The sequence below is a fragment of the Photobacterium sp. DA100 genome, assembly GCF_029223585.1.
Taxonomy (GTDB): Bacteria; Pseudomonadota; Gammaproteobacteria; order Enterobacterales; family Vibrionaceae; genus Photobacterium.
Map to the genome: position 1 here is coordinate 519,042 of NZ_CP119424.1, position 57,671 is coordinate 576,712.

The following is a 57,671-nucleotide window of genomic DNA, read 5'->3' on the forward strand; positions in this document are numbered from 1 at the left end:
TCGCACCTCTATCAGGTAAATTTACTGGTAGTGTTCACTTTATTGGTATGGGTTACACATTCTAAGAACAAGGCTTGTTAGAGTTGAATGTAAATTAACGATTATTGTCTGGTGGTTATAATAAAAATACCTTGTCGGCTCAGCTATCTGTAATGAGCGTCAAAACAATGGATATTGACAACTCATCTTAAGCATTAGTACATGTTCTTCGCAGACATTTATATAATTGTCTGTTTCATATGGACTTAATTGATTGGCTGTCTTTAAACTAACGGCCATAAGGAGATGATATACTTTTATGTGGTCGTGTAGCTGGTATGGATTTATGAAAACAGTTGAGCAAGAATTGTCGAGGGTTGACCTGAACCTACTGGTATCTCTTAGCGTGCTACTCAAGGAGCGAAATGTAACACGGGCCGCAGAAGTACTTTATCTCTCACAACCCGCAATGAGCCGAACACTACGCAGGTTGCGTGATTTATTTGGTGACCCGCTTTTTTTACGTGAATCGAATGGTTTGCAACCGACGGAGAAAGCGTTACAGCTCCAAGAACAAATAGATCAAATTTTGTTTTCAACCAGCAAGCTGATAACTAACTTCGATTTTGAACCCCAGGATTGTGAGCATACTTTTAAAATCTCTACGCCGCCGTTATTGAGCCGTATTTTCACGGCTCCAATAATCAGGGAGTTATCAAGACTGGCACCGAACTGTGGGGTTATTGAATATCCGCCAACCCTTAATCCTAAAACGCAGCTGAAAGATGGTTTGGTTGATTTTTCAATTCATATCGATCAATTCTGTGAAAGTAAAGATTATGAGTCGACTCTACTTACTACTACTTATCCGGTAATTTATGGTCATAGATTACATCCTTTAGTAAAATCAAATAATGTCACATTAGAACAGTGTATGATGTACCAGTTTGTTGATCTTAACTTAGACGTTAACTCAATTTCCCAACATCATATTTTGATTGACGAGTATTTGAAATATTCAGGTCATAAAAGAAATATAACATTCAAAAGCAATCAACTAAGCACTCTGATCGATGCGATGAATGGTACAAATAAACTACTTATAGCATCGCATATCTTAGCAATCTCAAGGCATAGGTCTAAGGAACTTGTACCTTTATTTAAAATAGATAGTGTTGAATCGCTTAAAATTAACTTTTATTTGAACGAGCATCGTAGAACCAAAACAAGCAATGCGCATAAGTGGTTCAAAGATATAGTCATAAGAACTATAAAATCAGCTGTCTCGGATAATGCCAAATGAAAGCGATAAATCTGTAGATAGTTGTTATAAATATAAAAACATCAGCATTAGACTGATTCATTATAAATTTCCACTAACATCAAGAGGGTTGTATGAAAAAGAACTTTGATTTGAATCTGTATAGATTTCTCGTCGTTTTATATGAAAAGCGGACACAAGCTAAGGTCACTTTTTATTTATCAATAAGTAGAGCTACATTTCAGCGTTATCTGGCCGAGTGTCGGGAAATATTCGGTAATGAACTGTTTATTGCCAATAACAAAGTATATGAACCTACACTATTGGCATCACAGATTGTCAGTAGAGTCAAAGATTCCCTTGAGCAGCTTGAAGATTCTGAATTTTTAGTTCAATCATTCGGCCTAAATAATAAAAGTTTGAATTTTGAATTTCATATGCCATCCATGCTAAGTGAAATATTTGCAATTCCAATCATTCAAGGCCTTAAATCAATTAATGATAATGTGAAAATTACATTCTTGGACTGGTCGCAAGATGCGATTGAGTACCCCAAAAAAGAGCGGATCGTAATCGGCGTTACGAGCTATCCTAGTGAAGTTAGCGAGCGAGTGATTGAGCGCCGTCTAGGTGAGTTGCCTCTTAATGTATGTTTATCTGAAAGACATCGATGTGCCTCTATGGAACAGGTTTCTTTAAGTGATTTAAATAATGATCCTAGTGTTAGGGTTACGATGGGGGAACTAGATAATAGTGAGCACTACCAAACGTTGAAACGACGGACTGGGATTCAGCTAAAGCAAAATCTTACCGTTGCCACGGTATCGACAGCTTTTCAGTGCGTCAAGATGAATAACAATGTATTCGTAACACTTGGTATTAAAGAAGATGCTGTTCCTGATGGTGTGGTTATGAGACCACTGATATTAGATGGTCAACCTATGTTGTTTGATCTTGGTATTCAGTTTCACCGAATATGGTATCAGCATCCTGTAATTTCACAGGTAGAAGGCATACTAGTTAAAGCATTTTCTGACATATATAAGTAGCGAGTAACCATGAGTTAATAAGTATTAATCTCATTTGCTTTCATGTTAGTGACTGGCTTTTAATACGTTTATTTGTGATATTTTCTTGTTGTGATTATCAAAGATGATTTTGTCGGTTGTTAAAGCTGATGTCATTTTTATCGTATATTGGGGTTGGGTGGTTACTTAGAGATATAACATAAATTAATAACGAGTGCATATAACCATTATTGGTAAATTACTTTTGTGTAATTTTTATGTTCAATTATATGAGCTGTGGCTTTATCTTTAATCCAAACATGTCAATTTATTACCATCGTATTGCAGTTCTTGTTTTGATTTATGCGGAATTATAATCGAGTAATTAGAATTATAAATAAATGGAGTGTTAACAAATGTCGTTAGTATCAATGCCTTTTGTTGAAAGTACCGCTGATACCGTCCTACATGTTGTTGCTGGCGTAGTGTTATTTGGGTCAATTGCTGCAATAGCATATGGTTTTTGGAAAGTTCATGAAATCCCTGTTCATGAAGCTCACCGAAAAAAACACCAACAATTAGGTTTGATATCGGCTTTGACTTGGGTGGGATTTATATGGCACTGGGTCTGGGTTCTGGCATTAATTGTTGCCTTTACAGACATTGAGTTAGGCATTCGACGATTACGTGAAATCTGGAAAGATGAACCCCAGATTGTAGAGGAACAGCAAGATGCTTGAAGGATTGGCGGTATGGGCGTTATTTATTTATATTCTTCGCCTTGTGGGTATGCCATGGAATAAGGGAACGAAGCTCTTTGCGTACATTGGCGGTACCAGTTGGCTTATCTTTGTTTGGATAGGGCTTATTACCTATACGCCGATGGATATGTCAGGTGGTTCTGTCGTGCAATCGCCACATATTCAATTGAGGCCAGCCTCAAGTGAAGTGAAGGGGGTGGTAACTGCTATTCATATAGAGCCCAATCAGAAAATTAAAAAAGGTCAACTGATCTATGAAATCGATGATGAGCCTTATCTAATTGCTGTAGAAAACGCAAAAGCTGAATTGGCCGGCGCGGAAATGAGTTTGAGGGGGCAGCTTAAGCTAATTGAACTCTCGCGTAATCAGCAGGATGCGGCTGAGGAGGATCTCGAGCTAAAGGTCAATACGCTAGCGCGTTATAAGCTTCAGGAAATCAAGGTGGCGGACACAGTTTCAAAACAACAGCTCGAGCGGCGAATGAGCGACGTAGAAATGGCTAAAATTAAGCTCAGCCAAGCAAAGTTAAAAACCGAGCAGGTCATGGTCAATGTTTTCAATGCTGAAACAGTTGTTGCTCAGAAACAAACGGCTGTAGATAAAGCACAATGGAATCTAGCCAATACCAAGATATACGCCCCGGTTGATGGCTTTGTGACTAATTTCATTATGCGTGAAGGGCAGTATGTAGGGGCAGCTCCTCGTCTTGCTATGTATACCAATGAAAAGTATGTCTTAACAAGAGTCAATCATCAGGCCCTACGTAATGTAAAAAAAGGGCAGTTGGCTGAATTCGGTACGGCAATATACCCTGGTAAGGTCTTTACTGCATCGGTTGATAGTATTATCGAAGCGACGGGGGAATCGCAAGGTAGCCTATTGGCCGTCGATGATAATGTTCGCCGGACTACTGGCTTGAATGTGCTTAACAAACACCACTTTGTACGTTTGAAAATTCATGAGCCGGAGGGCTTTGATATTCCTGTAGGTGCTGTTGGTTTAGCATGGATATCTGGTGAAAAGCCAACCCCATTATTAAGTTTCTTGGACGCGATCCGCGGTATTGTTATTCGCGTTAAAACCCAGATTTACTACTTATACTCACTATAGGGTTATTCACTTCATGCAGGTAATAGGTAAAAATTAAGACCTATTACCTGCATTCAAATTTCCATCAATACCTTCCTATTATTTACAGCTTTTCTTAATATCACGCCTTTACTTTGCAAGCTTATGTTGATGGCTTTCATTTCCTAAACTGTTATTGAATATTTTCAATGCATTGCGATTTAGTAACACCCATAAATAATAAAAAGAAACATGTGGTTTTATTTTGAGTTGCCTGATGCTCAACAATAATTATTCATAAGGTAAATAATATAAGAAAAGATGAAACCTGGCATGCGTTATCAATAAGCTACTCATTAAATATTACAGGAACGACCATGAATAAGCGTTTGTTATTAATTTTGCTACTCAGTAGTATTCAACCTAAGGTCTTTGCAGAGCAAGAGGTCGAAAATCAGGACAAGGTTAATATGGCTGATCCAACGGCGGTTTACTCTTCAGTTGGGATGGGGATAGCGGCTAATGGGGATGTTGATGCTAGTTTTGGTTTGGCTTTCGGCAAGCATGGAATGAGCCTTGAGTCTAAAAAAGGCTTCGATGAACTAAAGGCTCGATATTATTGGATGAATCAAGGGCAAGGTTTTTATACTGAAGGCTATTTTGGTGGTGATGTGGAGTCGCTAACAGGGGGTTATGTCGCTACGTGGAAAGCAATGGAAAAAGTCACCTTTTATCCAGTATTAACCATTGGGGTAAATAAGAATCAAGTGACCGACGACTCTATTGCTATCGGTATGGCTGGCTTCTACTCTCGAATTAACCACAACGCGTGGCATATTGGTTTCGACAACTTTTATTCATTTGGTGAAGATGATTATGATCTCTATACCTATGATGCTTTCGTCGGCTACCAAATTAAAAACCATCGGATTAGGGCTGGCTATGACTCAAATGAAGAGGCATACCTCAAATGGCAGATGGCGTTTTAGCCATCAATGCTGTCGATAAGGGCAAACAGTTAACAGAAAAGCCTCCGGCAAAACTGGAGGCTTTTTGTTGTTTGCGCTCTTTGAATCACCCTATTCGTTTACTCGAACAGTACTAGTTTCCGAGAATAACGATTTCCTCCAGCTCTAAGCCAGGTTTGACGAAATTAATATCCAGGTAGTAGAAGCCCGGCTGTAGCTTTACCTTGAGCCCTTCAACAGTTACGGATTTTCCATCCGTCCCATGCAGAGGCAAGGTCATGCTGAACTCGTCATTAAGGAGCAGGCTGCACGATGACTGTGCCAGCGCATCTCGCTCATAGTTCATGACTCCGTTGAATTGGTAAATGCCGGCTTCGCTCACTTCAATCACCACGGATGTGTTGAGCTTAGTACCTAGCTTAATACTTTCCTCTATGGGATGCGTCTCTCCCCCTGGTGCTTGCGGCAGTGCCGCGAAGGCTTTGATTGGCTCGTAGGCGGTTAGCGGGCGTTCCATCACCGGTGCTGCCATGATAAAGCGGCAGATATTTATTGCGCTTCGCTGCAGTTCGCCCAAGGTTAGTGTGCCTTTTTCGAGCGCTTCTAGGGTGTCATCGCCCATAGCATTGCTTTCGGCACCGTCATTGTCGACCACCATGTAGAGATCGTTTTGCGCCCGGAGCATGAACGAGGTAAAGGTTTTGCTTTCTTCACCGGCTGCGATTGGGTCGTTCATTTTCGCCCACCAGTCTGTCATCACAATACCTTGAAAGCCCCATTCGCCACGCAGAATCGTCGTGTTGAGATCATAGTTGGATGCCGCCCAGTGCCCGTTGACCGGGTTGTAAGAGGTCATAATGGTCGAGGCATTGCCTTGTTTCACCGCCATTTCAAAGGGCTTGATGTGTACTTCGCGCAGAGCTCGCTCGGACATGATGCTGTCGACATCGACCCGCGCGGTTTCCTGATCGTTAGCCGCGAAGTGCTTGATCGTACCGGAGACACCCGCGTTGCTCAGGCCTCGGGTCTGTGCCGCCGCCATCACGCCAGTCATAAACGGATCTTCAGAGAAGTATTCGAAGTTGCGGCCGTTTAATGGATGGCGATGGATATTGATACCCGGGCCAAGCAAGGTGTCGATATGATTGGCCCGTAGCTCTTGGCCGATCAGGTAAAATAGCTCCTCGTTGAGTGCTGCGTTCCAGGTGCAGCCAAGCAGGGTTCCAATTGGTACCTGTGTCGCTTTGTGGCCACTGTCCATGCGAATGCCTGACGGCCCGTCTGCAGCCGCTGCCACGGGGATGCCTAGCTCGAACAAGCTGTCACTGACCCCGCCAAATGCCGCAGCTGTGCCCGGTGTGACTTTTGGGCTGCACATGCCTTCACCGCGTACGATGGTTGCCAATTGCTCGGGTGTCATTTGGGCAACAAACGCCTCAAGGCTGGCTTTACCTTGTTTCACGTCCAATAAGCTGATGTCTTGGTTGCCTGTCACTTCGAATGACGGCGGCATGTTAGCCTGAATGCGCTCAGCCAAGCATGCTGTGCGCAAAGGCACCGCTTCATGGCAGACTAGGTAAATGCCCCGGTCATTTTTTTGCGCTGGCTTGATACGCTCGAAGGCGTGGGTTGGCGCACATGCTTCAGTTAGCGTTTCTACAACCAGCAAAGCATCGAGTTGTAAGGTCGCGGCAATGGACTCGGCCTGGCGAACACTGGCACCCAAGTAAAACTGGTATGATCCGGGCTCGAGTACGTAGCAATTGCGGTGATCTGTTGCACCACTGTCGTCATAGCTGGCCAATGATGCCACTGGCACTGAAATTCGAACCAGCTCACTAGCCCCTGGCTGGATGGTCGGCGTTTTGGTAAAGCCCGCAAGTACTCGGGCGGGTTTACCCAGCTCGCCTTGTGGTGCTTCGACGTAAAGCTGGGCCACTTCCTTGCTGGCGAAGTGATTGCCTACGTTTGTCACTCGGATATCAAAATGAAGAACGGCGTCAGGTCCATTTCCTTGGGTAGAAAAGTCGACCAACTGGCGTTCGAATTGGGTGTAGGACAACCCGGCACCGAATTCAAACTGTACCGCTTCCGGGTTGAAGGTTTCGAAGTAGCGGTAGCCGACATAGATGTCTTCAACATAGAGGTTTCGGTCTTTACGTCCGAAGTGGGCTGATGATGGGTAATCAGCCAAGTGGTAGGCGATGGAGTCGGTTAGTCGGCCGCTGGGTGACTGCTTGCCAGATACGACATCGGCAAGGCCGTGGCCGCCTTCCATGCCAGCCGCCCAGCTATACAGCACGCCCTTGATGGACTGGTGATGTTCCACCGTATTCAGCCATGCCATGTCCATGATGTTGGTCACGTTCATCACTACAATGACATCGGTGAAATGGCGGTTCACCTTGGCGATCATGTCGAGCTCTTGCTCGGTTAAACGATAGCTGCCCGGCTCATCGGCGTTATCTTGATCCTCACCTGCGGTACGGCCAATAAATACCATTGCCTTGCTGGATTGTGCAGCGGCTTTTGCTACCAACTCGTCAGTCAGTGGCATCTCTTGTTGGAACCAGGGCTCTGCAGCCCAGCCGCCGCCACCGTCATCGAAGGGGTGCTGGGCAATCCAGTCTTGATAAATCGCCGCCAAGTTTTCATTCAGGCGAATGTTGCTATTGGCACGCAGGCCTTCCAATGCATTGACCGCGTAAGGAACATTGACGGCTCCGCCAGAGCCGGTACCGCTGCGGTATGTGTCGATCTGGCAGCGCCCGAACAGAGACACAATATCGTGGGTCTTCAATGGCAGTACTGCATCTTCATTTTTCAATAATACGATGCCTTCCGCGGCGGCTTGGCGGCTAACTGGGACGAGCTTTTTCTGCGCTTGGCTAATTTGTTCTTGGTTCATACACAATCACACAACTGTTTGTTTCGTAGTAGAGGCCAAATGTGGCTTGTAATGTCGCCGGTACTGCAAAACAGCAAAAATACATGGATAGATATTCGTTTTGCCACCGAGAAATAGTATGCTGGCCTGGTGCGCCATTCTACCAAAATGGCGACAGTGAAAAGGAATATCGCGACATGAGCATTACCTATCAGCTCAAATCACATCAGAAGCACGGACACCTTAAATTTGCCTATGTAGATGGCCATCATCACTGTGACTTTGCCGTCCACAAACATGACTTCTCCGAGTTGTTTCTGGTGGTGAGTGGCAGCGGCAAGCACACGGTCGCTCAGCACGAATATCCGCTCAACAAAGGGGATGTGTTTGTGATCAATGGTGACATCGAACATGGATTCAGAGATGTGGACAAGCTGAAGATCATAAACTTGATGTTTGATCCTCAAACGCCGTTCTTCGAGAGCCCATCAATGCGCCAATTGTCCGGCTACCAGGCGATGTTCAAAGTCGAGCCAATCGCTCGGCAAACCACGGAATACCAGGCGAAGCTTACCCTCGACAGACAGCAGTTGCCTGAAATAGAGCGCTTACTTGCCGCACTGAAAAATGAGTACCATGCTGCTTTGCCAGGCTTTGAAGTCATGCTGACCAGTTTGATGCAGCAACTGGTGATTGCGCTTGCTCGGATGTACCAAGATCAAAGCCAAGAACTACCGCAGACCACTTTGGCATTAAGTCGGGCTTTGGTGTTTATCGAGCAACATTTTAATGACGCAGAGGTGAGTAGTGATCTGATTGCCAAAGCGGCCTTCATTAGTAAGCGGCAATTGGAGCGCTTGTTCCGGCAGTTTCTTGATACTTCACCGAATCACTATCTCAGGGAGGTCCAGCTTCATTACGCGACAAAACTACTGTGCGATGAGCGTAACAGCTCCATCCAGGGAGTTGCAGAGCAGTGCGGCTTTGCTGATAGCAACTACTTTTCGAAGTGCTTTAAACAGAAGTTCAATCAGAGCCCAAGAGCGTACCGAAAGAGTCATCTTTTTCTGGAGGAAAACTAACTCTTGCATAGGTTTTGCTGAGAGTTATAAGTTATTCGATAAAAATTAATCGAGAATAATGACAGTAAAAGAATATCTATAACAGAAAGAAAATGTGGTTTTTCTTTGGCTTCTAAATTAAGTCGTATTTGAATCGGCAAGCTTTTGCCAAAGGCAGCCGTTTTTCTTAAAAATGAGAAAGTTGTTTCGAAAATGGTTGGCTAATCTTTTGAAATAATTGCCTACTTTTGACGGCATAGTTGAAGCGTTATTTGAAAGCTTCCCGGCGTATCTTGTCAATGTGTCGCAGCATAACAATACACTCAATAACTCCTTAAGACCTTAATAGAAGTAAAGTCAGTTACACCTGAATTTATTGTTGGTTAGGTGAAGGTAAAGACAATGTCCAATCTTAAAAGTGCCAAGCTACTGAAGTTAAAGGTATTCATGCCGTATCTCAGTATCATTACGATTTCTCTTATGGTTTTTTATTCATCCCAGTCAAGAGCGGATACGGATTATTTTGTCGGCGGTGGCGTTGGCTACCAAGATGACAAACTAGATGGAGGAAGGGCAACTAATGGCGAAGATGCAGTCGTTCAACTGAATGCGGGGTTGACCATAAACTCTGAGCATAGAGTAACGGCAACCTACAGTTACAAGGATAAGTTCAAACAAAGCCTGTTTTTTGCATCATATGATTATCTCTATGATTTAAGTAATAAGGTCTCTTTGAATGGCGGTTTTTTATTAGGTGTCGGATATAACGATATTGCTAGTGAGACATCCGTTGACTTTATAAGGGGGCTGCAGGTCGGAACAACTTACCATATCAATAAAGACTGGAGTACAGATCTTACTTATCGATATATACACCAAGACTTTGATGAAGAGGGTGTCGATATAGATAATAGTCAGCAGATTGTAATTATTGCCAATTATCATTTTTAGCCATGTGCTGGTTTTGGGCCATGCCATTGAGTGAGTGCGGTGGCATGGTCATACTGAATATGTTGGGATTGACAGGGTAGACGCTGAAACCAACCGATTGTTTATCTGTCAGATTGATTCAGTTAGTATTGGTGGTGTTACCTAAATATAGCGCATACTAACTGTGGGAAAGGATATGGCCATCAATCACAATGTCATTCACGACAAGGAAAACCAAACCTATTTTGTTGATCTGGTCGATGGCTACCAAGCCAAAGTCAGTTACCAGATCTCGGGTAATGTCCTCACTGTCGATCACTCATCGGTGCCTGAAGCCCTAAGAGGGCAAGGCTATGCCGGTACCATGCTGGAAGCGGTGCTGGAGACTATTGCACAAGAAGGTTATAAAATTATCCCGCAATGTAGCTATGTTGTTCATTACATGAACAAGCATGATGAATGGCAGCATTTGTTGGCAGAGGTAGAATCCTAGCTAGTCCATAAGATATTGAGGCCGATATGACAAAGCCCTGCTCTTAGAGCAGGGCTTTATTGTCTTGGATCGTTCGATGGTTGGATTACCGTGTTTGATATTCAGGGTAGTCAAGCAACCCTTTTTCCGCACCACCGAATAGCGTTTCCGGATCGTGCGGAGCAAGCGGGTAGTCATTCATGATACGGCTTGGTAGATCAGGGTTGGCAATAAATGGACGGCCAAAGCCAATCATGTCGGCAATACCTTCAGCGATCGCCTTGGCCCCATTTTCTGCATTGTAACGTCCGGCATAGATGATCGTTCCCTTGTATGCCTCGCGGATCGCTTGCTTAAATGCTGGTGGTGTTTCCGGTGCGTCATCCCAGTCAACTTCTGCAATGTGAAGGTATACCACATTCAGTTTGTTCAAAAGGGCAGCAGCTGCGGTATAAGTTTCCACCGGGCTCTTATCAACAGTACCGTTGAGTGAGGTAAAGGGTGCAAGGCGAACACCAACACGCTCTGCACCGATGGCATTGGTCATGGCCTCCACAACTTCAGCGAGAAAGCGCAAGCGGTTTTCGATAGAGCCACCGTATTCATCTGTGCGGTTGTTCGCCTCAGAGTCGATAAATTGGTTTACCAGGTAACCGTTGGCTGCGTGCAGCTCAATTCCGTCAAAACCCGCCTCAATGGCATTGAGCGCAGCTTGGCGGTACTCACCGATAACATGCCTGATATCGTCTTTGGTCATCTCGCGTGGTTCTACCACGTCGACAAAACCAGGGGCATTGTTTCCGTCGTCGATAAATACTTTCACATTCTCAGCTTTTAGCGCTGAAGATGAAATTGGCTGCTGGCCGCCAATATTGGCAGGGTGGGTAACACGGCCAACATGCCAAAGTTGGGCATAGATAACACCGCCTTTAGCGTGAACCGCATCGGTCACTTTTTTCCAGCCAGCTATCTGTTCTTGGGTATAGATACCCGGTGTCCACGCATAGCCTTGGCCCATTTCGGATATTTGGGTACCTTCGGCGACAATCAGGCCGGCATCGGCACGCTGGGCGTAGTAAGTCGCCATCATGTCGTTCGCAATGTTACCCGGTTGGGTGGCCCTTGAGCGGGTCATTGGTGGCATGACGATACGGTTTTTTAGTGATGCTTTGCCAAGGCGCATTGGCTGAAATAGTGCGTCTTTCATCGGTTATACTCCAACCTGTACTTATTTGCTTGTCTGGATGAGTTCGATAGCGTAGCCATCGGGATCTTTAACAAAGGCAATGTGCGTTGTGCCACCAAGCATCGGCCCGGGCTCACGGGTCACGTTACCGCCAGCGGCTTTGATCTGATCGCAAGTTTGGTAAATGTCATCAACCCCTAAAGCGAGATGTCCAAAGCCGGTGCCGAGCTCGTAAGAGTCGGTGTCCCAGTTATAGGTCAGCTCGATAGTTGGGCCATTTTTGTCATAGCCAACGAACACAAGCGAGTAGCGATATTCTGTGTTTTCGAAACGGTCGAGAACCTGCATGCCCAACACCTTGGTGTAAAACGCGATGGACGTTTCGAGATCGGAAACACGGATCATGGTATGGAGGAATTTCATATCGCACCCTTCTGTAGTGACGCTGAACAAATCAGTCAAGGAAGTTTGGTTTATAACTTTTTTGAGTGGGAGTACTATATCGAGAAGAATTGCGGATAATAAATTATCATTAATTATTGTTTTGATAATTTTAAATTATATTAGTCATGTTTATGCTGACAGACGACAGCGATGGCAACAGCCACGATGACGAGCAAAAGAAGGAGCAAGTTGATGATGAGAGCCATGGCGATATTCCAGACAGTGTGAACCCTGTTCTTTGAATATAGTATCCCCTAGTGATCTAACATCACCAACTGCCAGTTCTGCAACCTACTTTAGAGTTGATCTACGATGTATTGGAAGATACTCCGTAGTTGCTCGAGTGGTATAGCAAGCAAGTTATCTCCGATGTACCATTCAATCACCGATTGGGCCGGGTGCTGGGCGATTTGTGGGCTGCCCAGCCAGATCCCTTGATGCTCGGCTAAATCTTGGCATAGTTTCACCGTGCTCTCGTAGCTCAGGGGAAGGATCAAGTGCAGCATATTGGCCTGTGGCTGGGTTGGGTTGACTCCGAGCTGGGGAAACTCCGACAGCAGCGAGTAGATGTCCTTAGTCTTCTCGAATAAGGCGGGCATCATACCGATACGCTCATCAAACTGCATGGCGGCAGAGACAACATAGGGTGTGCGGTGATAAACATTCCCACCTTGTCTTTTCATCCACATATCGGCCAGCTCAATAAACGCTTTATCGCCCAGCAGCATGGAGCCGCCAAGCCCATTGATGCCTTTGTAGAGAGAGACATAGGCACTGTTAAATCCATGGGCAATTTCTTGGTAAGACTTTTGATAATAAGCCGCTGTTTCCCACAGTCTGGCGCCATCCATATGTAAGTGGATATTATGGAGTTGGCAGTGTTGCTTGATGGCTTTCAATTCATCCCAGGCTGGTAATTGTCCCCCCAGCTCCCGCATCGGTAATTCATATAGGGCTGCAGATATTTCGTCGGGCCATTTTTGTAAATCATCCAAGGTCCATGGTTTGAACATGTTGCCGACTGGCAGAATGTTAAAGCGGTTTTGTAGCTGGTAACCCTGCCTTTCGAAGCGTGTGATATGGCTGGACTCGTGCATGGCAACAATGGGGTTGCGTTTTTGCCGGCACACCAACTCAAGGGCTGTCACCTGAGCCATGGTACCGCTGATCACAAATAGTCCGGCCTCGAACCCCAGCAGGTCGGCAATTTTTTGTTCAAATGACTGGATGAGCGCACCATCCCCATAGGTATCGTGTTTGATGTCGTGTTGTTCACACCATTGGGCCATTTTCTTAAAATGATTAGCGGGGGATTCATCACGGTTACCGGGTAATACGGTGTGGCATTGGTTGCGCAATTCCTTGTTCATTGAACGTTCCTTTATGGTGCAATTTAGCTCCAACTTATAGTGGGGCAGGCTATAAGTCAAAGCGCTTTGGAATCAGGTCTAAGCGTTGAATAAGCAGGTATCAATGCCGCCTGAGTTGAGTCTTGGCCGGGTAGTGAGTATTGAGAGCGGAAAAGTAAAGCCAGCACGAATGCTGGCTAGTTTGTTTATCGTTATTGTTATTTGTTGAGCAATGTATTGAAGGCTAACAAATTAGAAACGGAAAACGACACGGATGACTTGTGTCCAGCCCCATAGGCTAAAGCCGATTACTGTGGATAAGAACAATGCAGGAAAAATCATATCAATCATAGTTGTATAACCTAGCTAATTGGTGTTTTTGTGGTTTTATTGTCTAATTTTGCTGGCGATAATCAAAGCAAAACTCTGACTTGTTTTTTGTTTTTGTGATATGCAACTGAGTTTGATGTTTTTATAAGCATTGATGACTATTAGGTCCTGTTTTGATTCAGGTTTTAAGGTAAGCATCAAGTAGGGTTGGGTATGGTTTTGTATGTGTCGGTTCAGACGAACTAGTGATAGTTAAAGCCGTTAAGCGTTCATCCGAACATGCTTAACGGCGAAGTGAAGATAAGTCCGTATACAAAGAGAATGATGAATGGCTTCATCAGATTTTCCCCAAAGCGCTACGGAGATACAGACCGTGGAGGGGCTAGGGATCTTTCAAACGATAATTGGCTTATGTCGTGCCGTCAGCAGTTTATTCCGAGTTGGCAAAGAAGCGCTGGCGGTATTGTTCGGGAGTACATTGAGCATGGCGCTTGAACAGGGTAATAAATGGCGATGCTTGATGGTAGCCCAAGGTTAATGCCACCTCTTTTACCGAAGAACCTTTGCGCAGCAAATGCAATGAATAGAGGAACTTGCGTCGTTGCCGCCACTCGGTAAAGCTCATTCCGAGCTTATCCTGGCAGTGCCGGGCTAGCGTTCTTTCTGTGGTGTGGAGTATCTGTGCCCAGTCCTTTAATGTTTTTTCCGACATAGGATTGCGCTCAAGTTCATTGAGGATAGGTTTGAGCAGCTTATCGTTGCTGGTTGGTAAAAACTGCTCGTGCTCTTTGGCTTGGTAAACCTGATCAAGTAAAACAGCGATCAGTCTTTTGTCTTGCTCCGATTCTGCCACGGTCAACCGTCGGGCCTTCAAGTCGTTGATAATAGCTTCCATGATTGGGCTGACTTCAAGTAGGCATGGGTAGTCGGGAAGTGGTGACGCTAACGGATGAGTAATGTTCATCGAACAATAATTCAGGCTACGACGCATGAAGCTTTCGTGTTCTATCCCAGCGGGTACCCAAACAGCATACTGAGAAGGTGACAGGAAGCGTTTGTCTTCCGCTTTCAGCTCCAAAATCCCACCGTTGATGATCTGTAGCTGTCCCCATGGGTGGCTGTGGCTTGGCGTTGTCGTGTTGGGTAAGAACACCTCGTGACCGAAAAAAACGTCAGCGGGCGGGTTATTGTTATCAAAAAGCGGCTGGTAGATTTTATTCATCGGGTTTTGGGAACCTGGGAGCAGGCAGTTGGTATCTATTGGTTACTACAGTAATCATCCTACCTATAGAAGGCAATCATTACATGGTTGGTATTACGTATGAACCCGCCTGTGCCAAAACCTAGCTAAAATAGACAATATAGTGACTAGGTATACAGACATGCTTTTCATGTGTTAGGTAGGTTGGGAGGTAGGCAATGACAGCTTCCATAGAGGCTTTTTTTCATAGTCCGACATCAACACTGAGTTACGTGGTTTACGATATGGCAGGCGGCCACTGCGCAGTGATTGATAGCGCGTTAGACTTCGATTTATCTTCTGGTGTTGTGAGTACAGAGTTCGCCGACGAAATCATTGCCTATATCAGGCGCAACCAACTCAGCCTTGATTGGGTGTTGGAAACCCACGCTCATGCCGATCATTTAACCGCTGCCAGCTATATCAAATCAAAATTGGGTGGAAAAATCGGGGTTGGCTGCCATATCGAAGACGTAAAAGCGGTTTTTGATCCTGTCTTTGCGATGGGGAGTAACAATCAGGCAGGTGCGGTCAGTGATCAGTATTTTGATCACTATTTTAAGGATAAAGAAGAGTTTTCCATCGGTATGCTAACGGTGACTGTTGTTGAAACACCGGGTCATACCAGTGACAGTGTCACCTATCTGGTTAACCAAAATGCGTTTATTGGCGACACCTTATTCATGCCTGATTTTGGCTCAGCGCGTTGTGATTTCCCCGGCGGCGATGCGAAACAGCTGTTTGGCAGTATTCAACGTCTCTATACACTGCCGGATTCGACCCGGCTGTGGGTGTGTCACGATTACCAGCCGGGGGGACGGGAGCTGGAATATCAAACTACTGTTGGAGAGAGTAAATTAAACAATATTCATATAACTGGCGAGACATCAGAAAATGAATTCGTCCAGTTTCGTTCTGAGCGCGATAAACAATTGAATGTACCTAAGTTATTATACCCAGCCATACAAGTTAATATTCGTGCAGGTGTGTTACCTGAAGCCTTTATTAAGATACCAATATCGAAAACATTTTAGCTCATACCCCCTCGAAGTGTATACATTATCAAACTAATATGTATGTTAGGTTGGATGTTCTATAATGATTTTTTAATTCATACCATTAAAAAATTTATTATATCTATGTGATATGCTAACAAAACTTTGTCAGTAAATTGTCAATTAAGTTTCTGGTTATTGAGTCGCTGGATAAGTAAGAGATAAAATTGCGACCAGAAATGGAGAGTATTATGACAATTTATAAAACCTTACCCGTACTAGCCGTGGCAACGTTGCTTTCAGCTTGCGGAAGCGACAGCAGTGGCGATTCTACCCAGTATGCCAAAGTTTCTTTCAGCGTGTCTGATGCGCCGGTTGATTCGATGTCTGAAGTCGTGGTGGCTTTTGATAAACTTGAGCTTAAGCACGAGAATGGCAACTCTTACATCATTGACGTTGATCACGACGATGAAGGTAATGACTACCAGCAACTTGACTTGCTTGATTACCAAGGTACAGATGCGGCACTGATTATCACAGAGCACACGCTTCCTGCCGGTGTGTATAAGGAAATGATTGTCCATACCAAGCCTGGTGATATGAACTGGGTGAAAGATGATGACACATCGGGTGAGTATGATCTAAAAATCCCGAGCAATAAACTGAGACTGGGTGGCTTTGAAGTCACTCCGGAAGACGACAATACCGTCCAGGGCTTTACCATTGAGTTTGACCTGCGCCAGTCGCTGGTTGAGCGAGGTAATGCCGGTAAAAATGGTTACAATCTAAAACCTCATGGGGTGAAGATTGTCGACAATCGCCAGGCGGCATCGCTGTGGGGCAAGGTAGACTTTGCTCTATTTGATGCGGGCGAAGGCTGTGCTTATGACACCGGTAACTTTGTTTATTTATATCCTGAACATTCGTTAGATGACTATCAATTAGCGGACAATTTTGATCCCCTTGATGAAGACTTTAATGGTGAAATTCCAGTAGGTGAATATGTTTTGCCATATGCATCAGCAGCTGTAGATGAGAGTGGCGACTACGCATTCGGTTATATTCCTGCGGGTGACTATACCGTCGCCTTTACGTGTAATGCAGTCGATGATGATCCTATCCAATATGATAGCGAGATCATTATTGCCAACCCTGAAAATCAGCGGTTCGAAATCACATTGGATAAAATGCAAGAAAAAGAATTTAACTTCAATTTCACTCTATAAGGAAAGGGCCAGATGGCCCTTTCTTTTTACTCCAATTTAATTACCCCACACTTCTATCTCTTGGAAATTATTCCAGCTCGTTAGACTGGAGTTGACCGGGTCATTATTACCGTTACACGTCAGCTGAATATATTTCACTTCGTTGGCATTGATTGGGTTACTCACTAAACCGGTTGTTGTCCCTGGGGTGACAATACTGGAAAGCGGTGAATAATTGAGGCCGTCACTACTTACGGCAATGTCGACGAAGTACTGGCGAACATCCCCTTTGGCCTGAGACCATTTTATCTCTCTTAAGTTAGCCATCTGAGTGAGTTCCAAGGTGAAGGTGATCCCCAAACCTTTTGCCGTCCATTTTGTCGTGCTATCGCCGTCTACTGCCATTTCCGGTGTGTGGTCAACCCGGGTTTCTGATGCGGAAACGCCAGCAATTGCCAATTTGACCGGAGTGGCTGGTGGTTCAGTGACTTCGCCAAGGAAGCCAAGGTAACGGCTCGGGAAGGCATTGGTGTTGTCTGGGTTTAGGCTAGGGAAAATATAGTCGACACTGTTATCGGACAGGCCGAACCATTTGCACATTGTCGCTGCCATCTGTTCAGACGAGGTGGACGGGATAAACTTATTGCCATTTGCATTTGCACCGTCACGAATAAAGTCTGGATATTGACCGTAAGCCTTACCACCTATAACTTGTCCGCCTAAAATAATTTGGTTACTTCCCCAGCCATGGTCGGTACCGCGGTTACTATTATTTTCTATTGTCCGGCCAAAATCAGACATTGTAAAAGTGGTCACTTTTTCATGTAGCTGATCGGCTTCCAGTGAACGATAGAAGGCACTGAGTGCCGCATCAATTTGCGCGAGGATACCATCGTGTTTGCCCCGTTGGTTACTGTGATTGTCAAAACCACCGATAGAGACAAAAAAGACTTGGCGACCTTGGCTAAGATTAGTGCTTGATTGTATCAATCGCTTGACCATTCTAAATTGCTTTCCTAAATAACTCGCGGGAATGCTCTGGTCTTCAGGGAATTGCTCTAACGTATCGTTAAGTGAGGTTTGAAAGTCAATGACGTCCTGAAAACGCTGTAAGTAGCTTTTGGCAAAAGGTGAGCCGGTATTGTTATCAAGAAGCTTTTGCACATTGTTATTAATAGAGTTAATTGCAAGTGGTGACATTGCACGTAGCCCCTCAGCACTAATACGCAGATCAGAACCTGTTAGGCTATTCATTAGTTCGTTGCCACTGAAGGACATTTTAGGTGAAACCACTTCAGAGCCGGAAGCGAGTAGCTCCATCATCATGCCAGCCCATCCGTATGGATGATATTGGCTCGTATTCCAGCTGCGCTGCCAAGCCAGTTGCTGTTTATTATGGGCTCCTAGATTTGGGGGGGACTTGACAGCACCGAGGTTGGCTTTTGTGGTTGGCTCAAGAAGCGTACCCACATTGACGACAGTAGTTGCTGAACCTGCCATCATCAATTGAGCAAGTTCAGGCATGCTGCCATTAAGTGCTATTGCCTGTCCGCTCTCATCGGTAAAACCCGGTATTCCTATAATCTCAGCGGTGCTGAGATGGATATCCGGACGGGCATTGACATAATTGGTGTAGTTAGCAGTTGAGTTAGGGACCACCATATTGAACGAATCATTGCCTCCGAATAGGAACAGGCAGACCATGGCTTTGTAATCACTGTTGTCGTTTGCTAATGCTTGTGTTGGTAAAGTCAGAGACAGTGGTAAAGCTGTGGCCGAGGAAGCAAACGCAGCTGTTTTAATAAAATCGCGTCTTGATAAATTCATAAGGCTTACTCCTGAACCATGAAGCTGGGAGAAATAAAGGCGAAGTACAGCATAGCTGCGACTGCATAAGGCTTGTTATTACTGCTCTTTGCGTTCCACAGGCCCTCTAATCTAGGGGCGAGATCTGCGGATATGTCACCGTGCAAGAAGCGCTTGGCGATGAGATCCGAGAGAGATGTATAGTCACTACTTACTGACGTAAAGTCACTGACAACCGGATAGAGCTCCTGTTTACTGTTGGAGCTGGTTTTATAACCATTATCATGAACAACTTTCCAGGCAATGTTGCTTAGTTTGATCACTTGGTTCCAGTCAATGATTTCCAACTCAGGAGAAGTCAGGTTGTTAGCTTCAAGCGCACCACTGGGAAGGTGATCGGGTGAGTAGAAATTGAACACCGAGGGGGATCCTAGCGGGTACTGATTGAATGTTTCTTGGTAAAGCATTGCGTCGAACGCAATTACGCCGCCACTTCCTGGTTTGGCATCTAAAGCACGATAGAAGTAAGTCATGGCAAGAATAGGTTCGCGCATCTTGGCGACATGTAGATCGTTTTCTTTCAGCACCTCAGCATCGGTCAAAATGGCGGTAATTACCTCACCTAGGTTACCGCCGGTGTTACGAAAGACAGAGGCAACTCTTTCAACATACTCAGGCCTTGGGTTGGATGTGACGAATCGTTTAATTAGCAGGGTACTGATAAATGGTGCGGTATTAGGGTGGTTGACCAAGAGGTCGAGAACCTGATCCAGTTCGGCTTCCGCCCCGACACCGGCCGGAAATTCTGCGCCGAGAATTTTTTTTGCTTCCATATCATGGGAATCATCATAGGCAACCATGGGCTTTTCCATGCTACTGCCATCCATGAACCAACCAGTGAATACGCGTGCCATGTTTTCAATATCACTGTCGTCATAGGTGGGAATCGGTTGATTATCATCGCCAAGCCTTGGTGTGCCATTCAGGTTGAGTTGCTCTAAACCGATGGTAAACAGCTGCATGATTTCACGAGCATAGTTTTGGTCTGGATTAACCCCGGTGCGACTTTTCGGAAGGTTGCCGACCATGGTGAGGTAGTGACCCATAATAGGTGAGCGGGTAACATGATACAGCAGGGTTTTATAGTCACTGAATGCATATTGGGTAAGGATATCGTAGTAGTGAGCCATCTCGGTCGGGTAAGGGGCCAATTGGGCATCTCGATCTCCCACCACTAGGATTTGGCTCAGGGCAAATGCCATGCGCTGGCGCAATTGAGCCCCTTTCCATAATGCGATATCGAACCATGCACAAACCCGCATTTCTTGAGTGGTTGAGGAACTGCCTCGCTGCTGGGCCTGATATAGCGTGCGTTCTTTGTGGCTTTCATAGGGTTCGGTGAGTTGGCTGTTAATCCAGCTGGTGCGGTTATCGAGGCTAAGAAAATCCTCGATCTCTCCTTTTTTTGTCCCCATCGTTGCCATATCCAAGAATCTGGATGCCTGGCGGTATGTTAATCCTTCCATAGATATTCACCTCCGTAATGAAGCGGTTTTGGTTGTTGGTATATCTATCTTGGAAGTGAAATATTGGTATAGGGAATATGCCTCTTTGTTTTATTTAAATTTATGATGTCGTGGCAAGGAAATATGAAAATGTCTTGAAAACTAGTCATCTGATAAGAATTCTGTTTATTTCCTAAAACAGTTATAGGCTCTGGTGTTAATTACATTTTCAACCGAGTATAAATCGTTCAGCCCTATATATTGTGGGGTTATGCTCTGTTTGGATATTGGTAACCAGGAAATGCGACAGGTGATCGCTGTCCCGTGCGTATTTTTGCTTTTACGCCACGGAAATCGTCAAGTGTTTGTGCTGTAGAAAATTATGGGCAATAAACTGCCAGTAATCTAGGTGGTTTTTGGGGTTATTAACGTTTTAAACAATAGTGCTCGGCTTGATCTGGATTTTATCTTAAAACTATGGGAATTTAGGTCTGTAACGTAGGTGCTGAAAATGATGTGTGGGAGTGAAAAGAGGCGCGCATGCCAGAGAAGTTGTTACCGATTATTGATTTTTTTCTAGAACATAAAATACTGCTAAGTGTTGTTATTATTGCATTGGTTCTGATGTTCAGAAGGCTAGTGTTAAAGCAAATTCGCGGGGATGTCGCGTTTGTTTCTGAGCACCAGCGCAAGTGGATGTCACGGACCAAAAACGGTACCTTCACCTTGATGGTGGTGGTGGTGTTTATGCTGTGGCAATCCGAAATTAGCGAGTTTGCTTTGTCAGTTACCGCCATTGCCGTTGCGATAGTTGTTGCTTCCAAAGAGATCATTCTTTGTTTTACAGGGTCAATTCAACGGGCCAGTGCACGTTCGTTTAGAATAGGCGATTGGATCGAGGTGGGTTCGTTATGCGGAGAAGTGATCGAGCATAATTTGATGGCGACAGTGATCCAGGAGATCGATCTTCATCACGGTCAATACCACTTCACGGGGAAAACGGCGACATTGCCAAATAGCATGTTTTTTACCTATCCGGTGAAAAACCTCAATTTTATGAAACGCTACGTTTACCATAGCTTCAATATTACGGTAAAAGAGTTCGTTAATCTTTATGTGATTGTGCCAGAGATCATCGAACAGATCGAAGGACACTGTGACGAATTCATCGATGTGGCAAGGCGCTATAACGGGGTGATCGAAAAGCACGCAGGCGTTGATTTGCCAGGTCCTGATCCGCATGTCCATATCACGACAACCGCAACCGGTGAGCAGGTGGTACATATCATGCTATTTTGCCCGACGGAAATGGCCACGCACCTTGAACAGCTGATACGCGAAGACTTTATGCAGATCTACCAAGAAACCTTTGGTAAAAATGCCCTTCGCGAAGAGCGCAACCCTCGGGTGAGTTATATGTAATTTGCTTACCCTCGTTTATCGTTACCAGAGCCCACAGATAATTCGGTGGGCTTTTTTGTTATGAAAAATCGCAAGGCTAGGCGGGATTCGTGGTACACTCCCGCGCTTCATGTAGAGGCGGCTCTACCATATTTAGTTAAAGTACAATTAGAGGCGATTCATGCCATTCTCTAAACTTGGGCTCAGCGAGTCATTGACCAAAGCGGTTAGCGAACTCGGATACAGCAAGCCAACAACGATCCAGAACAAGGCTATTCCTGTCATTTTGCAGGGCAAGAACCTGATTGCCGCAGCGCAAACGGGTACAGGTAAAACCGCGGGCTTTGTATTGCCAATCCTGGAAAAACTCAGCCATGGTAAAACACAACGTAAGAAGCGTATTCGTGCGTTGATCCTTGTTCCTACCCGTGAGCTTGCGATTCAAGTTGAAGAGAAGATCACACTATACAGCAAGCACCTTGGCCTGACTTCGCTGGCTATGTATGGCGGTGTGGATGAGAAAGAGCAGAAGCAGCGTTTGATTGACGGTGTCGATGTATTGGTCGCTACGCCGGGTCGTCTGCTCGATATGTACGGCAAGCGCGCTGTTCACTTTGAAGAAGTGGAAATGCTGGTCCTCGATGAAGCTGACCGCATGCTGGATATGGGTTTTATCGATGATATCAACAAGATCATCGACCGTCTGCCTGAAGAGCTGCAGTTCCTGCTGTTCTCGGCGACGCTGTCTAACAAAGTCCGTGATTTGGCCAAATCCGTGGTCGAAAACCCGCATGAGATCAGCATCGCTGCCAACCAAGCGTCAAAAGCAAATATCGAGCAGTGGCTGATCACGGTTGATAAAGATCAGAAGTCGGCACTGCTGAGCCATTTGATCAAAGAAAATAACTGGGATCAGGCGTTGATTTTCATCGAAACCAAGCATGGTGCTGCCAAGCTGGTATCGCAGTTGGAAAAACGGGACATTGCTGCAGAAGCGTTCCACAGTGGCCGTAGCCAAAAGGTGCGTGAGCAGCTGCTGGAAGACTTCAAAGCCGGCAAGATCAAATATCTTGTTGCGACTGGCGTTGGTGCCCGTGGTATTGATATCGAAGAGCTCTCTCGGGTGGTTAACTACGATTTGCCATTCCCTGCTGATGAATATGTTCACCGAATTGGCCGTACAGGCCGTGCAGATGCATCGGGTGAGGCAATCTCGTTTGTATCGAAAGACAATTTCAAGAACCTTTGTATGATCGAGAGTCGTCTGGGGCACTTGATTGAGCGCCGTGTGGTAGAAGGTTTCGAGCCTAGAAAGCCGGTGCCGATTTCAATTTTGAATTACGTACCAAAAAGCAAACGTCAAAAGAAAGACTGATTGCCTGTCAAAAATACTCAGCCCTTGCCATTCGGTGAGGGCTTTTTTTTGCTTGGGTTTTTCATCAGTCACAGAATCTCATGCTGTTATCTGGCAGAATTTTCCCCTCTCAACATATTTACCAATGGTTCCTGCCACTTGATGGAGGCGGCATAACGTGACAACCCAAAAAATTCCAGTGAATACCTCTATTGTTTCGGGCGTTGCTTTATCTGAAATTGATGGCGAGATGAAAATGCTGCTGATGAAGCGGGTAAAGGGCGGATACTGGTGCCATGTAGCCGGCTCTATCGAAGGGGAGGAAAAGGGGTGGCAGGCGATACTCCGGGAGTTTTATGAAGAAACACAAATCTCGGTAACTGAACTCTATAATGCCCAGTATTTAGAACAGTTCTTTGAGGCCAATATCAACGTATTGCAGATCATTCCGGTCTTTGCTGTGTTATGTCCTCCCAATCAACCGGTGACCTTGAATGAGGAGCATACCGAGTATCGCTGGGTGAGTCTTGAAGAAGCCAAAGCGCTGGTGCCGTTCCCCGGCCAACGCCAGGTATATGATCATGTTTGGGCACATTTTGTAGATAATCGCCCTTCCGAGCATATGAAAGTTACTATTAACTAAGCAAGGTTGGCGCCGCATTAAGGAATCAGAGTGAAACAGAGTATTGTCCATATCGCCCTCGTCGTAAAAGACTACGACGAGGCGATAGAATTTTACGTCAACAAGCTGAAATTTGAATTAATCGAAGACACCTACCAGCCTGAGCAGGACAAGCGGTGGGTGGTGGTATCGCCGCCGAATTCTAATGGTGTGACTTTGCTTCTTGCCCGAGCATCTAAGCCAGAGCAACTCGACTTCATTGGTAATCAAACAGGAGGCCGGGTATTTCTGTTTCTGAACACAGATGACTTCTGGCGTGACTACAACCGTATGGTGGCTGATGGCATTCACTTTGTCCGTGAGCCGAAAGAACAAGATTACGGCACGGTGGCTGTTTTTGAAGATCTGTACGGAAATTTATGGGATCTGCTACAGCTCAATCCAGACCATTCTATAGCTAGACGTATTGCTCGCTAGCAGATGATGGGATCAGCTATGAACAAAGAACAGATCATTGAATTTATTTTGACTCTTCCCGAAGCCGAATTGGATTATCCCTTTGGTACCGATGTCATGGTGTTCAAGGTGCTGGGCAAGATGTTTACGCTTATCATTGTCAATGATGGTATTGTCGATATTAACCTCAAAGGGGCTCCGGCGGACAATGAAGCGCTAGCGTCCATGTTCACGGCTATACGCCCTGGCTACCACATGAACAAAAAGCACTGGATAACGGTATCTGTAACTGAGGAGATTGAAGATGGCATGCTGAAGGGCCTGATCGATCGCTCCTACGACTTGGTGGTAGCTAAGTTGAAAAAAGCCGACAGGGAACGGCTTGCGATTCATAGGTAATGAGTAAACCATGGGTAAATCTTCTTTGCTTACAAGGCATGCAAAGATAGGAGATCCAGAAGCGGTTGCTGACAGAGCCACTCTGAACAAGGTGATATGCTTATACTCATTAGAATAGTAAGAGCAGTAAAGGGAAACAGACAGTCAGATGGCAAGTAGGTTAGAAACAGAGAGGTTAATACTGCGTCAGTGGAAGCGGGAGGATTATCCAGACTACGCCAGACTGAATGCTGACCCCACGGTTATGATGTATTTCCCCGCGGTGTTGTCCCGGCAGGAAAGTGAAGCCCAAGCGGCACGGATCACTCAGCTGATCGCGGAAAATGGCTGGGGGTTCTGGGCGGCAGAGCTAAAGGCGACAGGGCAATTTATCGGCTTTGTGGGCTTACACCGCCAAGATGAGTTGTCAGGGATCCCCAATGCACCATTTATCGAAATTGGTTGGCGGCTTGCCAAAGAATACTGGGGTAAGGGTTATGCTCCCGAGGCTGCTCGTCGAGCATTGCAATTTGCTTTTGAACAGCTGTCAGCGCCAAGCATCTACGCATTTACTGCTTTGCCCAATACCCCCTCGCAACGGGTGATGGACAAAATCGGTATGACGAATATCGGACAAGACTTTGACCACCCCAAGTTACCAGTCGGGCATCATCTCAGGCGCCACTGCCTTTATCAGGTAACCCGAGAGACTTGGTTAGGAAGACTAAAGCCGCGCAGCCCTTGATGTCGCCGGCATGAAATGGAGGAAAAATGACGGGTATTTGCGATCTGCAAGAGCTGCTGAAATCTATGGCCCCTGAACTGACAGAAGGGGAGTATGTATTTTGTAGTGTTGACGGTGAGTTAGAAACATATCTCGCATTGTCGCCTATTGCGACCTTTCAAGAGTCGGAAGGACTAACGCTAGTCGTCAGCAAACAAAACGCTGATAGGGCCTGCTTGGCTTATGAGTCGACTTATAGAATGCTTACCCTCACTGTGCATTCCAGCCTAGATGCGGTGGGTTTAACGGCTGCAGTCTCCTCCAAGCTCGCAGAGCAGGAAATAAGTGCCAATGTTATAGCGGCGTATTACCATGACCACGTATTTGTACCGAGTGCCAAGGCCGAACATGCTTTGCGTGCTCTCAAATCACTTTCTTAAACAACGGAAGTAAAGCTTGTTCTTGTCTGGACGAAAGGATGCTTAATGGCGAAAGTCTATTTATTTGATTGGGGAGACACCTTGATGGTCGACTTCCCTCAGTACCAAGGAAAAATGTGTGACTGGCCCGAAGTGAAGGCGGTACCGGGAGCGCGGGAAGCCCTTCACCGTTTGTCGGCGAAATACCCAATCTATGTTGCAACCAACGCCGATGACTCGTCAGTTGATGATATTAAACAGGCTTTCAAACGAGCAGGGCTAGCGAAGTTTATCAGTGGCTATTTTTGTAAAGTCAATATGGGGATCGCCAAAGGTACGCCAGACTACTTTCAGCGCATAGTTTTGGCGCTGGATGTCGAGCCTTTTGAGATCACTATGGTCGGCGATACGTTGGAAAAGGACATTCAGCCGGCTATGGCGGCAGGATTGCAGGCAATTTGGTATCAGCCGGATTTTACGCTAAAGGGCGAAAGGCAATATCAACAAATTAGGCATTTGGAAGAGCTGGTATAGCGAGTGAGGGAATAGATGAAATTAGTTTCTCCGAGTGAGGAGTATCGATTGGCTTTCGATCGGTTTTACGATGATTTTGTTAATCATGATAAGGAAAACGCCTCGTATTATGAGGGCGGAAAAAAGAATTTTGATCGATATATTCAATCGTTAATTGATGAGTCCAACGGCATGAATTTACCTGAAGGGTATGTGCCTTGTCACCATTATTGGCTTGTAGACTCGAGTCAAGAAATATTGGGGGTGATCCGGATTCGTCACAATATCAATACGCCTTTTTTATCCCATGAAGCAGGGCACATCGGTTATGATATTGCTCCTCGTTTTCGAGGCCAAGGTTACGGAAAAGCCATGTTGAAGCTGGCTCTGCCGAAAGCCTGCCAATTAGGTATCGCAACAGCCCTCATCACTGCTGACGAAGACAATATCGCCTCACGCACTGTCATTGAACGCAATGGTGGGCAATTAGATAAAATAGTGCAGGGTAAGGTATTTCAGTATCCCATCGCTCGATACTGGGTTGACTGCTGTTGTTAAAGTCGCGTCATAATCGGTAGAAATCATTAGTAATCAAGCTGCGAAAAGGGGGATTCCCCTTTTCACACTTTGGCTAAATGCTATCCTTCGTGCCAGTTATAGCGTGATATCCGGAAGTAAGATGAATTTTAACCGTATTACGTTCTGGTTTCGTACTAACAAGTCTGTCGCTTAGGTTATTGATATAAAATCAATAGGTGATACAGCGAAATTTTGTAAGCTTTTTGCTGTGCTACCTTTTGATTGACCTCTTGTTTGAAGCTCAAAAGAGTTAGCCATGCTGCTGGTTGGTTTGGATCTATGTGTGTATGACAGACGGAGTTGGCGAGAGCCTTGATAAATTTCACAGCCATCCAATGCTGCTTCATTTAGCCTATATAAAATCTGATGTGTTAAAAAAATGCCCCATTGTCTGTTAGTGCTAAAGCTCATTCACAGTATGTTAATACTGATTAACGATATATTTTCTAATCTCTGCCCCCTGTCCACAACAAAAGGTCTTCCATTGGCAGACCTTCCGTTATGATGTACTAAGTGCGTTTTAGCGAATGAAGATTAATCTCCGTTTATCGAAATTCTAATTTTATTAAGTGAAACTTTACCAATCCCTTTGATTGCTAAGAGTTCTTCATCTTTCATTTCACTTAACTGACTAATAGTATTTACACCATGAGATTTCAAATCATCTATTGATGTTTTATTTATACCATTAATCAAATGTATGTATCCGATCTTATTATAAAAGTACTCAATTTTTTCTTTAGGGTTTAAAAAGGCATAATCATACAGTCTATCAATGCTTCCATAATACCCAACAACCTTACTATGAATTAAATTATGGCTTTTAGATAAACTTGGTAAATTATTTATAGCATTAATTTTCTCCACATAAGACAAATCACCTTCGATTATCTCCCTGAAGCTTTTTGCATATATCAGATACTGTTCAGAATCTACCTGTCCCGCATCAGAAGCAGCTGTCGCACCTTTATCAAGAAAATCGAATTGGCTATCTAGTTTTACGCTCCAAATACCTTGCGATTCATCTCCATATTGTGGGCAATCTCCCAACTCCCCCTCAAAAGTCTCCCCGCTTTTTTCTAGAATCCAAAGAGGTGTACTTATTTTTAAGGTTGGATGAAATTCAAATCCAGTTATCAAAGAGTGGTATTCAGAACTTAGTCGATGCCCAACCTCTTTTTGATATTTTGCAATTAATAATTCAGTCTCATCTAAAGAACCAAGAGAAATATTGTCATATTTAGAGCATAACCCCTTTAATTCATCTAACTTTTCTTTTGCTAAATTAACTCTAGACTTTTTAGTATCTAAATTATCAGTTTTTTCGCAAATGTTTAATGATTCATTAATTATCGTTGTTAACCTGTTTACTCTCTCTGTCAAATATTCAGTATTGATATCAAGGTAAACATCTTTTTCTTCAGCCTTTTTTTTCTTGAATAAATCCCAAAATCCCATCTGGAAACCTCATAATTAATATAAACCTATTACATTAATAGTATCATGGGCTTACAAATTTATACTGTTCTCAATCCACAGTTTTGTCATGCTAGCCGTAAGCATCAGAGCTCATATGTTTAAGTAAATGCTTTACTTTTCTGTTTTTGCACTATTTTTGTACAATAACACCGAAGTAACACTTATTCTCAATAAATTCAGTTACCTGAATTTACTAGGTTAAAGCACAAACACTAACAAACTTTTACCCCGTAGCGTGACAACTAAATCACGAACCGCAGTTATATGGATATTAAGCGTAACTAACTGTAAGATATAACAATGTTAAGAATGGAGTTCAGCAAATGAAAGCCTATGACTTTATCGCTATTGGCATATCGCTTGTTTCAGCAATCATTGCCTTTTTGTCTTACCTTGCAGCTAGGAAAGCTAACAAGCATTCAGAGAGAGCCAACCTAATCACAGAGCTAGACACCCAAAAGGCACTCTACGAGCATTACGTTCAGCGATACCGTGACGAATTCACCAAGTACGAGAATAACAAAAACTTGGGAGACAGCTTTGCTGAGGCTTGTAGAAATGCCGCATCAGACTACCAACAGCAATATCAAAAAGCAGAACGAGAAGTCATCCGACTCAGAGAACAGCTTGCCAATAGTTAATTTAAGTACTCAGAGGCTCACTCAGTTAATTCATGAATTACTAAATTAGCAATACAACTGACTCACAATTGTTCAGATATGTGCTAGAAATATTTATTAGGCTGTATTAATAGTGCTCCTATTGGCAACTCGCCACTTTTAAATTCAATTACGGTTTAGATAGAGTATTGTTAGATAGGGGGGGAGGGGTTCTAGTTTTGTCCGCCCCCCCTTGGTGCTTACCATTTTTTTAGCAAGCAAGGAGCTGCAAGTGATTGAAGTGATTTTTAAAGGGGTAGCAGTTTTATTTTGTTTGTGTGTTATGGTGGTTCTACTTGAAATATCTAGATTTAAGTGGGTTGGCTTTAAACGAAGGCAGGCATTATCCCGCCGTAAACAAGAAGTAGCCGAGTGGGAAGATATTAATGCCCGTAGAACCCCAACTTTGCCAAAAGAACGTTTGACCCTTACTACAGATAAAACTGTGGGTGTTAAGCTGGAATCCATAGATGAGGTGATTCAGGCTGATAATGAAGAGTACGAGTATCAGCTTATGGTTTGCTCAATAGCTGCACAGGCGGCTATGAGTAGAGAGAGGCAGGCCGCAAAAAACAAGGTTCATCGCAGATTAGCGGGAACTAAAAACAAGCGGCCCAAACTAACGATAGTGAAGTAGGAAATTAGCCGTAACTAAACTTACCCCATATTCATAAGCTTTTTAGCTCGCTGAACTGTTGACGGATTGCAACCGATCTCCAAAGCCACTTTTCTTATACTCATGCCACTATCTAACAGCTCGATGATTTTAGATGTCCTTTCTTGATCACGCTTTCGGCCCTGTGACCTGTATGATTGACCTCATGACAGGTGTTTTCCAGCATATTTCGAGCAGTGGGCTTTGAATGTGGGCTAGGTTGTCGCATGGTCCGAATCTCTCAGATTACAGCGAGATACCTTGATAACAGCAACTTAGTGGTAATTCCTCTTACTTCACACTTTGGCTAACCCGCCGCTAAATGCTATCCTTCGTGCCAGTTATAGCGTGATATCCGGAAGTAAGATGAATTTTAACCGTATTGTTTGTTTTGACCTCGAAATGTGCTGTTGGAATGATGGCCGCGAGTCAAGAACAGGTGAGATCATTGAAATTGGCGTTGCAGAGCTCGATCTCACCAGCGGTGAGGTTGTACGCAGAGCCCAGCACTTTGTCAAACCGGATCATGATGAAGTGTCGCCGTTCTGCACAGAGCTTACGGGGATAAAACCTGAAGTGGTGGCCAAGAACGGTAAGCCGCTTGGGCATATTTTGAAATCCATTGAACAGAAGTTCGGTGGTCGGCATAAAATCTATGCGGCCTGGGGACGTGATGACATTATCCTTCGTAAGGAGTGCGAAGAAAAGGGCCTGAAGGTTCCATTTGATGAGTATCTCAACCTAGCAACCTTGTTCCGGTTGCAGCGCCATGTGACCAAGAAGCGATGTGGCCAGCGAGCTGCGATGGAAATGGCTGGTATCGAATGGGAAGGGCGGCAGCACTCTGGCTACGATGATGCCTACAATTTAGCGCGGTTAGCCAAAACACTTTTCATTAATGATTAAAGAAAAAGTGTTAGGGGTCGCTTGTGTTAGCAAGAAACGAAGAAATGTTTCTAAATCGGGATTTTGGGATAAATACTCGGTCATTTCTTCGATAAGGTTATAATTTTTCTATGGTTTACGCATCATTTTAATTGACAAATAAATCACGATAGTTAACATTATGCAAAAAATAAAATATGCAAATTGTTGGCTATGGATTTTACAACTTGTCAAATTCCGGTAAGGAATCGACTCAATATGGACGAGTTTCCTTGTTCAGATAAACTCAATGAACAGCGTCCGTACGAGGAAATTATTCGGTGGTGGAATGTCCCTTATGTGGACGAACTAACCTATGAAGAATCTGGGGAAATTGGGGTGTGCGTGCTTGATGGCGCCACCTGGGACGGACCTAGATTGATCTCTGAGCATGCTACTTTTGAGGAAGCGGTAGCGGCTGCTAATTTTTATGTCAACCATTCAGATATTTGGCGCCGCTTTAAAGAGCCCTATCAGCCGCTGGCAAAGGTTGATCACCTGATTGATATGAGTTCGTTCATCCATGGCAAATTAGCCAAGATGGATGAGGAGCAGCTGTTTGAGTATATGTTCCATTGGTTGCCAAAGGTCAATAAAACGGCAACACCCGTATTGGAAGCATCGTAAGCTGGGTAGTATTCACATATAAATGGCACAGTGACCACACTGTGCCATTTTTTTCTATAGATTGTATTGTTAATGCTGTTAAGTAATTCTCACATTCATCGTGATTTCAGCTTTAAAGACGACATTCCCCTCAGTATCTTTTACCTCAACCGGCAAAAGTTTGTCACCTTCAGTATTCCAGTCGATATTTTCACCTTGGGCTCGGGCAGTTAGATCTATTTTCGCTTTTTTTAAATATTCCACCGTCATTCCAACCGGGATCCAGTGACTGTTAACAGGGATAGATACATCCGCCATCATCCCTCCTGCGAGCTCTGCCATATTACACATCGCGATAGCATGCACCGTATTTAAGTGGTTAGAGTGATGGAAAAGTGTCATGCATTCCTGCGGGATAGATCACTCTTTCTTGATGGGAATGAATTTGGTTAAGTTCGATGGGGTGGGTTTTTATATTTTAAATATCAATAGCATATGAGGTTTTTAAAACGTTTGGATATGTCCTCAATACCATGAAGCGGCTGCTGAAAAAAACAAATGTCTGACAATAGAACCACGATGTCTTTTTAGAGATATTTATTTGTAACCTGACGTGACACAATTCCCAGGTAATCAAATTAAAAGGCAAACCATGTTCTATTTATTTCCTCTATTGACTGTAATCATTTGGGCAGGGAATGCCATCGTAAACAAAATGTCGTACAGCGTGATCGACCCTGGAGCGATCTCTTTTTATCGCTGGTTTTTTGCCATGATGGTATTGACTCCTTTTGTTCTACCATCGGTATGGCGCAAACGTCATGAAATCAAACCTCATTTGTCCAAGCTGGCATTCTTAGCCTTGCTTGGTATGGTACTCAACCAGTCTCTGGGGTACTTTGCTGCCGCAACGACAACAGCAACCAATATGGCCCTTATTGTTTCTCTTGTGCCGCTGCTGAGTATGTTTTTGAGCGTTCCGCTGCTGGGGCAGCGCCTGTTACCGCTAGCCATGGTTGGGGCCGTGTTATCACTGGCTGGCTTGGTCTTTATGTTAGGCCATGGTGATATCAGTACCCTGACTTCCCAGGGGATCAAGCAGGGCGATGCACTGTTGATGATTGCTGCCTTTGTCTATGCGTTATATTGCGTACTATTGAAGCGTTGGAAAATGCCATTAAATAACTGGCAATCTGTTTATGTGCAGGGACTTTTTGCCGTCACTATGCTAACCCCATTGCTACTTGGCAGTGAACGTACGGCAATCACTGGGGAATCACTTCCTTTGATTATGTATGCTGCACTGCCTGCTTCGGTATTGGCACCTTGGTGCTGGCTCAAAGGCATCGAAATTCTCGGCGCTGATCGTACCGCGATGTTCATGAACCTGATGCCAGTGCTGACGGCTCTGATCGCCAGTATCACATTGGGTGAGCAGTTAGCGGTATACCATTATATCGGTGGCGGTATGGTCCTCTCCGGTGTGATTCTGGCACAGCGCAAACCAAAACCTATCCAAACCGACAATATGGCCACGGCGTAAATACCAAATCCATTTGTCTGAAAGGGTTGCTTGCTGCAACCCTTTTTTTATCTTCGCCAATCGCCAATCGCCAATCGCCAATCGCCAATCGCCAATCGCCAATCGCCAATCGCCAATCGCCAATCGCCAATCGCCAATCGCCAATCGCCAATCGCCAATCGCCAATCGCCAGGATTGTCGACAATCTATACTAAGGTCTAATACATTTTGTTAACAATTAACTTGTAAAAGCGGTTTTGTAGCGCTAAATTTGTTCGCAGGTTAATAAGTTGTTGACAATTGATGCGGGTGAACAAGGTTGAAATTGAAAAGTGTCGACAGGCCAAGTGAAAAGGAAGGTACCAAGTCTGACAATCTGACTGAACAGCTCATAGATCAGATTGTGAATGGTACCTATCCCGCGGGCAGCAAGATATCAGAGCCAGAGTTAGCCAAATATTATGGCGTGAGCCGCGGACCATTGCGCGAGGCCATCTTGCGCTTGGAATCGATGGGGCTGGTTGAGCGTATTCCTCACGTCGGAGCCCGGGTGGTCGCTCTGAGTCAGGAAAAGCTGATTGAAATCTACGCGGTACGTGAAGCGCTCGAAGGTATGGCGGCAAGGCTGGCCTGCGAGCACATTACCGACGATGAGCTGGACGGGCTGGAAGCGTTACTTGATGCCCATCACCAGCATATCGAGCAGGTTGAAGGGGCATCTTACTTTCACCAGCAAGGGGATTTTGATTTCCACTACCGGGTCATCAAAGCCAGCCGGAATACCAAGTTGATCAGCCTGCTTTGCGATGAGCTTTATCATTTACTGCGAATGTACCGTTATCAGTCCCAGCGTTCGCATTCTCGTCCTGAGCAGGCTCTAAAGGAACACTTTCATCTTCTCAGCGCCCTGAAAGAGCGTGATGGGGAGTTGGCAGAAATGTTGATGCGGCGTCATATCATGAGAAGCCGCCAGTTGATTGAACAGCAGTTGAAGCAGGATAAGGAGAAAGCCTCATGAGTCCAGGGAAACGCTTCCGCCAAGCGGTAGCCAATAACAACCCGTTACAGATTGTCGGCACCGTCAACCCGTATTGCGCCATGATGGCAGAGCAAGTGGGTCATCAGGCGGTATATCTATCGGGGGGAGGAATTGCCAACGCTTCATATGGCTTACCGGACTTGGGTATTACGACCTTGAACGATGTGTTGGAAGACGTTCGCCGGATTACCGCTGCCACGACACTTCCGCTGATGGTCGACATTGATACGGGTTTTGGCGGTGCATTCAATATTGCCCGTACAATCAAGGAAATGGAGCGTGGTGGCGCAGCCGCCATCCATATGGAAGATCAGGTGGCACAAAAGCGCTGCGGTCATCGACCGAACAAAGCCATTGTGAGTCAGCAAGAAATGGTCGACAGGATCAAAGCGGCGGTCGATGCCAGAGTTGATGAAGATTTCGTGATTATGGCCAGAACCGATGCGTTAGCGGTTGAGGGGATGGAGTCGGCCATCGAGCGGGCTCAAGCCTGTGTGGAAGCCGGGGCAGATATGATTTTCCCTGAGGCAATCAACACCCTGGAGCAGTACCGGCAGTTTTCAGATGCCGTCAAGGTGCCGATTTTGGCCAATATCACCGAGTTTGGCCAAACCCCCTTGTTCAGTACTGAGGAACTGGCCGAGTGCGGTGTCGATATGGTGCTATACCCTCTGTCGGCATTCAGGGCAATGAACCAAGCGGCGCTGAATGTATACCAGCATTTATTGAAAGATGGTCACCAGCGCAATGTGGTCGATCAAATGCAAACTCGTGAAGAGCTATACCGTTACCTGGGCTATCACGACTATGAGCAAACACTAGATAAGCTATTCAAGCAGCTTTGATAATCGGCTAAAGAAATAATTCCAAATATAAAAAAAAACAGGGTGGAAAAAAGCTCTGGGGATCAGTGTACCTGCTTATTCCGCTAAAGAAGCGGGAAGGTTCATTCAATATCGTGAATACAACTAAAGAAGGAGTCTGCTATGACTGCTATAGCCGTAGCTGATGTTAAGAAGGACGGAAATGAAAAGAAACCTGCTGCGATCGGTGGCGCGGGCCTTAGGGGGCAAAGCGCGGGGGTGACCGCTCTCTGTACAGTCGGTAAGTCTGGCACGGGGCTGACTTATCGAGGCTACGATATTACCGATCTTGCCAATAACGCAGAATTCGAAGAAGTGGCTTATTTATTATTAAAAGGCAAACTTCCGAATAAGCAAGAACTACAAGACTACAAACATGCGTTGCTGAATTACAGAGGGCTGCCGGACGCATTAAAGCAGGTATTAGAGGCGATTCCGGCTGATGCCCATCCGATGGATGTGATGCGCACGGGCTGCTCAATGCTCGGTAACTTGGAGCAGGAGCTGGATTTCACCCAGCAGGATGAAAAGACTGATCAGTTGCTTGCTATGCTACCGGCCATTATCTGCTATTGGTATCGCTATAGTCATGATGGGGTTCGTATTGATACGGCCAGCAGCGGTGAGGATAGCATTGGCGGTTATTTCCTCGAAATGCTCACCGGCCAGTCGCCGTCGGAACTTCATAAGCAGGTCATGCACTGTTCGCTGGTACTTTACGCCGAGCATGAGTTCAACGCATCAACATTTACTGCCCGTGTCTGCGCCTCCACCTTGTCTGATCTCCATTCTTGCATCACGGCTGCAATCGGCAGTTTGCGAGGTCCGCTGCATGGCGGTGCCAACGAGGCTGCGATGGCCATGATAGAGAATTGGCAGACTCCCGACGAGGCTGAAGCAGGGATCATGCAGATGCTGGCGAACAAAGACAAGATTATGGGCTTTGGCCATGCAATATACCGTGAATCCGACCCCCGGAATGCTTTAATTAAAGTATGGTCGGAAAAACTGTCTGTCGATGTTGGCGATACGCATTTATATGCGGTGTCTGAACGGGTCGAGCAGGTGATGAAGCGGGAAAAAGGACTGTTCTGCAATGCTGACTTTTTCCATGCCTCGGCCTATCACTTCATGGGGATCCCAACCAAGCTGTTTACCCCCATCTTCGTGATGAGCCGAGTCACCGGCTGGGCAGCCCATGTCTACGAGCAGCGGGCCAATAACCGGATTATACGTCCCAGTGCTGATTATGAAGGACCAGAGCACCAGGATTGGTTGCCGATTGAAGAGCGCCGTTAACGCCTCATTTCACGGATGTAACTTATGAAGATGAATACTAGATACCGTAAGCCTCTTGCTGATACCGGACTTGATTTCTTCGATACGAGAGAAGCCGTCAATGAGATATCGCCAGGCGCATACGAAACCCTGCCGTACACGTCTCGGGTATTGGCCGAGCAACTGATCAGGCGCTGTGATCCGGAGTCACTGGCTGCCAGCCTAAAGCAAATTATTGACCGAAAACGCGACCTTGATTTCCCTTGGTATCCGGCGCGGGTGGTTTGTCACGATATATTGGGACAAACCGCCTTGGTCGACCTTGCGGGGTTGCGCGACGCCATTGCCGAACAAGGCGGTGATCCGTCTAAAGTCAATCCGGTGGTGGAGACCCAGCTGATTGTTGACCATTCTCTTGCTGTTGAGTATGCCGGATTTGACCCTGATGCGTTCGACAAAAACCGAGCGATTGAAGAGCGCCGCAACGAAGACCGCTTCCATTTTATCGAGTGGTGCAAAACCGCCTTCGAAAATGTCAGCGTGATCCCGGCGGGCAACGGCATCATGCACCAGATCAATCTGGAGAAAATGTCGCCGGTGGTTCAGGCCAAGAATGGCGTTGCCTATCCTGATACCTGTGTCGGTACCGACAGCCATACCCCGCATGTTGATGCGTTGGGCGTCATCGCCATTGGGGTTGGCGGGCTTGAGGCGGAGACCGTCATGCTGGGCCGCCCTTCTATGATGCGCTTGCCGGATATTGTTGGTGTCAACCTGACCGGCAAGCGTCAGCCGGGGATCACCGCGACGGATATCGTATTGGCGATTACCGAGTTTCTGCGTAATGAACGTGTCGTTTCGTCCTATCTGGAATTCTTTGGTGAGGGCGCGCGCGATCTGACTATTGGGGATCGGGCAACTATCTCCAATATGACACCGGAGTACGGCGCAACGGCAGGAATGTTCTATATCGACGAGCAGACTATTAACTACCTCAAGTTGACAGGCCGGGACGAGCATCAGGTTGAGCTGGTGGAAAAGTACGCCAAGCAAGCCGGGTTATGGGCCGATGATCTGGAGAATGCCGAATACGAGCGCGTGCTGGAATTTGACTTATCGACGGTTTCTCGCAACATGGCTGGGCCTTCGAATCCCCACCGCCGTTTGCCAACGTCGGAGTTAGCGGCACGCGGAATTTCCGGTGACTGGAACGAAACAGAGGGTGAACTGCCGGATGGCGCGGTGATTATCGCGGCCATTACCTCGTGTACTAATACCAGCAACCCGCGTAACGTCGTTGCCGCCGGGCTCTTGGCCAAGAAAGCCAATGAGCTGGGGTTGGTGCGTAAGCCTTGGGTGAAATCTTCCTTTGCTCCGGGCTCGAAAGTCGCCAAATTGTACTTGCAAGAAGCGGGATTATTGGCGGAACTGGAAAAGCTCGGCTTCGGAATTGTGGCTTATGCCTGTACCACCTGTAACGGTATGAGTGGCGCGCTGGATCCGAAAATCCAGCAGGAGATCATCGATCGTGACCTCTATACAACCGCTGTTTTGTCCGGCAACCGAAACTTCGATGGCCGTATCCATCCTTACGCCAAGCAGGCGTTTTTGGCCTCTCCCCCTTTGGTGGTTGCCTACGCGCTGGCAGGCACGATCCGTTTTGACATTGAACGTGACGCGCTGGGTACGGACAGGCAGGGTAAGCCGGTTTACCTAAATGATCTGTGGCCTAGTGACGAGGAAATCGATGCGGTCGTTGGCCAGTATGTCAAGCCTGAGCAGTTCAATCAGGTTTATATTCAAATGTTTAAACTGGATGACGCACAGCGTAACAGCAACCCACTGTATGACTGGCGGCCAATGAGCACCTATATTCGCAGACCGCCATACTGGGAAGGGGCGTTGGCCGGAGAGAGAACACTGTCTGGTATGAGACCACTGGCGTTATTGGGTGACAATATCACCACCGACCACCTCTCACCGTCTAATGCCATTCTCGCGTCCAGCGCAGCAGGGGAGTATTTGGCGAAAATGGGGTTACCGGAAGAGGACTTCAACTCCTATGCTACCCACCGCGGCGATCACCTGACGGCGCAGCGGGCGACGTTTGCCAATCCGAAATTGTTCAATGAAATGGTCAAGCAGGATGGTGAAGTGGTACAGGGTTCATTGGCGCGCATCGAACCGGAAGGCAAGGTGGTGCGTATGTGGGAAGCCATTGAGACCTACATGAACCGGAAACAGCCTTTGATTGTGGTCGCGGGTGCCGATTACGGTCAGGGATCTTCCCGGGACTGGGCGGCAAAAGGGGTGCGTTTGGCGGGTGTGGAAGCCATCGTGGCTGAAGGGTTCGAGCGTATCCACCGTACTAACTTGGTGGGAATGGGGGTATTGCCATTGCAATTTAAAGAAGGGATCAACCGAAACACCTTAGCGCTTGATGGGACTGAGTTGTATGACGTCGTTGGTGAGATCCAGCCAGGAGCAGATTTGGCCTTGGTCGTCACACGGACCAACGGTGAAAAGGTCGATGTACCGGTTACCTGCCGACTTGATACGGCCGATGAGGTAGCAGTATACGCAGCCGGCGGTGTGCTGCAGCGTTTTGCCCAAGATTTCTTGGCGCAATAGGGGGAGAGGGCAATGACATATTCAACTTCCCAGTCCCAAATGAAAATTCCTGCCACCTACATGCGGGGAGGCACCAGCAAAGGGGTGTTTTTCAACCTGGCCGACCTGCCGCTGCAGGCACAGGTAGCCGGTAAAGCCCGTGACAAACTGTTGCTGCGGGTGATCGGCAGTCCCGACCCTTATGCCAAGCAAATTGACGGTATGGGCGGGGCAACCTCGAGCACCAGCAAGACGGTTATTGTATCCAAAAGCGCCAAAGCCGATCACGATGTCGATTACCTGTTCGGTCAGGTATCCATCGACAAGCCCTTTGTCGACTGGAGCGGTAATTGTGGCAACTTGTCTGCGGCCGTCGGTCCCTTTGCTATTCATGCTGGCTTACTCCCCAAAGAGCGTATTCCTGAAAATGGCATTGTTGCGGTACGGGTTTGGCAGCTCAATATCGAGAAAACAATCGTCATCCACGTGCCGGTAGTCAATGGTAGCGTTCAGGAAACCGGCGGGTTTGAGCTCGACGGTGTGACTTTCCCGGCTGCCGAAATTCAGGTGGATTTCATGGATCCGGCTGAAGGCGATGGCTCGATGTTTCCCACTGGCAATCTTGTGGATGATCTTGAAGTGCCGGATATCGGTACGTTTAACGCCACGCTGATCAACGCAGGGATCCCGACGATATTTATTGATGCCGAAGCTCTGGGTTATAGCGGTACCGAATTGCAGGATGACATCAACAGTGACGATAAGGCGCTGGCGATGTTCGAACGCATTCGTGCTTATGGGGCATTGAAAATGGGGTTGATTTCTCATCTGGACGAGGCAGAGACACGCCAGCATACCCCCAAAGTCGCCTTTGTTGCCAAACCCAAGAGCTACCTCTCATCAAGCGGTAAACCCGTTGCTGACAGCGACGTCGATCTGTTGGTTCGGGCCCTGTCGATGGGTAAATTGCACCACGCCATGATGGGAACCGCCGCCGTTGCGATTGCTGCTGCGGCTTGTGTGCCGGGGACATTGGTGAATTTGGCAGCTGGAGGCGGAGAAAAAGAGTCGGTGACGTTCGGTCACCCATCCGGAACGCTGAAGGTGGGTGCACAGGCGAAACAAGTTCAACAACATTGGGTGGTTGATAAAGTCATGATGAGCCGCAGCGCGCGTATTTTGATGGAGGGCGCTGTCCGTGTTCCGTCGACTGTCTTTGAATAGCCGCTATCGAAGATAGACCTTCGATAAAAAGCCTTTAATTAGCAATGTCAGGATATATACCGAGGGTACAGCTCAAATGCCCTGGGTATGCTGGAGGAATCACTATGTCTAAATATCAGGAAGAATATCAACGGGCACAAACCGCACCGCAACAATTTTGGCAGCAGCAAGCGAAAAAGCTTCCGTGGTATCAATTTCCCCAAAACATTTTAAGCCAAGACGAAAATGGCATAGAGCGTTGGTTTGCTGATGGCGAGCTCAACACTTGCTATATGGCTTTGGATCAACATGTCGAGGCGGGGAGAGGTGATCAAACCGCGCTGATTTACGATTCACCGGTGACTGGTACTAAAATTCAGTACAGCTACCAAGTGCTGAGGGATCAAGTGGCCAAGACCGCGGGGATGTTGGCAGCGTTGGGGGTAACAAAGGGCGATCGCGTGGTGATCTATATGCCGATGATCCCTGAAGCCGCGATGGCCATGCTGGCTTGTGCACGTATCGGCGCCATTCATTCTGTGGTGTTTGGTGGTTTTGCTCCCAATGAGTTGGCCGTCCGGATTGAAGATGCTGAGCCAAAGTTGGTACTCACTGCCAGTTGTGGCATTGAAGTGAGTAAGGTTATTCCCTATAAGCCGCTGGTTGATCAAGCTATTATGGATAGTCGCTGGAAGCCTGAGCATGTGGTGGTTTTCCAACGTAATGCCTGTCGCGCCGAGCTAACCGAGGAAAGGGATTGTGACTGGCAGGCTTTGAAGCAAAAAGCCGAGATGCATTCTTGTGTGCCTGTGAAAGCTACGGATCCTCTCTATATCCTTTACACATCCGGGACCACAGGCAAACCCAAAGGGGTGGTCAGGGATAATGGCGGCCATGCTGTAGCGATGAAATACAGCATGGAAACCATCTATGACGTCGAGCCTGGCGACGTATTCTGGGCGGCATCAGATGTAGGGTGGGTGGTGGGCCATTCCTATATCGTTTACGGGCCATTAATCCATGGTTGTACAACGGTCATGTTTGAAGGTAAGCCGGTGAAAACACCCGATCCGGCGGCTTTTTGGCGAGTGTGCAATGACTACGGGGTCAAGGTGCTATTTTCGGCTCCGACGGCGTTTCGGGCCATTAAGAAAGAAGATCCCGAAGGGGCGTTATTGGCTGATTACCCAATGGCAGGGCTAAAAGCGATATATATGGCAGGAGAAAGGTTAGATCCACCGACGCTGGAGTGGGTGCAGGAGAAAACCGGTCGCCCAGTCATTGATCACTGGTGGCAAACCGAAACGGGGTGGGCGATTGCCGGTAACCCGGTCGGCCTCGAAAGCTTCGAAGTCAAGCCGGGCTCGGCGACAATGCCGATTCCCGGTTATGGGGTGGCTGTTTTGGATGAAATAGGTGAAGAAAAACCGGCCAACCACCAAGGATATATTGCGATTAAGCGACCGTTACCACCGGGGTGCTTACCAACGGTTTGGCGCAATCATGACAGGTTCCAGAGTGGCTATCTGAGCCAGTTTCCCGGCTATTATGTATCAGGAGATGGTGGCTATCTTGATGAAGACGGGTACTTATTTGTCATGGGGCGAATAGATGATGTCATCAATGTTGCCGGACACCGATTATCAACTGGTGAGATGGAAGAGGTTGTCGGCGGCCATGAAGCGGTAGCCGAATGCGCCGTAATTGGCGTCCATGATGATCTGAAAGGGCAATTACCCCTGGGACTCGTCGTGTTGAAAGACGGTTATTACTCCGCCGATGGCAACATCGAAAAGGAGCTATTGCAGAAAGTCAGGAATGAAATCGGCGCGGTGGCGTGTTTCAATCGTGCGCTGGTGGTCGATAGGTTGCCAAAAACACGCTCGGGTAAAATCCTGCGCCGGGTCATAAGGCAAATTGCTGATGGCGAGCAATATGCAGTGCCTTCGACTATTGATGACCCCTCAAGTTTAGGGGAAATCGAAAAAGCGCTGGGATAGTGTGATTACGCGAGAGAAGTAATCAATTACTGTACAGCAGCAACAAAATGGCCCTTCAATGGTTGGTGGGGCCTTTTGAACCACATCGGTTAAGGCAATGGTTGCACACTGTGATCTTGATCATATTTGCATTGTGGACTATCAATAGAAACAGTGCATTGCAAAAAGGAGGATGCCATGCCTGTTAACTTTATTATCATTGGGTTTGCTCTTGCGGCGTTAGCCCTTGATAAATTGTCTATTTTTGATGATGACACGGCTGACTACGTCAATGTCCCTACCTATCAATCGAGTGCTGAATTGGCCGATAAAACCAAAGAGCCGACCGTTACTAATATAAATGCAAGAGTTTCATACCCTGTGGCGCCTGTTTCGCCGCGACAAAGCATAGATGAATATGATGCCATGATGACCCCGAGTGCGACACCTCATGCCTCGCTGAACGTCAAACAGGTTGTACTGGGGGGATTGGTGGTTCCTGCGGATTATTAAAAAAAGCCACATCATGTGGCTTTTTGATAGTCTCTGAGAAACGCAGTCCGGGCTTTACTCAGTGCCGATTGTGTTTCAGACTTTAATTTTTGCCTAACCAGTTTGGCATCCTTACTCATAGTAATGTTTCCTATGCAATCCATGCACGCTTGAATAACGTTGCTATTTCTTTTTTTATTCGCTCTTTATTGTGACTTCCGTCCCAAATTCGAGCGTCTTTTGCAGGTGAATATATACAAAAGTGCCAGCTAATTAAAGGTTTGAAGATTATTGATTGGTGAAAACCCATGGTTCCGTGATCTTCATCAACTTTATGAGCTTTGATTCTTATGCCGCTGTCGTCTAAATCCCCGATTTTGCCTATACCATCCCAGTCTAAGAGAAGGTTTTGAACAGGCAAAAGGTTAGGATAAAATCAATGCCGTTTTAGTTTATGGACAGTATGAAAAACGCTTTGAGGCGTTTCTTGAAAATAGATATGAAGATGAATTTTTCGGCGGAATTGGCTCCTATTTGGCTCGGAGAGCCAACACAACCAACCATTGACTCTCAACTTGATTGGCTATTCAACCGAGAGCCTTTCTTTCGCCTTCAATATGGGGACGTTGGGCAGCCGTTAACTGAGTGGATGGAGAGCGAGCTTGAAAAAACGATTGATCTATTTAGCTTAGATGTCGGTGCGCGCCAAGCCGTCGGTGCATCGTTGTGGCTTAAAAGTTTCACCGCGCATTTAATTTCGGGCCTGGCTGCGCTAAGACTGAAATTTAATCGTGTTCCACTGGTATCTATTGAGCAGATAAGCCTTGATGTTGCCGAAAACGGGAAATTAAAACGAGTCGGTATCGCATCAAATTGTCCTTTTCTCTGCCTGGTTGATGATCCACTCGCCCATGAACCATCAGCAACAGTGGTAGAGTCCGAGCAAGCGCTCGACCAACATTTATCGGGTTTGATTATTGAAGTTGGTCAGTATTTGGCACCAAGATTCAAACAGCAGAAGGTGAATACCCCACAATTTTGGGGAGCTGTAGGCTATGCCGCAGGCTTGGTGTTTCAAAAGTTAACCCAGCATGGCTGCGATAGAGCTTTGATTGAGCAACTACAGCCAAAGGCTGATCAATGGCTGGCCGGCCTGTTACCCAATTTCTCGGAGCTAAATCGTGTTAAGGCCGCTAGCCAAGGGGAAGTGAGTATCTACTATATCCGTCGCGAAACCTGCTGCCTGAAATATAAGCTTGATGGCAAAAAGCACTGTGCCACTTGCCAGCAGCGAGAGCCTGAGGCACAGCTGGCGCTTTATCAATCGAAGGTACCTACTCACTGAGCTTGAGTTTGCCAACATCATCGGGGTAGAGCACCTTGTCTAGGCTGTCTCGCAGGTCTATGAGCGGTTGTTGGCTGATTTCAATGATGCTTCTGGCAGGCCGGTCTAGCTCGACGATAAGTGTCAGTACCAATGAAAATGCCATTGCAAAGGGCAGAGCAGCAACTAGCGCTCTGCCTTTGTTTTGGGCTCCGACCTGAAGCCCGTTTAGCGCGATGGTCAAAAATGTTAACAGGCCAAGAGTAAACCAGATACTAGCGGGTATTCGTCCCCGTAGACTTTTGTTGACTCTTTCCGTATGGATATCAATCACTTCATTTAGAGAGTTAATGTACAGCAGCAGTAGTTCAGGCGACGTTTTTCCATAGGAGTCAACCGCTTGATTCCAGAGTTTGAGGTGCAATATTTCACTCTCCTCAACGATCCTGTTTAATCGTTTCTTTTGTATCTTCTTGTCTTCAACAACTCGTATTGTGACATACTCGCGCAGTAATTCTCGGCTCCGCGAGCGGTAAGGTTCCGTCAGTAAACCTGTCCGAAGGATGGTTGTACCCACAGCATTGGCTTCAGATAAAACCAGTTCTTTTCTGTCTGCGGATTTTGCTGCCGCCATACTAAAAGTGATGGCCAGGATAAAGGCGAGCAAACTGGCCAATCCTGTCGCCATCGGGCTGATTGACTGGCTGATCTGCTTGGAAGGAAAACGCAGCGCCAAGCGGTAGCCAAACTCGAACATCAGGGCAATGGCACCAAAAATCAGCCCTAGGATGATGAAAATTGATAGAGAATCGATGAAGGATTCTTGATACATACAGCGACCTTGAAAAGAAACTCAACCAAATGTTAGTGCAAGGCATTACCTGCGGGGTGAAACCAGTGAAACTTCAGGCACTAATAGTATAGCGGGTCATGACTGTCGCGATTCTTAGTTTGGTATAAGCTAAACTCTTAATGTCCAACATCATGCTCACTCGAGAGGGGATGGCCGATGAAATATAAGCATGTATTGTTAGCGGTTAACTTTGACGCCAATGCAGAATACCTGGTAATGAAAGCAGTCGAGCAAGCACGAGCCCATGATGCATTATTGAGCGTTATTCATATTGATCCTGACTTCACCGAGCTGTATGAGGGGGTGAGGGACTTCAACCCTACAGCAGTTGATGATTCGGTACATATCGAATCGGTTAGGGCAATGAATAGTTTATTGAAAGGTGCCAACTACCCGATCAACAAGCACATTTTCTATGCTGGGTATGTAGAAGACCAAATTATCAAGGCAATCAAAGAATTTGAGATAGACCTGCTTGTTTTTGGGCACCATGAGTCGAGCTGGTTCCATCAATTGACCCTTTCGAGTAGTGAGCCCCTGCTAAGAAGAATGCCCTGTGATCTGTTGTTCGTCAGGGTCGAGCGCTGATCTTAACGTTCCAATATAGTGGCTATTTGTTCCCACTGATAAACCAGCTCATCGACCAGACTACCCTCCGGTGCTTGCCATTGCTGGCTGAGAACCGGGTTGCCGCCGAAATAGTCATAAAAGCGTTGGGCACTGACATTCTGGCTAAGTACTTCTAGGTATGCTCCATTGTGTGAGGCTTCTGCTTGGATAACGCGCGCCGCGTGTTGCAGCAAAGCTTTTCCAACCCCTTTGCCCTTGGTCCCGGTGTCAACATGGAGGTTTTCGATTAAAGTGCCTTGAGCATCGCTTTGATCTAGGTAGATACAGATGAAGCCAAGCAGCTTTTTTTGTTCTGATGCGACAAAGATACGCTGATTGGCACTCGGTTGGCTAAATCTATGCTGCCAAATTGTTCCCCGCTCGCTAAAAACGCCTTTAGAGAGGTATTGCTCATCTAATAATCCAGCATAAACAGCTTGCCAGCTAGTGGCGTGAAGTTGAGCGATAGCATTTTGATCGATTGATTGTGCTGGCTTGATGGTAATCACAAAAACTCCTTTTATGGATACGAACCCTTCCTTATATATTTGATATTAATTCAAAAAATTACTACTGCAATACCAGTATTAGAATAGTGAATCTGTGAGCTGGTAGCAAAGAATCCAAATAATTCTAATTGTAAATAGAATAGCGTGATCAAGGTATACCAAAAAAACAAACTGGTTGATCTTGATCGGCTAAATAAACAAAATTGGTTAACCAAATTAACTGGGAGAGTATTATCCCTCATGTTTCCGAATGACAAATAATTAAAAGGCGAACCATGAGCAATAAACTCTTTACCCTAGCGCCTATCGCAGTGGCGTTGATATTAGCTGGTTGTAATTCCTCATCAAACTCAAGTGATGGCAAAGACGACCTAGTACAACCGATAGTACAATCCCGTGTACATGATATTTTAGAAGTGGATGGTTACCAATTCCGTGATGCCAACGGCGATGGTGAACTGGCACCGTATGAAGATTGGCGCCTTACTTCTGAGGAGCGTGCCGCTGATTTGGTTAGCCGGATGACGCTTGAAGAGAAAGTCGGGATGATGCTGATCGATACGCTGAATGCTGAAGCATACGGGTATATTGGCACAAAGCATCAAGATTTCGTTAACCGCCAGAAGATGAATCGCTTTATCTTCCGAAATAATATTCTGACCCAGGAAGAAATTGACGCACTCACTGATGAGGAGCGCCAAGATGGGGGGGCTGCTGGGGGACCTGGTGGGCCGAACTACGTGATTAGCCCGAGAGAAGCAGCTCAGTATATGAATACTGTGCAGGAACTTACGGAGCGAACGCGGTTGGGTATTCCTGCACTATTTAAATCGAATGCACGTAACCATATAGATCCGAATGCCAAAGCCGGTATCAATGTTGATTCAGGGGCATTTACCGGCTGGCCGAAAGAAGGCGGTTTGGCTGCTACAGGGGATATGGAGCTGATTGCCGAGTTTGGTGAGGTAATGCGTGCTGAATGGAATGCGATTGGTCTGCGTGGTATGTATGGTTACATGGCCGATTTGGCGACAGAGCCGCGCTGGTACCGTGTTCACGAAACCTTTAGCTCGGATGCAGACTTGACGTCGGATATTATCCAAATTCTTGTGGATAATTTGCAGGGCGAAGAGGTTGGATCAGACAGTATAGTCCTGACGATGAAACACTTCCCTGGCGGCGGCCCGCAGTTCTTGGGCTCGGATCCTCACTATTTTGCCGGCCAACACCAAAGCTATCCGGCGGGTAAGTTCGATTACCACCTCAAGCCATTCATTACTGCAATTGATGCAGGGGTCGCTGCGATCATGCCTTACTACGGTATCGTGGGTGGCGGTGACTGGTCGATAAATATCCCTGACAACGAAACAAACCTCGATGTGGGTAATGGCCAACTGCTTGGGGAGCTTCTTCATCCACGAGATCACGATACTCTACGCGTAGCCAACAATGATTATTCGACGGAAGTCGGCCAACCGGCTGGTAATGTGGGGGTTGCTTTCTCCAAAGGGATTTTGGACGATCTTTTGCGTAAGAAGCTCGGTTTCAGCGGTGTAATTAACTCGGATACAGGGATCATCAATGATCCAAATAACCCGCACACAGATTATGAAATGATGCATAACAACCGTGCTTGGGGACTGCAAGACAAGAACAAAACTGAGCAATTCGTGATTGCGATTGAGGCGGGTACCGATGTGTTCTCTGGCTTTAACCGTAATGATGAAATCCGGACTGTTGTTGAACAAGGTTTGGTTTCAGAAGAGCGTATTGACGAGTCGGTAAAACGCCTGCTTAAAGTACAATTTGATTTGGGGCTATTTGAAAACGCCTACGTCGATGCCGACAAAGCGAATGAAATTGTAGGTAACGCAGAGTTCCAAGAAAAGGCGCAGTTAGCTCAACGTAAAGCCGTCGTGTTACTTGATAACCAAGATCAAACACTGCCGTTGCGTTCTAACACCAGCCTATTCACTATGGGTATGGATGGTGATATAGCCAAAGAATACGGCTTCGACGTGACCGTGGGTGATGACGATGACGGTAACAAGGTCGCTGATGCAACAGGAAAAGATCATGCGTTGATCCGCGTCCGTGTTGATAATATCCCTGCTGTCATTTCAGGAGATATTCCAAACAACCGAGCTTTAGTCTTCGGTGGTGCAGATTTCGATGAGTTGTCAGTTCTTGATTTCACCAGCATGGCAAATGACATTAAAGGTGAGGGTAGCTCTTGGGTTGTCACACCTTCATTGGAAGATATTCAAGCTGTCATGGATGAAGTGGGTCCAGAAAACACAGTGCTTTCTATCTACTTCCGCCAACCATATGTGCTTGATAATGAAAGTCGATTAAGGGAAGCCGGTGCTACTTTAGCGACCTTCGGCTCAGATGACCGCGCGGTGATGGATGTTGTTAGCGGTAAGTTTAACCCGCAAGGTAAACTGCCGTTTGCACTGGCGAATAGTGCAGAGGCGATTATCAGACAAGACTCAGATGATCCATCTTATAAAGACGGTGATACGCTATATCCACTTGGCCATGGCTTGAGCTATAAATAACATCGAACGAGTAACTAAAGTGGTTGAGGAGCCTGATTAATATCAGGCTCTTTTTTTGATCTTGGTCTACTAATGAAATGAAATTGGTCAACCACTTCGTGTTGCTGGTATATAATGTATTCACATAATAAATTAGTTGCTCGAGGTATACGTGTACAGAGGTAATTTGTGCTCTCTGGAAAGCTATCGCCATATTCCATATCCGTTGATCGAACTAATCCAAGTGGTGAAGCGAAAGATTCAATCAAATAGCAATGTAGGCACCTATTCCGTGATTGGTGATGATGTTTTCTATTTTATTGTCGACGATAAGACAAAGCATTTTTCAGAAACAAAGTCAGAAATTCACCAACGATATATTGATGTCCAAATTGTAATGGAAGGGGAAGAAATGTACGGCTATAGCCAAAGCCCCTTTAATTCAATCGATGAAGATTTCATTGCAGATAAAGATGTAGCATTTAGTAAAGATATTGTCGATGAGCAGTTTGCTACTTTGTATAAAGATGATTTTATTATTTTCAATACTGAACAACCTCATCGTCCATTAGTCGCTACCTCTGAGCCTGCAAGTGTTAAGAAAGCAGTAATTAAAGTCAGTAAAGAATACTTAATTAATGACGCAGAGGTTTGAATGAATACTTATATGAATATGTTGGAGTGGGAAGACAGTGCTATCCCACACCGGTTGTGGGTCGAAAGGCTGGATAATGGTCGGACTCGTCTGTGCATGAAGATCGTGAAAGATGTTGAGCCCGAGATGCTCTACCTTGAACTTCCTGTATCGCAAGAAAAGGTGATGGGGGCATGGCAAGGAAGGGCGGCTGCGGTATCTGATGCGTATGATGATGGCTGTTTATATTCTCAAGTTCGTAGCTTGTTTAATCTCGACAATGGTTGTGTTGTCTGGACTGTTAACCATATTCAGCTCGCAGATAAGCAAAAGATGTCAGCGGACAAATTAGCCTTTATTCCAGGCATGACTCACGATCAGGGCTTGTTGAAGGCCATTTTAGAAACGGCTTAACTGAAAGATCTCTACATTTTATATTTCTACTCTTGTGTGTTAGTAAACCTAAAGCTATTTAAATTATTAAAAATAAAGCACATCATAATTAAAGATGATGTGCTTTTTATTTTTAGGTGGATGTGTTTTATTGATAAAATGGCAAAAGAACAAATATAATTTTAAGCTGTCCGTCTTGAGGTAAGCATTCTTGATATAGTGTACAAGTTGACAATAATAAAGGTCGACTCCATTAGTGTTCCACCAATTGATCCCAGAAGTAAATTATTCGCCAACCAACAAAAAGAATTGAACAAAATGAGTAAACGCAACTTTATCCCTTCAGTCTGGAATAACCCCCACGTTGCTACTGAGGCACCAAAAATGGTCAGCAATTCATAACTATGTTGCAAACTCGGCAAGCCCATTAGCCATAGCAGGGTAATAAAGAACCACATTACCTTGTTGGATTTGGTTTTGGTCGAAGCATAACTTCTTAGTGCACTGATCCCACAGCCAAACGCCGCAGTGAATGCCCCCATTAAAATAAAATGGCTGCATAATACAACTTGGAAAACTGTCAGGTGCAGGCGAAACCGGTTGCCGTTTTGATGGAGAAAAGCAGAAGCACCGACAAGAAAAGCAAATAAGCCAACACTCTGGGCGAAATTAAGTTCTAACATGGTAAATCTCTACTTAGATCTCTTGAATTTGACCAGTTTGGACAGGTATCGGCAGCACAATGCTGGGCTCGATAAAACCGGTGGGGATGTGTGATGAACATATTCAACTGCCGGTGCCATTGAAGCTTGGGCAAGGACGATGGTCGCGCAGGAGTCACCAATTTGCTCAACATGCCTTGCGATGGCTTTGGCATACAGAATCGCATCCCCCTTCGCGTAGTGCTGCCAGGCATTGGGAACCACGGTGAATGAAATCTCTGGAGATTGGTTAAGTTGCTTTGCACATTGATTGAGCAGGGCAATGGTAGGCTCTATCGTGCTTTCGAGAGCCGCGAGAACATGGATGTTACCCGTAAGTACCGCTTGTTCCGCCATAGGTCTATCAACACGAATGACCTGGCTAGCTATATCAGCCGTTTGCTCTGCAGCATCACCAATAGTTGAGCAGGTACAGATAATGATATCTGCGCCGTCTTGGGCTATTTGCTGTATTTGCTGCTGGACGTGTTTGATGACACCCGGTGTCAGGCCATCTGTCATGGCTTGCTTGAGCAGCTCTTCGTTGACATGGTGGCTAATCGTAACGCTATGGTCGTCAAGGTATTGGTTGATATAGGGGCGAAACAATATTTTGTTAGCCTCCAGCGTGTAGAGAAAAGCGATTTTCATGAGATGCAATCCTTAGCAGAGATGAAAAAAGGAGACGGAAAAAGAAAGGCTTCCCACGGGAAGCCTGACATTAATACCAAATTGACTAACAGTCAGTTTGGTTCTAGACATTAGCCCACCAAGTCAGCGGCTTCACGGGCAAGACGACCGATCTCGTCCCAGCGCCCTTCATTGATAAGCTTTTTATCTACCATCCAAGTACCGCCGCAGGCAAAGACACGATCTACTGCAAGGTAGTCATTGACGTTTTGGGCGTTGATGCCACCTGTTGGCATGAACTGGATTTGGGTGTAAGGCGCCAACAGAGATTTCACCATATTGATGCCGCCTGAAGCTTCTGCCGGGAAAAATTTTAGCGTTGTTACGCCCATTTCAATCGCTGCTTCTACTGCGCTTGGATTGTTCACCCCTGGGACAATTTCAATCCCTAGCTCTTGGCAAGCTTTGACGGTATTTGGGTTAAAGCCAGGAGAAACCACGAATGTTGCACCGGCTTCCTTGGCCGCAATGGCTTGCTCTCGGTTTAGTACCGTACCCGCTCCAATCAACATCTCTGGCTGCGCTTCACGAAGCAGGCGAATGGCTTCAGCGGCTGCATCAGAACGGAAGGTAATTTCAGCAGCGGGCAGGCCGTTTTCAGCCAATGCTTTGCCCAGCGGGATAATATCTTCAGCGCGATCAATAGCGATCACTGGGATGATTTTAATTTGTGCAAGTTGTTGTGCCGTAGTGCTCATTGTTGAGTCTTCCTTATTTAGTGCTCACAGAGAGCAGGTTCTTGTTTGTTAAATTGGATGTGCGCCATCGCTTGGGCTGGGATAATCGCGCCTTTGTGTTGAATAACAGTGCCAGCCAATAAATGGCCTTGCTCCGAACATTTCACCGGGGATTTTCCGTTTATTAGACCCGCCATGAAACCGGCGTTGAACGAGTCGCCGGCTGAGGTGGTATCGATCACTTGCTTAACCGGTGTGGTAGCGACAAATGTGCGGGTTTGGGCTGTGAAGTCCTCGTGGTAGTTACCCTTGGCACCCATTTTTACAACCGCTTGGCGAACGCCTGCGGCTTTTAGTCTTTCCAAGGTCTCTTCTTCGTTGCTATCGCCCCACAGACTGGCTTCGTCGTCGTTGGTGACAAGCGCCAAGGCCGTGAATGAAAACACCTGCTGGTAGCATTCACGGGCCTGTTCAGCTGATGCCCACAAGGCTGGACGGTAGTTGGTATCGAACAGGATCTCGACACCAGTGCTCGCCAGTAGCTGCAGCAGCCCAATAAGCTGCTGGCGGTCTTCTTTCGGCAGAATGGCAAGGCTGATCCCACTGAGGTATACCATGTCCATTTTGGTGAGATTATCTGCCACCTTAGTAAAATCAGGGTGCTGAAGCATATACCGGGCTGCCGATTGGTTGCGCCAATACAGGAAGGTACGCTCACCTTGATCATCTAGCTGGATCAAATACAGTCCAGGTTGGCGGGAACTATCTCGCAGTACCAAATCGGTACTAACACCTTCTTGATGCCAGCGGGCAATCATGCCATCACTGATAGCATCGCAGCCCAAGGCAGACACATAATTGATTTCAGCGGATTTGCCTGCCGTACGAGCCAGATAGACTGCTGTATTTAGGGAGTCACCACCGTATGTTTGGTGCATGTCACCAAACGGCGCGCCATTGAGCTCAATCATGCACTCGCCGATAAGCGCTATGCGTTTCATGCTTGTTCTCCCGGTAGGGTGAAGTAGCGTTTGGCGTTGCTAAAACAGATGTCTTGGACCATTTTACCAAGCATGCTGATATCGTTAGGCACTTCACCGTTCTCTACCCACTGTCCCATCATGTTGCACAGAATACGGCGGAAATACTCATGGCGGGTATAGGAGAGGAAACTACGGGAGTCAGTCAGCATACCAACGAATTGGCTCAGGAGGCCCAGCTGCGATAGTTGCTCCATCTGGCGCTGCATACCGTCTTTCTGGTCGTTGAACCACCAACCAGAGCCAAACTGGACTTTTCCTGCGATGCCGCCACCTTGGAAGTTACCAATCATGGTCGCCATCATCTCGTTGTCACGGGGATTTAGGCAATACAGAATAGTCTTAGGTAGTTCGTTGGTCAGATCCATGTCATCCAGCAGCGAAGCAAGCTGGAAGGCAAACGGGCGATCAGCGATGGAGTCAAAGCCGGCATCGGCACCGAGCAGTTTGAACATACGGGTACTATTGTTGCGCTGGGCACCAATATGTAGCTGCATTACCCAGCCACGTTTGGCGTATTGCTTGCCAAGCCAAACCTGTACGGCCGTGCTGAATTGGTCGACTTCATCTTCAGTAAGCACTTCACCCGCTAGGCGGCGGGTTAGCATCTTGTTAAGTTCTGTTTCGGCTGGTGCTTTGCCGTAGCGGACAATCTCGATACCGTGGTCAGCCGCGCGGCAACCATGGGCTGCGAAATGGTCAAGGCGGCGATCCAGCGCGGTGAGTAAATCGGCAAAAGAGGTGATCTCGATATCAGCCGCTTGCCCCAAAAGCTGCATGTATTCAGCAAAGCCATCCAGCTCAATTTTGAAGGCGCGGTCTGGACGCCAGCTTGGTGCGACTTCGACATCGAAACTCTCGTCTTCGGCAATTGCTTTGTGGTATTCCAATGAATGGATAGGGTCATCGGTTGTTCCGGCCATCACCACATTCATCTGTCTCATGATGCCGCGTGCCGAAAATTCTGGGCTTGTTAGCTTTTCATTGCATTCGTGCCAGATATCTTCGGCAGTATCCGGTCCGAATAGTTTGCCGGTGATACCAAAAGGACGACGAAGCTCAAGGTGAGTCCAGTGGTAGAGTGGATTGCCAAGCGTTTGTGGAACGGTTTTGGCCCACGCCATGTATTTATCAAAATCAGAGGACTCTTTGCCGGTAATAAGCGCCTCTGGAATACCTGCAGAGCGCATGCCTCGCCATTTATAGTGATCGCCTTCTAGCCACATTTGACCGATGTTATCGAAGCGGCGGTTCTGCGCAACTTCCTGCGGATTCAGGTGGCAGTGGTAATCATAGATTGGCATGTCCTTGGCATAGTCATGGTAGAGCACGCGCGCAATTTCATTGGAAAGCAAGAAGTCGTCACAAAGAAAGTCTTTCATCATAAGCTCCAAAGTGACACCGGGCGACAGCCATCGCCCGGTGTCTAATATCGGTTATAGAGAAGCAACGGCTGCGCGTGCGCCTTTGCTGATAATAAGCTGGTAAGCCTTGGTCACGGCTTCTACGAAGCCTTCGTTTTTGATTAGGTCGGTACCAAAAATGGCTTCGATGCTCAGGATGGCTTTAACAACCGCAGGCTCTTTGCCGTATTGCTGGTAGATTTCACGGAACTGCTCAACCATTGGGTCACGGACATCAATTTCTTGATTTTCCTCGTCAACACCACTGATATAAGTCATCCAACCGGCAATGCCCATGGCTAGCCACTTGTACTCAGTACCGACAGCCAAGTGATGGCGAAGCGAGCCGCCCATGCGCTGAGGGATCTTCTGGCTACCGTCCATCGCAATCTGCCATGTCTGATGCTTCAGGCTTGGGTTGGTAAAGCGCTCGATAAGCAGCTTGGCATACGCTTCAAGATCGGTACCTTCAGGCATTGTGAGGGTAGGGGCCTGAGCCTGCATCATCATGTCAAATGCAGCCTTGCGGTAGCTCTCATTGGTCATGGTGTCGGAGATGTGCTTGTAGCCGCCAAGATAGCCAAGGTAAGCAAGGAATGAATGGCTGCCGTTTAGCATCCGCAGCTTCATTTCTTCGAACGGTACAACATCGGCAACGAACTCAGCCCCGGCAATGTCCCAGTCAGGACGACCGTTAACGAAGTTATCCTCAATCACCCACTGGCGGAACGGTTCACAGGCAATACCGCATGGGTCAGCCACACCAACCAGCTCGGTGATTTCAGCCAGAGTCTCAGGCGTAGCAGCAGGCACAATGCGGTCAACCATGGTACATGGGAAGGTCACATTGGCTTCAATCCAGCTCGCTAGCTCCTGGTCAACCAAATTGGCGAAGTCCAGTACTGTTGCGCGTGCAACATGGCCGTTTTCCTGCACATTGTCGCAAGACATGACAGTGAATGGCATCAGGCCAAGTTCGCGGCGGATGCGAAGAGCTTCGACGATGTAGCCAATGGCAGAGCTCGGCTCGCGAGGGTTGGCCAAATCCGCTTGAATCAGGCCATTATTCTTGTCCAAACGGCCAGTGGCAGGATCCGCACAGTAGCCTTTTTCCGTAATCGTCATAGAGACAATGGCGACTTGCTCTTCAGACATTTTTTCCAGAACCGCACGCTTGCCTTCAAAGTTAGGGTGAAGGGACTCAGTAACCGAAGCAATGAGTTTAACGTCGGTTGCCTTAGCCCCTTTTCCTGCCACCGTATACAGATGATCCTGGGCACGGAGCTGGGTAATAAGATCTTCACCGCCAAACAGGTTAACTTCACAAATTCCCCAGTCGCTGCCTGTTTTTTCTAGCATCTCGTTGGTAAACAGGGCCTGGTGTGCTCGGTGGAATGCGCCAAAACCTAGGTGAACGATGCGGCTTTTTAATTTTGAGCGGTCAAATGCTGGGCGAATGACATTCGGGTTTAGAGCGGAGTTTGAAATAGTGTCCATGTTGTTTTCCTTTGGCCCACCAACTGGAGTTGGTGGGCGGGTTTATCAGGGAAGTCTTCTGCGTGTTATAGATTGCGGGACAAGTCCCTAAAATCAGTAGCCAAGAACCAAGTTAGGTAGGAACAGGCTTAGCTGAGGAATAAAGGTGACAGCCAGAAGTGCAGCGATAAGGGCTGCATAGAATGGCAGTAGCGGCTTGATGATCTTCTCGATAGACACTTTGGCTACCGAACAACCAATGAACAGGGCGCTACCTACCGGTGGGGTACAGATACCGATAGCAAGGTTGAACGTCATCATGATACCGAAGTGAACCGGGTCGATTCCCATATCCAGTGCGATTGGCAGGAAGATTGGGGTAAAGATCAGTACTGCAGGGGTCATATCCATGAAGATACCCACAATCAGTAGGATGAGGTTGATGATCAGCAGGATAACCAGCGGGTTTTCAGAAACAGCCAGTAGGGCATCGGCAATCATGTATGGAATATCGGCGTTCGCCATTGCCCAGGACATGCCCATCGAAGCGCCAACCAGCAGCAGTACGATAGAGGTGGTTACCGCTGACTCTAGGATGATCTTTGGTAAGTCGCGAAGTTTTACTTCACGATAGAACACAACAGCGAGTACGAAGGTGTAGACAACGGCAATCGCCGAGGCCTCTGTCGCGGTGAAGATACCACCGATGATACCGCCCATGATGATGACAATCAGCATCAGAGATGGCATTGCTTTGATGAAAGTATCCCAGACTACGGCCAGTGTTGGCTTAGGGGCAACAGGGTAACCACGGCGCTTGGCAATCACACCGGCAACAATCATCAGGCTGAGGCCCATCAGGATCCCCGGAATGTAACCACCCAGGAACAGTGCAGCGATAGAGGTACCGCCAGATACCAGTGAGAATACGATAAGGGTGTTACTAGGCGGGATCAACAGGCCGGTTGGGCATGACGTGATGTTAACCGCTGCCGAGAAGTGCTCGTCGTAGCCATCTTTTTTCTGCAGTGGAGACATAGTCCCGCCGACGGCAGCAGCAGAGGCAACCGCAGATCCAGAAATAGAGCCGAACATCATGTTTGCCATCACGTTCACGTGGGCAAGAGAGCCTGGCAGGCGTCCACCCAGTACTTTGGCGAAATTGATCAGACGGATGGCGATACCGCCCTGGTTCATGATGTTACCCGCTAGGATGAAAAACGGGATAGCCAGCAGGGCAAAGTTATCGAGGCCTGCCGCCATGCGCTGGGCTACCACTGCGATCGCCGGCTCGAGCGGCAAGCTCATCATAATGGTTGCTAGCGATGAAAGACCGATTGCGAATGATACAGGGATCCCCAGCGCGAGTAACACGCCGAAGCTTCCGAATAGGGTGAGAATGACTTGCCATTCCATTGTGGAATCCTTCTTATAAAATCTTGTTCAATGGTGAAATCAAAAAAGTGATTCACCGCTGGATTTGCTTATTTAGTTTTGCTGCGGGTCGGCAATGCAGATATCGCCAGATACCAGTTGTTTAATTTTTTCGAAGGCGAAAAGTGCCGAATAGAAAATCATCAGTGATCCACTGATTGGTAGGCAGAAGTAGATATAGCCCATTTCCCAACCAAGCGCTGGGGTAACCTGGCCGGTTGAAAGTGTTTTGAGCGCGAGGTTAGTACCGCCGTATACAAGAACAACAAAAGCGAAGACGGCGATGGCCAGCTGAATGAAGATCTCATTGAACAATTTTCTTTTGCCGCTGAGCTTCATGGTTAGTAGGTCAATGGCAAGATGACGCTTGAGGCCTGTGGTGTAAGCCGCGCCAATAAGGGCTACCCACATAAATAGATATCTCGCCAGTTCATCAGTAATGGTACTTGGTTTACCAATGATATAGCGGGAGATCACCTGCCAGATCACACAGAACACCAGGAAGGTAGAGAGAGACACGGTAAACATCGCCAACCCTCTATTTATGTAACCAACCAATTTATTCATCTTTAGTTCCTTTGCAATAAATAAGCATGCTCAGAGTTGTATATTGGTAAACCAATGTAAGCAGATACGTCATCTAGCTATGTTTAAGCACGCGCTTTTTCTGTGGAGATTATAAGATGGTGTGATTTTTAGTCACGTGACCCAAGTCACAATTGAATTGGTTGACCAATTTGAGGGTTTTTATTGTGATATTGGTCAATCAATTTGCTTTTTTGTTTTGACGGTTTTCTGATTTGGCCGCAATATTGGCCCCGTACTTAAGAAATACCCTACACAATGGACAACCAATTCCACGGAGATATAACAATGATGACGCGTAAAAGTGTACTTACTGCAGTGATCGGTGCTGCCCTTACTTTTGGTGCTACTGCTTCTGCTTACGCAGCAACGACCTTCAAGCTAAGTCATAACCACCCGCGCGACCATGCTGTGCATAAAGCAATGGATCACATGGCGAAAGAAGTCCGCAAACTAACAGACGGCGAAGTGCGTATCCGCATTTACCCTGATGCGCAGCTGGGCACCCAGCGTGAGTCAATGGAACTGATGCAGAATGGCGCACTGGAAATGGTAAAAACCAACGCTGCAGAGCTTGAAGCCTTTGCCCCTGC

The 57,671-nt window shown here is 46.6% G+C and carries 56 protein-coding genes and 2 pseudogenes (2 of these 58 cut by a window edge); 38 read left to right on the forward strand and 20 right to left on the reverse strand.

All coding sequences use genetic code 11. The features are described from left to right. The 6 genes from PTW35_RS20015 to PTW35_RS20040 form a co-directional block, all read left to right on the forward strand. Window positions 1-65, forward strand: the final stretch of a protein-coding gene (locus tag PTW35_RS20015; RefSeq protein ID WP_281028676.1) for an outer membrane protein transport protein. The gene continues 1,102 nt to the left of window position 1, outside the view; only the last 65 of its 1,167 coding nucleotides appear in the window; its start codon lies beyond the left edge, outside the window; the stop codon is at window positions 63-65. Between the two features lie 260 nt (window positions 66-325). After that, window positions 326-1,282, forward strand: a complete 957-nt coding sequence (locus tag PTW35_RS20020; protein ID WP_281028677.1) for a LysR family transcriptional regulator — start codon at window positions 326-328, stop codon at window positions 1,280-1,282. A 92-nt stretch (window positions 1,283-1,374) separates the two neighbouring features. After that, window positions 1,375-2,289 (forward strand): LysR family transcriptional regulator, encoded by a 915-nt coding sequence (locus PTW35_RS20025; protein WP_044621361.1) that lies wholly within the window; start codon window positions 1,375-1,377, stop codon window positions 2,287-2,289. Window positions 2,290-2,663: 374 nt separating this feature from the next. Further along, window positions 2,664-2,987 carry an MFS transporter gene (locus PTW35_RS20030; RefSeq protein ID WP_044621360.1) on the forward strand — a complete coding sequence of 108 codons (324 nt, stop codon included), beginning with the start codon at window positions 2,664-2,666 and terminating at the stop codon, window positions 2,985-2,987. Further along, window positions 2,980-4,119 (forward strand): biotin/lipoyl-binding protein, encoded by a 1,140-nt coding sequence (locus PTW35_RS20035; RefSeq protein ID WP_281028678.1) that lies wholly within the window; start codon window positions 2,980-2,982, stop codon window positions 4,117-4,119. The genes PTW35_RS20030 and PTW35_RS20035 overlap by 8 nt, the downstream gene beginning before the upstream one ends. A gap of 335 nt (window positions 4,120-4,454) precedes the next feature. Then, window positions 4,455-5,066, forward strand: coding sequence for a hypothetical protein (locus tag PTW35_RS20040; RefSeq protein WP_281028679.1), 612 nt, complete (start codon window positions 4,455-4,457; stop codon window positions 5,064-5,066). Window positions 5,067-5,178: 112 nt separating this feature from the next. Here the strand turns inward: PTW35_RS20040 and PTW35_RS20045 are convergent, their stop codons facing one another. After that, window positions 5,179-7,953, reverse strand: a complete 2,775-nt coding sequence (locus tag PTW35_RS20045; RefSeq protein WP_281028680.1) for a glycoside hydrolase family 3 protein — start codon at window positions 7,951-7,953, stop codon at window positions 5,179-5,181. A gap of 176 nt (window positions 7,954-8,129) precedes the next feature. Between PTW35_RS20045 and PTW35_RS20050 the strand changes: the two genes are divergently transcribed. The 3 genes from PTW35_RS20050 to PTW35_RS20060 all read left to right on the forward strand — a co-directional run bounded on the left by PTW35_RS20050 (window position 8,130) and on the right by PTW35_RS20060 (window position 10,416). Then, window positions 8,130-9,014 carry an AraC family transcriptional regulator gene (locus tag PTW35_RS20050; RefSeq protein WP_281028681.1) on the forward strand — a complete coding sequence of 295 codons (885 nt, stop codon included), beginning with the start codon at window positions 8,130-8,132 and terminating at the stop codon, window positions 9,012-9,014. Between the two features lie 381 nt (window positions 9,015-9,395). Further along, window positions 9,396-9,944 (forward strand): outer membrane beta-barrel protein, encoded by a 549-nt coding sequence (locus tag PTW35_RS20055; protein ID WP_281028682.1) that lies wholly within the window; start codon window positions 9,396-9,398, stop codon window positions 9,942-9,944. Between the two features lie 175 nt (window positions 9,945-10,119). Next, window positions 10,120-10,416, forward strand: coding sequence for a GNAT family N-acetyltransferase (locus tag PTW35_RS20060; RefSeq protein ID WP_197078552.1), 297 nt, complete (start codon window positions 10,120-10,122; stop codon window positions 10,414-10,416). An 85-nt stretch (window positions 10,417-10,501) separates the two neighbouring features. On the opposite strand, the gene PTW35_RS20065 is transcribed toward PTW35_RS20060, so the two are convergent. From PTW35_RS20065 to PTW35_RS20080, 4 genes are all read right to left on the reverse strand, one after another. Further along, window positions 10,502-11,602, reverse strand: coding sequence for an alkene reductase (locus PTW35_RS20065; protein ID WP_281028683.1), 1,101 nt, complete (start codon window positions 11,600-11,602; stop codon window positions 10,502-10,504). Between the two features lie 21 nt (window positions 11,603-11,623). Next, complete coding sequence (gene gloA / locus PTW35_RS20070) at window positions 11,624-12,004, reverse strand: lactoylglutathione lyase (protein ID WP_039459980.1); 381 nt, start codon at window positions 12,002-12,004, stop codon at window positions 11,624-11,626. A 317-nt stretch (window positions 12,005-12,321) separates the two neighbouring features. Continuing rightward, the gene (locus tag PTW35_RS20075; RefSeq protein WP_039459983.1) at window positions 12,322-13,395 is read right to left on the reverse strand and encodes a beta-eliminating lyase-related protein; all 1,074 of its coding nucleotides are present in this window, start codon (window positions 13,393-13,395) and stop codon (window positions 12,322-12,324) included. Between the two features lie 739 nt (window positions 13,396-14,134). Next, complete coding sequence (locus PTW35_RS20080; RefSeq protein WP_039460015.1) at window positions 14,135-14,926, reverse strand: helix-turn-helix transcriptional regulator; 792 nt, start codon at window positions 14,924-14,926, stop codon at window positions 14,135-14,137. 197 nt (window positions 14,927-15,123) lie between these two features. On the opposite strand from PTW35_RS20080, the gene PTW35_RS20085 reads away from it, so the two are divergent. Next, window positions 15,124-15,978 (forward strand): MBL fold metallo-hydrolase, encoded by an 855-nt coding sequence (locus PTW35_RS20085; RefSeq protein WP_281028684.1) that lies wholly within the window; start codon window positions 15,124-15,126, stop codon window positions 15,976-15,978. A gap of 212 nt (window positions 15,979-16,190) precedes the next feature. Beyond that, window positions 16,191-17,165, forward strand: coding sequence for a DUF4382 domain-containing protein (locus tag PTW35_RS20090; protein WP_281028685.1), 975 nt, complete (start codon window positions 16,191-16,193; stop codon window positions 17,163-17,165). 36 nt (window positions 17,166-17,201) lie between these two features. Here PTW35_RS20090 and PTW35_RS20095 read toward each other — a convergent pair whose 3' ends face one another. Together PTW35_RS20095 and PTW35_RS20100 are read right to left on the reverse strand one after the other, a co-directional pair. Next, window positions 17,202-18,971 carry a DUF1501 domain-containing protein gene (locus PTW35_RS20095; protein ID WP_281028686.1) on the reverse strand — a complete coding sequence of 590 codons (1,770 nt, stop codon included), beginning with the start codon at window positions 18,969-18,971 and terminating at the stop codon, window positions 17,202-17,204. A gap of 5 nt (window positions 18,972-18,976) precedes the next feature. Continuing rightward, window positions 18,977-20,476 carry a DUF1800 family protein gene (locus tag PTW35_RS20100; RefSeq protein WP_281028687.1) on the reverse strand — a complete coding sequence of 500 codons (1,500 nt, stop codon included), beginning with the start codon at window positions 20,474-20,476 and terminating at the stop codon, window positions 18,977-18,979. 519 nt (window positions 20,477-20,995) lie between these two features. Here PTW35_RS20100 and PTW35_RS20105 point away from each other — a divergent pair. The 9 genes from PTW35_RS20105 to PTW35_RS20145 all read left to right on the forward strand — a co-directional run bounded on the left by PTW35_RS20105 (window position 20,996) and on the right by PTW35_RS20145 (window position 26,880). Beyond that, a complete protein-coding gene (locus PTW35_RS20105; RefSeq protein WP_044621349.1) occupies window positions 20,996-21,877 on the forward strand; it encodes a mechanosensitive ion channel family protein in 882 nt (293 codons plus the stop codon). 160 nt (window positions 21,878-22,037) lie between these two features. Beyond that, window positions 22,038-23,231 carry a DEAD/DEAH box helicase gene (locus PTW35_RS20110; protein WP_281028688.1) on the forward strand — a complete coding sequence of 398 codons (1,194 nt, stop codon included), beginning with the start codon at window positions 22,038-22,040 and terminating at the stop codon, window positions 23,229-23,231. 157 nt (window positions 23,232-23,388) lie between these two features. Next, the gene (locus PTW35_RS20115; protein WP_276329436.1) at window positions 23,389-23,853 is read left to right on the forward strand and encodes an NUDIX domain-containing protein; all 465 of its coding nucleotides are present in this window, start codon (window positions 23,389-23,391) and stop codon (window positions 23,851-23,853) included. 30 nt (window positions 23,854-23,883) lie between these two features. After that, window positions 23,884-24,309, forward strand: a complete 426-nt coding sequence (locus tag PTW35_RS20120) for a VOC family protein (protein ID WP_281028689.1) — start codon at window positions 23,884-23,886, stop codon at window positions 24,307-24,309. Between the two features lie 18 nt (window positions 24,310-24,327). After that, window positions 24,328-24,687 (forward strand): MmcQ/YjbR family DNA-binding protein, encoded by a 360-nt coding sequence (locus PTW35_RS20125; protein ID WP_281028690.1) that lies wholly within the window; start codon window positions 24,328-24,330, stop codon window positions 24,685-24,687. A 148-nt stretch (window positions 24,688-24,835) separates the two neighbouring features. Next, window positions 24,836-25,411, forward strand: a complete 576-nt coding sequence (locus tag PTW35_RS20130) for a GNAT family N-acetyltransferase (RefSeq protein WP_044621345.1) — start codon at window positions 24,836-24,838, stop codon at window positions 25,409-25,411. A gap of 26 nt (window positions 25,412-25,437) precedes the next feature. Next, window positions 25,438-25,830, forward strand: a complete 393-nt coding sequence (locus PTW35_RS20135; RefSeq protein ID WP_044621344.1) for an ACT domain-containing protein — start codon at window positions 25,438-25,440, stop codon at window positions 25,828-25,830. 45 nt (window positions 25,831-25,875) lie between these two features. Next, window positions 25,876-26,343: an HAD family hydrolase gene (locus PTW35_RS20140; RefSeq protein ID WP_039463786.1), complete on the forward strand. Its 468-nt coding sequence runs from the start codon at window positions 25,876-25,878 to the stop codon at window positions 26,341-26,343. 15 nt (window positions 26,344-26,358) lie between these two features. Beyond that, the gene (locus PTW35_RS20145) at window positions 26,359-26,880 is read left to right on the forward strand and encodes a GNAT family N-acetyltransferase (RefSeq protein ID WP_281028691.1); all 522 of its coding nucleotides are present in this window, start codon (window positions 26,359-26,361) and stop codon (window positions 26,878-26,880) included. 555 nt (window positions 26,881-27,435) lie between these two features. On the opposite strand, the gene PTW35_RS20150 is transcribed toward PTW35_RS20145, so the two are convergent. Further along, a complete protein-coding gene (locus PTW35_RS20150; RefSeq protein ID WP_281028692.1) occupies window positions 27,436-28,359 on the reverse strand; it encodes a DNA-directed RNA polymerase subunit alpha C-terminal domain-containing protein in 924 nt (307 codons plus the stop codon). Between the two features lie 344 nt (window positions 28,360-28,703). Between PTW35_RS20150 and PTW35_RS20155 the strand changes: the two genes are divergently transcribed. After that, window positions 28,704-29,021, forward strand: a complete 318-nt coding sequence (locus PTW35_RS20155; protein WP_281028693.1) for a hypothetical protein — start codon at window positions 28,704-28,706, stop codon at window positions 29,019-29,021. Window positions 29,022-29,271: 250 nt separating this feature from the next. Next, on the forward strand, window positions 29,272-29,676 hold the full coding sequence (locus PTW35_RS20160) for a hypothetical protein (RefSeq protein WP_281028694.1): 405 nt from the start codon (window positions 29,272-29,274) through the stop codon (window positions 29,674-29,676). Between the two features lie 20 nt (window positions 29,677-29,696). Here PTW35_RS20160 and PTW35_RS20165 read toward each other — a convergent pair. After that, window positions 29,697-29,822 (reverse strand): annotated as a pseudogene (locus PTW35_RS20165) (helix-turn-helix domain-containing protein); the annotation flags it as partial. 238 nt (window positions 29,823-30,060) lie between these two features. Here PTW35_RS20165 and PTW35_RS20170 point away from each other — a divergent pair. After that, window positions 30,061-30,600: a 3'-5' exonuclease gene (locus tag PTW35_RS20170; RefSeq protein ID WP_039463790.1), complete on the forward strand. Its 540-nt coding sequence runs from the start codon at window positions 30,061-30,063 to the stop codon at window positions 30,598-30,600. A gap of 237 nt (window positions 30,601-30,837) precedes the next feature. After that, complete coding sequence (locus tag PTW35_RS20175; RefSeq protein WP_044621339.1) at window positions 30,838-31,245, forward strand: hypothetical protein; 408 nt, start codon at window positions 30,838-30,840, stop codon at window positions 31,243-31,245. 78 nt (window positions 31,246-31,323) lie between these two features. Here the strand turns inward: PTW35_RS20175 and PTW35_RS20180 are convergent. Next, window positions 31,324-31,608: pseudogene (locus tag PTW35_RS20180) on the reverse strand (DUF4442 domain-containing protein); the annotation flags it as partial. A gap of 268 nt (window positions 31,609-31,876) precedes the next feature. Here PTW35_RS20180 and PTW35_RS20185 point away from each other — a divergent pair. The 9 genes from PTW35_RS20185 to PTW35_RS20225 all read left to right on the forward strand — a co-directional run bounded on the left by PTW35_RS20185 (window position 31,877) and on the right by PTW35_RS20225 (window position 43,555). Beyond that, entirely contained in the window at window positions 31,877-32,767 is an 891-nt protein-coding gene (locus tag PTW35_RS20185) for a DMT family transporter (RefSeq protein ID WP_281028695.1), read from the forward strand. 298 nt (window positions 32,768-33,065) lie between these two features. After that, on the forward strand, window positions 33,066-33,764 hold the full coding sequence (locus tag PTW35_RS20190) for a GntR family transcriptional regulator (protein ID WP_039463797.1): 699 nt from the start codon (window positions 33,066-33,068) through the stop codon (window positions 33,762-33,764). Then, window positions 33,761-34,630 (forward strand): methylisocitrate lyase, encoded by an 870-nt coding sequence (gene prpB / locus PTW35_RS20195; protein ID WP_281028696.1) that lies wholly within the window; start codon window positions 33,761-33,763, stop codon window positions 34,628-34,630. Before PTW35_RS20190 ends, prpB begins: the two co-directional genes overlap by 4 nt. A 141-nt stretch (window positions 34,631-34,771) precedes the next feature. Next, window positions 34,772-35,947: a 2-methylcitrate synthase gene (gene prpC / locus PTW35_RS20200; RefSeq protein ID WP_281028697.1), complete on the forward strand. Its 1,176-nt coding sequence runs from the start codon at window positions 34,772-34,774 to the stop codon at window positions 35,945-35,947. A gap of 24 nt (window positions 35,948-35,971) precedes the next feature. Further along, on the forward strand, window positions 35,972-38,557 hold the full coding sequence (gene acnD / locus PTW35_RS20205; RefSeq protein ID WP_281028698.1) for a Fe/S-dependent 2-methylisocitrate dehydratase AcnD: 2,586 nt from the start codon (window positions 35,972-35,974) through the stop codon (window positions 38,555-38,557). Between the two features lie 12 nt (window positions 38,558-38,569). Then, the gene (gene prpF / locus PTW35_RS20210) at window positions 38,570-39,760 is read left to right on the forward strand and encodes a 2-methylaconitate cis-trans isomerase PrpF (protein ID WP_281028699.1); all 1,191 of its coding nucleotides are present in this window, start codon (window positions 38,570-38,572) and stop codon (window positions 39,758-39,760) included. A gap of 104 nt (window positions 39,761-39,864) precedes the next feature. Then, entirely contained in the window at window positions 39,865-41,739 is a 1,875-nt protein-coding gene (locus PTW35_RS20215; protein WP_281028700.1) for a propionyl-CoA synthetase, read from the forward strand. Between the two features lie 177 nt (window positions 41,740-41,916). Further along, the gene (locus tag PTW35_RS20220) at window positions 41,917-42,231 is read left to right on the forward strand and encodes a hypothetical protein (protein ID WP_281028701.1); all 315 of its coding nucleotides are present in this window, start codon (window positions 41,917-41,919) and stop codon (window positions 42,229-42,231) included. 478 nt (window positions 42,232-42,709) lie between these two features. Continuing rightward, on the forward strand, window positions 42,710-43,555 hold the full coding sequence (locus PTW35_RS20225; RefSeq protein ID WP_281028702.1) for a (2Fe-2S)-binding protein: 846 nt from the start codon (window positions 42,710-42,712) through the stop codon (window positions 43,553-43,555). On the opposite strand, the gene PTW35_RS20230 is transcribed toward PTW35_RS20225, so the two are convergent. After that, on the reverse strand, window positions 43,545-44,366 hold the full coding sequence (locus PTW35_RS20230; RefSeq protein WP_281028703.1) for a hypothetical protein: 822 nt from the start codon (window positions 44,364-44,366) through the stop codon (window positions 43,545-43,547). The genes PTW35_RS20225 and PTW35_RS20230 overlap by 11 nt on opposite strands. 177 nt (window positions 44,367-44,543) lie before the next feature. On the opposite strand from PTW35_RS20230, the gene PTW35_RS20235 reads away from it, so the two are divergent. Next, a complete protein-coding gene (locus PTW35_RS20235) occupies window positions 44,544-44,975 on the forward strand; it encodes a universal stress protein (protein WP_281028704.1) in 432 nt (143 codons plus the stop codon). 2 nt (window positions 44,976-44,977) lie between these two features. Here PTW35_RS20235 and PTW35_RS20240 read toward each other — a convergent pair whose 3' ends face one another. Then, window positions 44,978-45,505, reverse strand: coding sequence for a GNAT family N-acetyltransferase (locus tag PTW35_RS20240; RefSeq protein WP_052829639.1), 528 nt, complete (start codon window positions 45,503-45,505; stop codon window positions 44,978-44,980). Window positions 45,506-45,780: 275 nt separating this feature from the next. On the opposite strand from PTW35_RS20240, the gene PTW35_RS20245 reads away from it, so the two are divergent. The 3 genes from PTW35_RS20245 (at window position 45,781) to PTW35_RS20255 (ending at window position 49,093) form a co-directional block, all read left to right on the forward strand. Beyond that, a complete protein-coding gene (locus PTW35_RS20245) occupies window positions 45,781-48,066 on the forward strand; it encodes a glycoside hydrolase family 3 N-terminal domain-containing protein (RefSeq protein WP_281028705.1) in 2,286 nt (761 codons plus the stop codon). A gap of 151 nt (window positions 48,067-48,217) precedes the next feature. After that, complete coding sequence (locus tag PTW35_RS20250; protein ID WP_281028706.1) at window positions 48,218-48,700, forward strand: YhcH/YjgK/YiaL family protein; 483 nt, start codon at window positions 48,218-48,220, stop codon at window positions 48,698-48,700. Further along, window positions 48,701-49,093 carry a hypothetical protein gene (locus PTW35_RS20255; RefSeq protein ID WP_044621325.1) on the forward strand — a complete coding sequence of 131 codons (393 nt, stop codon included), beginning with the start codon at window positions 48,701-48,703 and terminating at the stop codon, window positions 49,091-49,093. It begins immediately after the preceding gene. A 161-nt stretch (window positions 49,094-49,254) separates the two neighbouring features. Here PTW35_RS20255 and PTW35_RS20260 read toward each other — a convergent pair whose 3' ends face one another. The 8 genes from PTW35_RS20260 to PTW35_RS20295 all read right to left on the reverse strand — a co-directional run bounded on the left by PTW35_RS20260 (window position 49,255) and on the right by PTW35_RS20295 (window position 57,060). Then, complete coding sequence (locus PTW35_RS20260; protein WP_281028707.1) at window positions 49,255-49,755, reverse strand: YgjV family protein; 501 nt, start codon at window positions 49,753-49,755, stop codon at window positions 49,255-49,257. 9 nt (window positions 49,756-49,764) lie between these two features. Then, window positions 49,765-50,424 carry a hypothetical protein gene (locus tag PTW35_RS20265; protein ID WP_281028708.1) on the reverse strand — a complete coding sequence of 220 codons (660 nt, stop codon included), beginning with the start codon at window positions 50,422-50,424 and terminating at the stop codon, window positions 49,765-49,767. A 110-nt stretch (window positions 50,425-50,534) separates the two neighbouring features. Then, complete coding sequence (locus tag PTW35_RS20270; protein WP_281028709.1) at window positions 50,535-51,161, reverse strand: bifunctional 4-hydroxy-2-oxoglutarate aldolase/2-dehydro-3-deoxy-phosphogluconate aldolase; 627 nt, start codon at window positions 51,159-51,161, stop codon at window positions 50,535-50,537. A 17-nt stretch (window positions 51,162-51,178) separates the two neighbouring features. Beyond that, window positions 51,179-52,141, reverse strand: coding sequence for a sugar kinase (locus PTW35_RS20275; RefSeq protein WP_281028710.1), 963 nt, complete (start codon window positions 52,139-52,141; stop codon window positions 51,179-51,181). After that, on the reverse strand, window positions 52,138-53,562 hold the full coding sequence (uxaC, locus tag PTW35_RS20280; protein ID WP_281029110.1) for a glucuronate isomerase: 1,425 nt from the start codon (window positions 53,560-53,562) through the stop codon (window positions 52,138-52,140). The genes PTW35_RS20275 and uxaC overlap by 4 nt, the downstream gene beginning before the upstream one ends. A 54-nt stretch (window positions 53,563-53,616) precedes the next feature. Beyond that, entirely contained in the window at window positions 53,617-55,080 is a 1,464-nt protein-coding gene (locus PTW35_RS20285; protein WP_281028711.1) for a fructuronate reductase, read from the reverse strand. Window positions 55,081-55,173: 93 nt separating this feature from the next. Further along, window positions 55,174-56,475 (reverse strand): TRAP transporter large permease subunit, encoded by a 1,302-nt coding sequence (locus PTW35_RS20290; protein WP_281028712.1) that lies wholly within the window; start codon window positions 56,473-56,475, stop codon window positions 55,174-55,176. A 72-nt stretch (window positions 56,476-56,547) separates the two neighbouring features. After that, window positions 56,548-57,060, reverse strand: coding sequence for a TRAP transporter small permease (locus tag PTW35_RS20295; protein ID WP_044621318.1), 513 nt, complete (start codon window positions 57,058-57,060; stop codon window positions 56,548-56,550). Between the two features lie 306 nt (window positions 57,061-57,366). Between PTW35_RS20295 and PTW35_RS20300 the strand changes: the two genes are divergently transcribed. After that, on the forward strand, window positions 57,367-57,671 hold the beginning of the coding sequence (locus PTW35_RS20300) for a TRAP transporter substrate-binding protein (protein WP_044621317.1). 679 nt of this gene lie beyond the right edge of the window; 305 of the gene's 984 nt are visible here — the first part of the coding sequence; it begins with the start codon at window positions 57,367-57,369; the stop codon falls past the right edge of the window.

Coding starts and splice junctions, on each gene's coding strand:
- PTW35_RS20085 (WP_281028684.1), top strand. CDS start 15,124: ATGACAGCTTCCATAGAGGCTTTTTTTCATAGTCCGACATCAACACTG.
- PTW35_RS20175 (WP_044621339.1), top strand. CDS start 30,838: ATGGACGAGTTTCCTTGTTCAGATAAACTCAATGAACAGCGTCCGTAC.
- PTW35_RS20145 (WP_281028691.1), top strand. CDS start 26,359: ATGAAATTAGTTTCTCCGAGTGAGGAGTATCGATTGGCTTTCGATCGG.
- PTW35_RS20025 (WP_044621361.1), top strand. CDS start 1,375: ATGAAAAAGAACTTTGATTTGAATCTGTATAGATTTCTCGTCGTTTTA.
- PTW35_RS20270 (WP_281028709.1), bottom strand. CDS start 51,161: ATGAGCACTACGGCACAACAACTTGCACAAATTAAAATCATCCCAGTG.
- PTW35_RS20020 (WP_281028677.1), top strand. CDS start 326: ATGAAAACAGTTGAGCAAGAATTGTCGAGGGTTGACCTGAACCTACTG.
- PTW35_RS20185 (WP_281028695.1), top strand. CDS start 31,877: ATGTTCTATTTATTTCCTCTATTGACTGTAATCATTTGGGCAGGGAAT.
- PTW35_RS20080 (WP_039460015.1), bottom strand. CDS start 14,926: ATGAATAAAATCTACCAGCCGCTTTTTGATAACAATAACCCGCCCGCT.
- PTW35_RS20045 (WP_281028680.1), bottom strand. CDS start 7,953: ATGAACCAAGAACAAATTAGCCAAGCGCAGAAAAAGCTCGTCCCAGTT.
- PTW35_RS20265 (WP_281028708.1), bottom strand. CDS start 50,424: ATGAAAATCGCTTTTCTCTACACGCTGGAGGCTAACAAAATATTGTTT.
- PTW35_RS20100 (WP_281028687.1), bottom strand. CDS start 20,476: ATGGAAGGATTAACATACCGCCAGGCATCCAGATTCTTGGATATGGCA.
- gloA (WP_039459980.1), bottom strand. CDS start 12,004: ATGAAATTCCTCCATACCATGATCCGTGTTTCCGATCTCGAAACGTCC.
- PTW35_RS20155 (WP_281028693.1), top strand. CDS start 28,704: ATGAAAGCCTATGACTTTATCGCTATTGGCATATCGCTTGTTTCAGCA.
- PTW35_RS20230 (WP_281028703.1), bottom strand. CDS start 44,366: ATGTATCAAGAATCCTTCATCGATTCTCTATCAATTTTCATCATCCTA.
- PTW35_RS20065 (WP_281028683.1), bottom strand. CDS start 11,602: ATGAAAGACGCACTATTTCAGCCAATGCGCCTTGGCAAAGCATCACTA.
- PTW35_RS20225 (WP_281028702.1), top strand. CDS start 42,710: ATGAAGATGAATTTTTCGGCGGAATTGGCTCCTATTTGGCTCGGAGAG.
- prpB (WP_281028696.1), top strand. CDS start 33,761: ATGAGTCCAGGGAAACGCTTCCGCCAAGCGGTAGCCAATAACAACCCG.
- PTW35_RS20055 (WP_281028682.1), top strand. CDS start 9,396: ATGTCCAATCTTAAAAGTGCCAAGCTACTGAAGTTAAAGGTATTCATG.
- PTW35_RS20255 (WP_044621325.1), top strand. CDS start 48,701: ATGAATACTTATATGAATATGTTGGAGTGGGAAGACAGTGCTATCCCA.
- PTW35_RS20125 (WP_281028690.1), top strand. CDS start 24,328: ATGAACAAAGAACAGATCATTGAATTTATTTTGACTCTTCCCGAAGCC.
- PTW35_RS20220 (WP_281028701.1), top strand. CDS start 41,917: ATGCCTGTTAACTTTATTATCATTGGGTTTGCTCTTGCGGCGTTAGCC.
- PTW35_RS20245 (WP_281028705.1), top strand. CDS start 45,781: ATGAGCAATAAACTCTTTACCCTAGCGCCTATCGCAGTGGCGTTGATA.
- PTW35_RS20170 (WP_039463790.1), top strand. CDS start 30,061: ATGAATTTTAACCGTATTGTTTGTTTTGACCTCGAAATGTGCTGTTGG.
- PTW35_RS20135 (WP_044621344.1), top strand. CDS start 25,438: ATGACGGGTATTTGCGATCTGCAAGAGCTGCTGAAATCTATGGCCCCT.
- PTW35_RS20090 (WP_281028685.1), top strand. CDS start 16,191: ATGACAATTTATAAAACCTTACCCGTACTAGCCGTGGCAACGTTGCTT.
- PTW35_RS20105 (WP_044621349.1), top strand. CDS start 20,996: ATGCCAGAGAAGTTGTTACCGATTATTGATTTTTTTCTAGAACATAAA.
- PTW35_RS20295 (WP_044621318.1), bottom strand. CDS start 57,060: ATGAATAAATTGGTTGGTTACATAAATAGAGGGTTGGCGATGTTTACC.
- PTW35_RS20260 (WP_281028707.1), bottom strand. CDS start 49,755: ATGTTAGAACTTAATTTCGCCCAGAGTGTTGGCTTATTTGCTTTTCTT.
- PTW35_RS20130 (WP_044621345.1), top strand. CDS start 24,836: ATGGCAAGTAGGTTAGAAACAGAGAGGTTAATACTGCGTCAGTGGAAG.
- PTW35_RS20060 (WP_197078552.1), top strand. CDS start 10,120: ATGGCCATCAATCACAATGTCATTCACGACAAGGAAAACCAAACCTAT.
- prpC (WP_281028697.1), top strand. CDS start 34,772: ATGACTGCTATAGCCGTAGCTGATGTTAAGAAGGACGGAAATGAAAAG.
- acnD (WP_281028698.1), top strand. CDS start 35,972: ATGAAGATGAATACTAGATACCGTAAGCCTCTTGCTGATACCGGACTT.
- PTW35_RS20030 (WP_044621360.1), top strand. CDS start 2,664: ATGTCGTTAGTATCAATGCCTTTTGTTGAAAGTACCGCTGATACCGTC.
- uxaC (WP_281029110.1), bottom strand. CDS start 53,562: ATGAAAGACTTTCTTTGTGACGACTTCTTGCTTTCCAATGAAATTGCG.
- PTW35_RS20215 (WP_281028700.1), top strand. CDS start 39,865: ATGTCTAAATATCAGGAAGAATATCAACGGGCACAAACCGCACCGCAA.
- PTW35_RS20050 (WP_281028681.1), top strand. CDS start 8,130: ATGAGCATTACCTATCAGCTCAAATCACATCAGAAGCACGGACACCTT.
- PTW35_RS20290 (WP_281028712.1), bottom strand. CDS start 56,475: ATGGAATGGCAAGTCATTCTCACCCTATTCGGAAGCTTCGGCGTGTTA.
- prpF (WP_281028699.1), top strand. CDS start 38,570: ATGACATATTCAACTTCCCAGTCCCAAATGAAAATTCCTGCCACCTAC.
- PTW35_RS20235 (WP_281028704.1), top strand. CDS start 44,544: ATGAAATATAAGCATGTATTGTTAGCGGTTAACTTTGACGCCAATGCA.
- PTW35_RS20040 (WP_281028679.1), top strand. CDS start 4,455: ATGAATAAGCGTTTGTTATTAATTTTGCTACTCAGTAGTATTCAACCT.
- PTW35_RS20275 (WP_281028710.1), bottom strand. CDS start 52,141: ATGAAACGCATAGCGCTTATCGGCGAGTGCATGATTGAGCTCAATGGC.
- PTW35_RS20285 (WP_281028711.1), bottom strand. CDS start 55,080: ATGGACACTATTTCAAACTCCGCTCTAAACCCGAATGTCATTCGCCCA.
- PTW35_RS20095 (WP_281028686.1), bottom strand. CDS start 18,971: ATGAATTTATCAAGACGCGATTTTATTAAAACAGCTGCGTTTGCTTCC.
- PTW35_RS20035 (WP_281028678.1), top strand. CDS start 2,980: ATGCTTGAAGGATTGGCGGTATGGGCGTTATTTATTTATATTCTTCGC.
- PTW35_RS20110 (WP_281028688.1), top strand. CDS start 22,038: ATGCCATTCTCTAAACTTGGGCTCAGCGAGTCATTGACCAAAGCGGTT.
- PTW35_RS20075 (WP_039459983.1), bottom strand. CDS start 13,395: ATGAACAAGGAATTGCGCAACCAATGCCACACCGTATTACCCGGTAAC.
- PTW35_RS20150 (WP_281028692.1), bottom strand. CDS start 28,359: ATGGGATTTTGGGATTTATTCAAGAAAAAAAAGGCTGAAGAAAAAGAT.
- PTW35_RS20140 (WP_039463786.1), top strand. CDS start 25,876: ATGGCGAAAGTCTATTTATTTGATTGGGGAGACACCTTGATGGTCGAC.